This window comes from Bradyrhizobium sp. Arg237L, from assembly GCF_029990105.1.
GTDB lineage: Bacteria > Pseudomonadota > Alphaproteobacteria > Rhizobiales > Xanthobacteraceae > Bradyrhizobium.
In genome coordinates this window covers 1-54887 of the sequence record NZ_JAQMIL010000047.1, presented here as the reverse complement: position 1 = coordinate 54887, position 54887 = coordinate 1, and the positions used below count along the sequence as shown (strand labels likewise).

Sequence of the window (54887 nt, the reverse complement as noted above, 5' to 3'; positions counted from 1 at the left end):
GTTGCGGGAAGTGCTCGCTGCCGAGGTAGGCATGCTCATTTTCGCGCTGGGTCGTCAGCGGATCGAGCTCCTTCAGCGTCTCGTCGACGAAGCCGGGATGACACATCACGAGTCCGCCGTCGGGCAGCCCCTCGAGAAACTGTCGCATCAGGGGACCGAAATCGGGCGATCTCGAAAAATCATAGGCGCCGGCGAAAGCAGGGTTGAAGGGAATGCCGGCGCGTCGTGCACGCTTCCTGAATTGCGCGCTCAGTGTATCCAGCACCAGCGCTTTCGGCGCTCGCAAGCGTTGCGCCAGAGGATGGTTGCGTCCGCCCTGGCGCACCCAGGCTTCGGGCGCGGCGTCCTTCACGGCGCGCAAAAAGGCGTCGCGCACCTGCGGAAACAATTGCACATGTTGATGGCCGTCAACAAAGTCAGGCGCGCGGCCGAACATGTCCTTGAAGGTTGCAAGCTGCTCGACGAGCTCGGCATGGATCATCTCGCGATCGAGCCGCCGGAGCAGGCCGGCGCGCAGCAGTTTCGGAAAGGGCAGGAACAGCCCGCCATTGACGGGTCGGAAATGCATGGTCAGCGGCCGGAACGGCGCGCTCAGCGTCGCGTGCAGCCCGACCGCGCAGCGCGGGCTTTCGGCGGCAACGCGCTTTAGCGCCGCCACTTCGTCGCGGCCGATCGCCGCGCCCACCACCATCACCGAGGTCGCGTTGAGACGGCTGCGCGCGATGAGATCGCGAATGGCGCGGTTGACGCCCTCGCTCAATCCGTAATCGTCGGCGCAGAGCCAGATCCGGCGCGGCTGCGCGGCGTCGTTCATTCGGCCGCGGTCCGTTCGCTGCCCGCGGCAGCCGCATCGGGGCCGGCGCGCTTCTCGCTATGCTCGGCGACGAAATAGATCGGCCGCGCCTTCAGCTCGGACAGGATCTTGCCGATATATTCACCGACGATGCCGATCATGATGAGCTGCACACCGCCGATCGTCATCAACCCGATCACGAGCGAGGGATAGCCGGGCACCTGCTTGCCGGTCGTGAAGACCTCCCACAGGATCGAAAGCCCGAACAGGAACGCCGCGGTCGCCAGCAGCACGCCGAGCAGGCTCGCGAAGCGCAGCGGCGCCACCGAGAACGATGTCACTCCTTCGATCGACAGGCCGATCAGCCGCGTCGCGCTGAAGGTGGTGACGCCATGCGCACGCGGCGCCGGCTCGTAATCGACCCTGATCTGGCGGAAGCCGATCCAGCTCGCCAGCCCCTTGAAGAAGCGGTTGCGCTCGGGCAATTGCCGCAGCGCCGCCACCGCGCGCGGCGACAGCAGGCGGAAGTCGCCGGCATCTTCGGGGATCTTCTGCCGCGCGCCCCAGTTGATCAGCGCGTAGAAGCCGTGCACCGCGAGCCTGCGCAGGAACGGCTCGTTGTCGCGATGCGCCTTCGCGGTATAGACGACATCGTAGCCGTCATCGATCCAGTGCGAGACCAGTTTCTCGACCAGGCTGGGCGGATGCTGGCCATCGCCGTCCATGAACAGCACGGCACCGCGCCGGGCATGGTCGAGGCCCGCCATCAGCGCCGCCTCCTTGCCGAAATTGCGCGACAGCGACACCACCTGGACATCCAGCGTGTCGGCGGAAAGCGAACGCGCGATCGAAAGGGTGTTGTCCTTGCTGCCGTCGTCGACGTAGACGACCTCGCAAGCGAGCCCGTAGCGTTCCTTCAGCGTTCGCGCGAGACCGATCAACCGCTCGTGCAGCAGCGCCAGCCCCGCAGCCTCGTTGTAAACGGGAACGACGATCGACAGCCCTTGCGCTGCAGCATTCGCCGCGGTGGTGGTCAGGCCGGAAACGTCAGAGCCCAGCGTCATCGAGCAGGTTCCAGATTCTCGATCATGATCCGATTCGACGGAATCTGATCATGATCTCATCTCTTGTTTGAGCATGATCTTTTCGGAAAACCGGTTTCCACTTTTCCGGATCATGCTCGAAATATATGGTACCGCCCGGTAGCTGTCGCCACGATGAACGAGCGTGCGGCGTCATTGCCGCAGGAAGGCCTCGAGCCTGGCGAACAGCGGGTTCTCGCGGTCGAAGACGTAGTCGAGCGAGACCACCGACACCGTATCGGCGCCATGCGCGCGCAGGAAGCTGCCAAGCGCATAGAGCTGCGCCGGTGGGCAGTGCAGCGTCAACATGCCGGATGAGGTCGGCCCGCCGAACGGGGCAACCACGCCAAAGCGGTTATGGGCTTCCGCGAGCAATGCTGCATCGCATCCTTTGAAGCGGGTGCGGACCTCGCGATATTTGTTCGCCCGGGCGCGCGCGGCGATGTGATCCAGGATGACGCGCGCGGCTTCGCGGGCCCCGGTCGACCAGTCGGCGTCCTTCGAGGCGACGAGGTTGGCCTGGCTGCGCAGGATCACACCGTCGTCGAGGACTTTCAGCCCGTTGGCCGCGAGCGTCGCGCCGGTCGTGGTGATGTCGACGATCAGTTCTGCCGTGCCGACTGCGGGCGCGCCCTCGGTCGCGCCGGCGCTCTCGACGATGCGATAGTCGAGGATGCCGCGGGAGGCGAAGAAGGTTCGCGTCAGATTGATGTACTTGGTCGCGATCCGCATCCGCCGGTGATGCTGCTCGCGGAAACCGGTGGTGACGTCGTCGAGATCGGCCATGGTGCGGACGTCGATCCAGGCCTGCGGCACCGCGACCACCACATTGGCATAGCCGAAACCCAAACCGTCGATCAGGTGCACGCGCTTGTCGGCGTCGGCGATGCTCTCGCGCACGAGGTCCTCGCCGGTGACGCCGAGATGCACCATGCCGCGCGCGAGCTGCGAGGCGATTTCGCTTGCCGACAGATAGGCGATCTCGACATTGTCCAGGCCTGAGATGGTGCCGCGATAATCGCGTGCGCCGCCGGGCTTCGACAGCGTCAATCCGGCGCGGGCGAAAAACGCCTCGGCATTTTCCTGCAGACGTCCTTTCGACGGGACGGCGAGAACGAAGGGCGCGCTCATGCCTTGCCTCCGCGCAGAGGCTTGCCATGTTGCGTCAGCGTCTCGATCCAGACGGAGAAGCCGACCGCCGGGATCGGCTCAGCCGAGCCGAGCTGCGTCATCAGTCCATCATAGCGGCCGCCGGCGACCAGCGGCTCGGCGCCGTTGCCCCTGGCGTGCAATTCGAACTCGAAGCCGGTGTAGTAGTCGAGACCGCGCCCGAACGAGGTCGAGAAGCGCGCCTTGCGGGTATCGATGCCGCGCGCGGCCACGAAGCCGACGCGGCGTTCCAATTCGTCGATCGCGCCGGAGAGGTCGAGCCCGGCGTCTTCGGCCAATGCGCGCAGTTGCGCGATGGCGTCGTCCGGCTCGCCCGCGATCGACAGGAAGCGCTTGATGGTGGCGATCGCGTCGCGCGGCAGCGCGCCGGCCTTCAAGGTCGATTGTTCGAGGAAGCGGTCGGCGATCTCGGCGACGGTGCGGCCGCCGACATTGGTGGTGCCGGCGATCGACATCAGGTCGGTGACGAGCGCCAGCGCCGCCTTGCGATCGGAGCCGGCGAGGGCGGCCAGCACGCCCTGATATTCGTTACGGCCAGGACCGCCGGCGAGCGTCAGCCGCTCGATGTCGTCGGTGAGGCTGACCTTGCGGTTGAAATCCTTGACCAGGCGGCGGCGCCACACGGGATAGAGCTCGAGCGCCTCGATCAGCGCATTGAACAGAGCGACGTCGCCGGTGCGGATCTCGACGTCGGTCAGTCCGAACGCCGCCGTCGCCTCCAGCGCCAGGGCCAGCATCTCGGCATCCGCCGCGGCGCGGTCCTGCCGGCCGAATGATTCGATGCCAGCCTGCAGAAACTCGCTCGGCTGGCCGCCGCGATAACGGAATACCGGGCCGAGATAGCTGAAGCCAGCCGGCTTCCCGGCCTCTGATGAGGCAAGGTAATCGCGCGCCACCGGGATCGTCAGGTCCGGGCGCAGGCACAGATCTTCGCCGCTGGCGTCGGTGGTGAGGTAAAGGCTCTTGCGGATACCCTCGCCAGAGAGGTCCAGGAACGGCTCGGCCGGCTGCAGGATCGCCGGCTCGGACCTGACATAACCGGCCTGCGCAAATGACAACAGCAGTGCATCCGCCCATGCGGCGGAGGAGGCGGCACCGCGTGTGGTGGCGGTTACGGTCATCTCGACGTCCAAATCGCCCGAAAATGGGTTCCGGAGTGGTCCAAGGGGTGGCCCAAGGGCGACCCAAGGGTTTGCGGGCGAGCCCTTAGCACGGCAAAAGCGCTGTTTCGACCGGCATCGGCCAAATCGCTTAACGAGCGCGTAGCCCGGGTGGAGCGAATGCGCAACCCGGGACACCTCCCTCAGCGTTTTCCGGCGGCCCCGGGTTACGCTGGCGCTCCACCCGGGCCACCTAGCCCTTTGGGCCCCAGTCCCCGAGCGCCGCCTGTACCAGGGCCAGCGCCGCGACCCCTGCAGTGTCCGCGCGCAGGATCCGCGGCCCCAGCGACAGCCGGAGGGTCTTGGGCTGGCGCAGCAGCAGCGCGCGCTCCTCCTCGGCGAACCCGCCCTCCGGGCCGATCAAGATGTCGATGCCGTCAGTGCCGCTCCCCGGTTGCAGCGCCTGCTGGGGATCGCCGAGATCGGCGGCCTCGTCGCAGAATACCAGGAGCCGGCCGCCCGTGCGCTCGGTCAGGAAGCGCTCGAGCGGGACGGGGTCAGCAACCTCCGCCAGGGCGGTGATCCCGCATTGCTCGGCCGCCTCGATCACATTGGCGCGCATCCGCTCGCCGTTCACCCGCGAAACCTGGGTGAAACGGGTCAGGACCGGCTGCAGGCGCGAGGCGCCCATTTCGACCGCCTTTTGCACCATGTAGTCGAGCCGGGCGTGCTTTAAGGGCGCGAAGACATAGGCGATATCGGGCAGGCGATCCTGCGGCCGGGTCTGGCGGTGGACCGTCAGCGTGTCCGCCCGCTTGCGGCCACTGAGCTCGGCCTGCCATTCGCCGTCGCGGCCGTTGAACACCAGGATGGCGTCGCCGGCCTTCAACCGTAATACGTTACCGAGATAATTGCTCTGGTCGCGGTCCAGCGCGACGGTTTCGCCCGCCTGCAGGGGGGCATCGACGAACAGGCGAGGGGCGCGAAAGTCGTAGTCCGGCATCTGTTAATGTTCCGTCGTCACGCAACTCGGCCGCGCTTTTAGCCTAAAGCGCTAGAATCTGTAGCTTATTTTTGATCGATGGCGCGACGTGACGCCGCGCTGTTGCCCCAATCCACGGGTTGTTAAGGAACGGCTGGAATCGTAAAAAGCCGCATGGAAATTGTGCTTCGTTTGGAAGCCGGCTGCCGGAGAAATATCCCTTGATGACCCGCCTGATGGTGTCGCTGACGGTCGCCGCCGTGGTGCTCCACGCCGGCCAGGCTTTTGCACAGGGCGCGTTTCCCGCGCCGCTGCCCGGTCAGCAGGCCGCAGCGCCTGCTAACGCCTCGCCCTTCCCGCCGGTGAACGGCGGGGTACCTTCCGCGTCGATCGGGGCGCCTTCGGCCTTCCCGAGCCAGGGTGCGGCGCCGATCGGCGGCGGCGGTGCCGGGTTTGCACCGCCGGCGCCCCCGTCCGGGGGCGCGGGCCCGTCGGATGCCTGCATGAAGGGCTTCGTCCCCTTGCGCGAGGAGACCGAGCGGCGCGGCAAGCTGATCAAGGCCGCCGGTGAAAAGAAGGCGGGTCCGGACGAGGCCTGCAAGCTGATCGGCAATTACAGCCAGGCCGAGCTGAAGATGATGAAATACGTCAAGGACAACTCGGCGAAATGCGGAATCCCGCCGCAGATCCTCGAGCAGCTCCAGAATGGCCACAAGAACACCGAGGCGATGCAGAAGAAGGTCTGCGCGGTGGCGCAGCAGATGGCGACCCAGGCGCGCGGTCCGGCCGGGCCGTCCTTGAGCGAGGTGCTGGGGTCCGCCTCCGCGCCCGAAGCAGTGCCAACGCGCAAGGGCGGCAGCACCTTTGACACGCTGAACGGCAACGTGCTGTCGCGATGAGCGACGTCACCGCCCGTGTTGCCGATGCGACCGGCAACTGGGTCGATACCCACGCGCCGCGCTGGTCGCGGCCTTATTTGCGTCTCTCCCGCTTCGACCGGCCGATCGGCTCGTGGCTTCTGTTGATGCCGTGCTGGTGGTCGGCGGCGCTCGCCGCCGGCATCGCCCATGACCTGCACCAGCTCCCGCTTGTCATCCTTCTGTTCTTCATCGGCGCCTTCGTGATGCGCGGTGCGGGCTGCACCTGGAACGACATCACCGATCGCAATCTCGATGCGAAAGTGGAGCGGACGCGGTCGCGGCCGATTCCGGCGGGGCAGGTGAGCGTGACGCAGGCGCTGATCTTCCTGGTCGCCCAGGCGCTGATCGGTCTCGTGGTGCTGCTGCAGTTCAATCGCTTTGCGGTCGCGACCGGCATCGCCTCGCTCGTCATCGTCGCGGTCTATCCCTTCATGAAGCGCATCACCTGGTGGCCGCAGGTGGTGCTGGGGCTCGCCTTCTCCTGGGGCGCCTTGATGGGATTTGCCGTCATCCTCGGGCGCATCGATCTCACCGCGCTTGCGCTCTATGCCGGCTCAATCTCCTGGGTGATCGGCTACGACACCATCTATGCGCATCAGGACGCCGAGGACGATGCGTTGATCGGCATCAAGTCGACCGCACGCCTGTTCGGCGCGGCCACGCACAAGGCGCTCGTGCTGTTCTATTCGCTCGCGGTGGTCCTGATCGCCATGGCGCTCGTGCTGGCTGGCGCGCATTGGTTCGCGTGGATCGGCCTCGCCGCCTTCGCGTTGCATCTGGCGATCCAGATAAGACGACTCGACATCAGCGATCCCGCATTGTGCCTGCGCGTCTTCAAGTCCAACCGCGACGCCGGCCTCATCCTGTTCGCCGGCCTGCTCATTGATGCAGTGATGCGCTGAGGCTTCTGCGTTGTTGCGGGGCGTGCCGAAATCACCACTCTTTCGTCATTCCGGGGCGCGCCTCTTGGCGCGAGCCCGGAATCCATTGGGCCGCATGCACCGGTGGGGAAATGGATTCCGGGCTCGCCGCTTCGCGGCGCCCCGGAATGACAGCGTGTGTTGTGGCGCGGGCCGTCGTCCCGGGCTCACGTTCAATCCCGCGCGATGATCTCGTGTTCGCCGCGATGCACATTCCCCGCATCAAGCGGGCGGCCACGGCGGCGGCGTACCAGGAAGCGCGGGCGGCGCGTGTGGATGACGTTGCGGCGCCTGCGCCGGGCCGCAGGCTCGCGCGGCGCTTGCTCGCTCAGTTGCGGCAGGCGGAGCACGTCGCTCCACATCTGCCAGGCGCTTTCGATCTCGTCGCGATCGGAACTGACGCCAAGCGGAATTGCGAGCGACGGATCGCGGTGGACGAGCGTCAGCATCTGCTCGTCGCCCAGGTCACGCAACGCGACGCCGATGAAGTCGCAGACGCGAACATTGATCGCCATCCGCATGCCCTTGACGGCACGGCGCAGCACGACGCGTTCGTGGTGAAGTTCAACCTGCCGCATGCCACCGTCCGCGCGGACATCCTGCGCATGGAAGCTGAGCGGTAGAGAAAGCGGGTCGAGCCGTTGCACACGGCCCGACCCGGCGGGGTTGAGCCCGCTTGTTGCTGTTTGACGCCTCACGGCTTTATCTCCCCGCCGGGATTATGTTCCCGGTCGATGCGCGAGACCTTAGCGCAGCCGTTTCCCGATCAGCTTAAGAAGGCTGGTTAAAGAGACGTCAAAGGCGCGCATGCTTGACAAGACCTTGCCGCGCTCGAGCAATTCTTCTTCATCGCGCGGCAAAACGCTTGAAATCGCTGCAAATCCGGCCCACTTGGTGGGTTTGGCGCGCCGCGCTGCGTTGAGCCCTTCAATGTCAGGAATCTGTTCGTGAACCCTTCACCATCGCCTGCCGAAAAGTCCGCGACCGACCTGTTCGACCAGTCGGTTTTGAGTGAACTGGCGCAGCGTCTTGTCGAGGCGGCCAAGCGCGCCGGCGCGGATGCGGCGGATGCGATCGCGGTGCGCGGCGTTTCGCAAGGCGTCGAGGTGCGCGACGGGCGCGTCGAGGAGTCCGAGCGCTCCGAAGGCGACGATGTCGGCCTGCGCGTGCTGGTCGGTCAGCGCCAGGCGGTGGTCTCCACCAATGATGTCACTGGCGACGGGATCGCCAAGCTTGCCGAGCGCGCGGTCGCGATGGCGCGTGTCGCGCCCGACGACAAATATGTCGGGCTCGCGGACCCTGCGCTGCTGGCGCGCGACTTCCCCGATCTCGACCTGCTCGACCGCAATGTGCCCTCGACCGCTGAACTCGAACGCCGCGCCACCGAGGCGGAAGCGGCGGCGCTCGCCATCAAGGGCGTGTCGAAATCCGGCGGCGCGTCGGCTTCCTCCGGCATCGGCGGCATGGTGCTGGTGACCTCGACCGGTTTCCATGGCTCCTATCTGCGCTCGAGCCACGGCATCTCGATGACCGCCATCTCGGGCGAGGGCACCGGCATGGAGCGCGACTATGATTTCACGAGCGCGTTGCATGCATCCGACCTCGCTTCGCCTGCAAGCGTCGGCCGCAAAGCGGCCGAGCGCGCGGTGGCGCGCACCAATCCGCGCAAGGTCGAGACCTGCAAGGTCCCGGTCGTCTACGATCCACGCGTCGCGAACTCGCTTGTCGGCCATCTCGTTGGCGCCATCAACGGTGCATCGATCGCGCGCAAGACCAGTTTCCTGAAGGATCGTCTCGGTCAGCAATTGTTCGCGAGCAATATCCGCATCATCGACGATCCCTTGCGCGTGCGCGGCCTGCGCTCGCAGACCTTCGATGCCGAAGGCGTCAAGGTGAAGAAGACGGCCCTGATCGATGACGGCGTGCTCACCACCTGGCTGCTCGATTGCGCGACCGCGCGCGAGCTCGGCATGGTCACGACAGGACATGCGCATCGCGGCGTCTCCTCGGTGCCGTCGCCGGGGGCCTACAATCTGCATCTCGAGCCTGGCTCGACGACGCCGAAGGAACTGATCGCCGACATCAAGCAGGGCTTTTACGTCACCGACCTGATCGGTTCGGGCGTCAACGGCGTGACCGGCGACTATAGCCGCGGCGCCTCGGGCTTCTGGATCGAGAACGGCGAGATCACCTATGCGGTCAGCGAAGTGACCATCGCAGGGCATCTGCTGGCGATGTTCAAATCGCTGGTCGCCGCCAACGATCTGGAATTCCGCTATAGTGTAAATGCCCCGACCTTGCGCATCGAGGGACTGACGCTTGGCGGACGCTGATACGGACGACGGGATCCTGGCGCGCGACGCCGCCCTGCTGGCGGAGACGGTGCGGGAAGCGGGGGCCCTGGCGCTCTCGCTGTTTCGCACTGAGTTGAAGAACTGGATCAAGGGCGCCTCCTCGCCGGTGTCGGAGGCCGATATCGCGGTCAACGACCTGCTGGAGCAGCGGCTGCGTTCGGCGACGCCCGATTACGGCTGGCTCTCGGAAGAGAGCGCGGACGACCAGGCGCGGCTTGGCAAGCGCCTGGTGTGGATCGTCGATCCCATCGACGGCACCCGCTCCTATCTCGCCGGGCGCGAGGACTGGTGCGTCAGCGTGGCGCTGGTTGAAAATGCCTCGCCCGTGCTGGCGGCGGTATTCGCGCCCGCCACCGCGGAGTTCTTCTTTGCCGCGCGGGGGCAGGGCACCACGCGCAATGGCATCGCGGTGCGCGCGACCGCGGGCACCGATTTCGATTTCCCCCGCATGGCCGGGCCGAAGCCGCTCCTGCAGCGATTGAGCCCTTCGGCGCAGGAGATCACGCTGCATCCGCGAATCGGTTCGCTGGCGCTCAGGCTATGCCGGGTCGCGCATGGCGCGCTCGATGCCGCCTTCGCCGGCGGCAATAGTCATGACTGGGACCTTGCGGCGGCGAATTTGATCGTGCAGGAAGCGGATGGTAAGATGACGGCGCTCTCGGGGGATGCGATTGAGTATAATCGCCGGGAGCTGGCGCATGGGGTGCTGGTGGCGGCGGGACATGATCGTCATGCACGTATTGTCGAGCATTTTCGCAACCGCCCGTTGCACTGACCGCCTCGCGCCGCAGGACTTCCCTGCCGGGCATCTCATCAGGAAAAACAATTATGTCAGATAGTGCCCAGCCGCAGCAATTATTGCATCTCGTCATTGGTGGCGAGCTGATCGACCTCCAGCACAACACCTTCAAGGATCTCGATAAGGTCGAGATCGTCGGCGTATATCCGAACTACGCCAGCGCTCACGTGGCCTGGAAGGCGAAGGCGCAGCAGACCGTGGACAACGCCCACATGCGCTATTTCATCGTCCACCTCCATCGGCTGCTCGATCCGGGTCAAGACACAAAGCCCTCCCTTTGAAACGTCTGATTCGCGATTTTTTGCGCAGCGGCCTCGTGCAGCGTGCGCTGGGCCTGCTTGCGGCCGAATATCTGCGGCTGGTGTGGCTGACCAACAGATTCAGCCTTGAGCCGCCTGACGTCTACGAGCAGGTGGAACCGCAGATGCCCTGCATCTTCGTGTTCTGGCATGGCCAGCACCTGATGACCCCCTTCATCCGGGTCAGGGGAAACCACCGCGCCAAGGTCCTGGTCTCCCGGCATCGCGACGGCGAGTTCAACGCGATCGCGGCCGAGCGGCTCGGCGTCGGCACCATCAGGGGGTCGGGCGACCATTCCGGCAGTTTTCACCGCAAGGGGGGCGTCGGCGCCTTCAAGGAGATGCTGCGGGCGCTGGAGGATAAGTGGAACGTCGCGACCACCGCCGACGTGCCCAAGCAGGCCCGGGTCGCCGGTCTCGGCGTCATCATGCTGGCCCGCGAGTCGGGCCGGCCGATCATGCCCTTTGCCATGGTGACCAGCCGGTTCATCCGGTTGAAAAACTGGGATTCCACCACCATTAATTTGCCATTCGGACGGGGCGCACTGGTGGGCATCGATTCCGTGGAGGTGCCGCCCGACGCCGACGCCGAGACGATGGAAACGCTGCGGCTCAGGGTGGAGGCCTTGCTGAACGAAGCGACCCGAAAGGCCTATGCGGCTGTCGGGCGTCCGGAGGGAGCTCTTGGCTAACTCGCTGCCGATGACGTTGCGGGTCTACCAAAGACTGTCGTCCGCGATGGTGCCGCTCGCACCTGCGCTGATCCGGCGGCGGTTGAAGCTCGGCAAGGAGGATCCGGCCCGCGTCGGCGAACGGCGCGGCGTCAGCGCCGATGTGCGGCCGCACGGGCCGCTGGTCTGGATCCATGGCGCCAGCGTCGGCGAGGTGCTGGCGGCGGCGGCGCTGATCGAGAAACTGCGCGAGCTCAATTTGCGCATCCTGCTCACCTCCGGCACCGTCACCTCGGCGGCGATCGTTGCCAAGCGCTTTCCGCCTGACGTCATCCATCAATACGTGCCCTATGATTCCCCGCGTTTTGTCGCGCGCTTCCTTGATCACTGGCGGCCGTCGCTGGCGCTGTTCATCGAGTCGGATCTCTGGCCGAACCTGATCCTGTCGAGCTCCGCGCGCCGCCTGCCGATGGTGCTGATCAACGGACGGATGTCGCAGCGCTCGTTTCCGCGCTGGCAGCGGATGTCGCACACGATCTCGGCCCTGCTCGACCGTTTCGACATCTGCCTGGCGCAGTCGAGAATAGACGCCGAACGCTTTGCGGCGCTCGGCAGCCGCAATGTCGTCATCACCGGCAATCTCAAGCTCGACGTCGCGGCGCCGCCGGCCGATCCTGCCAAGCTGGAGCGGCTGATGGCGGTGACGCGCGGCCGGCCGATCGTGGTCGCGGCCTCCACCCATCCCGGCGAGGAAGAGCAGCTCGTGGAAGCGCATCGCGCGCTGGCCGGATTCTTTCCCTCGCTGCTCACGGTGATCGTGCCGCGGCACCCGGATCGCGGCGAGGCGGTCGGCCGCGTCGTCGAGGCGGCCGGCCTGCACAGCGCGCTGCGGTCGCGCGAGGAGCTGCCGATTGCGACCACCGATATCTATGTCGCCGACACCATGGGCGAGCTCGGCCTGTTCTATCGGCTGGCGCCGATCGTGTTCATGGGCGGCTCGCTGGTTCCGCACGGCGGCCAGAATCCGATCGAGGCCGTGAAGCTTGGCGCCGCGATCGTACACGGTCCGCACGTGTTCAATTTCACCGATGTCTATGAGGCGCTCGACCGTGCCGGTGGCGCGCGGCGCGCGGAGACACAGGAAGCATTGGTGAAGCAGCTCGGCCAGTTGCTGGACAATGCCAAGGCGCGCGAAGCCTCGCTTGGGGCCGCCGAACATGTGGTGCAGCAGCTCGGCGGCGCGCTGGAGCGAACACTTGCGGCGCTCGAACCGTATCTCTTGCAGTTACGGATCGAGATGGGAGCCGCCAATGCGTGAGCCGGCCTTCTGGCACGGTCCGGCATCCTGGAAATCGCATCTGTTGCAGCCGCTCGCCACGCTCTACGGCGCCATCGCCGCCAGGCGTCTGCAGCGCAAGGGGATCGACGCCGGCATTCCCGTGCTCTGCGTCGGCAATTATCATACGGGCGGTGCCGGCAAGACGCCGACTGTGCTGGCGCTGGCGAAGCTGCTGCGCGAACTCGGCGAAGTGCCTGTTGTGCTCAGCCGCGGCTATGGCGGCGAGTTGCGCGGGCCGGTGCAGGTCGATCCTTTCAGCCATTCCGCCGCCGATGTCGGCGATGAGCCGTTGATGCTGGCCGAGCGGCTACCGGTCGTGGTCGCGCGCGATCGCGCTGATGGCGTCGCGCTGGTGAAGTCGCTCGGCGCGAGCGTACTGGTGATGGATGACGGCTTCCAGAACCCGGCGGTCGCCAAGGATGCCTCGATCATCGTGATCGATAGCCAACGTGGCCTTGGCAATGGGAAAGTGTTTCCGGCCGGCCCGTTGCGCGCGCCGTTGGCGCCGCAGGTTGCGCGCACCGACGCGCTCGTCGTGGTCGGCGACGGTACTGCTGCGAAGATGCTGGCGACGGAGATTGCCGTGCGCGGAAAGCCCGTGCTGGCGGCGCGGCTTCGGCCGGACGATGCATCGCTTACGTCGCTGCAGGGCCGCCGCGTGCTCGCCTTTTCCGGCATCGGCGATCCCGCGCGCTTCTTCAATACCCTCCGTAAGAGCGGCATCGACGTTATCAGGGAGAGTGCCTTCCCCGATCACCACGTATTCTCGAAGGCTGAGATCGATAGCCTGGTGTCGGAGGCGAGAGGCGACGGGCTGACATTGGTGACCACGGAAAAGGATCTGGCGCGGCTCAAGCAGCGCGGAGAATTGCCTGTCTGGGCGCAGGCGGTGGTGCCGTTCGCGGTGACACTGGAGTTCGAGGATAGAGCTGCATTGCGGACATTCGTCTCACACAGCCTGTTGAGAGCGCGCGAACGCAGTTTCCAAGAGAGGAATTCGTAGCCCGGGTTACGTTCACTCCACCCGGGCTACAGAACGCAAACGGCCACACGTGACGTCCTCATCCTGAGGAGGTCGCGAAGCGGCCGTCTCGAAGGATAGGCCCCGGGGCGAGATCGGGGCCTCATGGTTCGAGACGCGCTACGCGCTCCTCACCATGAGGGTCTGGCATCGTGCCCGCGGAGCAGCCCGTAATCCGGGCTATGAACGAATGCGCCCTATCCCTGCTTCAGCGCTGCGGGAAAATGCCGCTGCAGCACCGCGCCTGGGGTCGCATAGGCCTCCTGCAGATCGACGCTCCAATATTTCAGTTCGTCGAGCGGAATGCGCACGTCCGTGATGGCGCAGCGCACATAAGTTCCAGGCGAGACCACGCGGAAATCGCCATCGAGATATTGCACCTGCGCTTCGCCATGACCCGAGGGACCGAACTTGTTCAGCACTATGAAACTCTCCGCCCGGCCTTAACGGGAGGCCTCGTTGGGGTTGCGGTTTATACCTACCATAAATAGGCTGTAATGTCCGCAGGTTAAACCACCGACTTGTGATGAATTGGGGCCAGACTGCATGATAGTTTGCAGCCGTGGTCCGCTCGGTCAACAGCGCCACCATGATCCGGCCAATTGAGATGCGGTTTTTGTCAGCAGCCATTTTCCTGACGCTCGTTGCCGTGGCTTCCGCCGCGACGGCCGCGCCGCTGCCTGCGCCCCATCAGGTCGATATTCCCGCCACCAATCTCACCTTGCATGCGCAGCTCTACAAGCCCGACGGCGACGGCCCGTTTCCGACCGTGATTGCGCTGCATGGCTGCGGCGGCCTCGCTGGGCGTTCGGAGCCGGTCTTGCCGCGCTACCGCGACTGGGCGGAACAATTGCTCCGGACCGGCCATGCCGTGCTGTTGCCCGACAGCTACGGCTCGCGCGAGGTCGGCCCGCAATGCCGCGTCAAGGATCGGGAACGGCACGTGCTGGCGCGCCGCGAGCGGGTCGCCGATATCATGGCGGCGCGGCAATGGCTGATGCAGCAGTCCTGGGTGGCGCATGAGCGCATCAGCCTGATCGGCTGGGCCAACGGCGCCAGTGCGTTGTTGTGGGCCGTGCGGCCGCAACTCCCCTCGCGCAGCACCGAGCCGGATTTCCGCTCGGCGATCGCGTTCTATCCGGATTGCCGGCTGTCCTCCAGGCTCGGCTGGAGCACGCGGGTGCCGACCTTGGTCATGATCGGCGCCAACGACGATGTCAGCTCGCCGCCGGCCTGCCACCAGATGGTCGACGGCGCGCGCGGCCGCAGCGCGCTGGCGCGGATCATCACCTATCCCGGCGCCTATCACGACTTCGATCTCGCCAATCTGCCGCTGCGTGCGATTGCCGGAACAGCCGATGCCGCAATGCCCGAGGTCGGCCACATCGGCACCGACGCAGAGGCGCGCACCGACGCGCAGAAACAGGTCGCCGCCTGGCTCTCGCGTTAGTGCCAGGTGAGGGCTCTCTCCCTACTGCCGTAGCCCGGGTGAAGCGCCAGCGTAACCCGGGGCCGCTCGCAACGCGGACACAGGTGTCGCGGGTTACGCGTTCCGCTCCACCCGGGCTACAGGCTAGAATAGGCTGCCCTGGTCGACCGGCTTTGCGACCCGCTTTGGCGCGGGCTTCGACTCGCGCGTAACCGGCTTGGGCTGGGGCGTCGGCGCCGCGGCGACAGAGTGGTCGCCATCGGCGGTAGCAGCCACGCGGCCGTCGGCGAACTCGATCGACAGAAGCGCATTCGGCGCGACGCTGGCCGCGGCATGCACGGGATGTCCCGCTTCGTCGCGCACCAGGGCAAAGCCGCGGGCGAGCACGCTGCGATAGGAGAGCGCCGCCAGCAATTTTTCGCTCTGGCCGACGCGCGCGTCGAGCCGCTGCAGCAGCGTGACCATGGCGCGTTGCGCGCGCTCGGCGAGCCGATGGGTGCGTTCGCGCTGCCGCGCGATCGCATTGCGCTGCGCCTGCGCATTGGCGAGCTTGGACGCCTTGAAGCGAACCTCCAGCCCCGTAAAGCGCTCGCGCCGGCTGCGCAGGAGCGAGCGCGCGGAAAGGGCGATGCGCTCGCCTGAGACGGTCAGGCGCTGCCTGGCATGCGAAATCTGCCCGTGCAGCACCCGCAGCGTCAGCCGGCCGCTGGTGGAGGCGAAGCGGCGGAAATGCGCGTGCGTATTCGCCTTCAACCCGCGCGGCAGTGCTGCGCCGAGGTGATCCAGCCGCTGCCGCGGGATCGCCAACAGTTCGCTCGGCGCCGGCAGCGCGCGCGCTGCGGCCCGCAATTCGTTGCGGCGGGCCTCCTGGCCGCGCTGCCAGCACACGGACACCCGCCGCGCCAGTGCTGCGACCTCGGCAAGCAATTCGCTGCGCACCGGCACCGCCATTTCGGCGGCCGCGGTCGGCGTCGGCGCGCGCTTGTCGGCGGCGAAATCGATCAGCGTGATGTCGGTCTCGTGACCCACTGCTGAGATCAGCGGGATCATGCTGTCGGCGGCGGCGCGGACCACGATCTCCTCGTTGAACGACCAGAGGTCCTCCAGCGAACCGCCGCCGCGCGCGACGATCAGCAGGTCCGGTCGCGGAATCCTCCCGTCTTCTGGCAGCGCGTTGAAGCCGCGGATTGCGGCGGCGACCTGCTCGGCGGAGCCGTCGCCCTGCACCTTCACCGGCCACACCAGCACGCGGCGGGGAAAGCGGTCCTCCAGGCGATGCAGGATGTCGCGGATCACGGCGCCGGTCGGCGAGGTGACGACGCCGATCACCTCCGGCAGCCAGGGCAGGAGCTGCTTGCGCGCCTCGTCGAACAGGCCTTCGGCGGCGAGCTTCTTCTTGCGCTCCTCCATCAGCGCCATCAGCGCGCCGATGCCGGCCGGCTCCAGCGACTCGATCACGATCTGGTATTTGGAAGAGTTCGGATAGGTCGTCAGCTTGCCGGTCGCGATGACCTCGAGCCCCTCCTGGGGCTTGAAGCGCATGCGGGCGTGGGCGAACTTCCAGATCACCGCCTCGATCTTGGCGTTCTCGTCCTTCAGCGCGAAATAGCAATGGCCGGAGGAATGCGGGCCCCGGAAGCCCGTGATCTCGCCGCGGACCCGGACATGGCCGAACCGGTCCTCCACCGTTCGCTTCAGCGCGGAGGACAGTTCCGAGACGGTGAATTCGGGCGCATTGAGCAGATTCGGTGCAGCGGTCATCACTTGTTAGAATCGGGCTTTTTAGGCGCGGGCGCAAGGTCCTGGGGTGCCAACCAGCCCGTCAGGCCACATATCCACATCAAGCCCGAGCCATTCCTTGCGGCGGCGTGATGCCGTGCTAAACCGTCGCGCTACGGCGCGGCAACCCTTAAATCTGACTGCAATCGCATGAACATTCTCCTGATCGGTTCCGGCGGCCGCGAACATGCGCTGGCGTGGAAGATCGCCGCCTCTCCGCTGGTGACAAAGCTGTGGTGCGCCCCAGGCAATGCCGGAATCGCGCGCGAGGCCGAATGCGTGGCGCTCGATGTGGCCGATCATTCCGCCGTGATTGAATTCTGCAGGCGCAACGCCGTCGATCTTGTCGTGGTCGGCCCGGAGATCCCGCTCGCCGCAGGGATTGTCGACGATCTCGCCGCCGCCGGCATCAAGGCGTTCGGTCCGAGCAGGCTGGCGGCGCAGCTCGAGGGGTCCAAAGGGTTCACCAAGGATCTCTGCCGCGAGTTCAACATCCCGACCGGCGCCTACCGCCGCTTTGACAATGCCGATGATGCGCTCGCCTATCTACGGGCGCAGGGCGCGCCGATCGTGGTCAAGGCTGATGGCCTCGCCGCCGGCAAGGGCGTCGTGGTGGCCAAAACGCTGGGCGAGGCGGAAGCCGCCATCGCGATGATGTTCGAGGGCGCGTTCGGCTCGGCCGGCACTGAGGTGGTGATCGAGGAGTTCCTGTCGGGCCGCGAGATCAGCTTCTTCGCGCTGTGCGACGGCGAGACTGCGATCCCGCTCGCCTCCGCGCAGGACCACAAGCGCGTGTTCGATCACGATGAAGGGCCGAACACCGGCGGCATGGGCGCCTATTCGCCGACGCCGTTCGTGACGCCTGAGATCCACGACCAGATCATGGCGCGGATCATCCTGCCGACCGTTGCCGGCATGAAGCAGCGCGGCACGCCGTTCCGCGGCGTGCTCTATGCCGGCGTGATGCTGACGGAGCAGGGCCCGAAACTGTTCGAATACAATGTCCGCTTCGGCGATCCCGAATGCCAGGTGCTGATGCTGCGGATGATGTCCGACATCGTGCCGGCCTTCCTCGCCGCCTGCGACGGGCAACTGAGGAATTTTGACCTGCGCTGGTTCCCCGAGCCAGCGCTGACGGTGGTGATGGCCGCGAAGGGCTATCCCGGCGATTACAAGAAGGGCACGCGCATCGACGGGCTCGACGAGGCCGCTCAAATCGAGGGCGTCGAGATCTTCCATGCCGGCACGGTCGAGAAGGATGGCGCCATCCTCGCCAATGGCGGCCGCGTGCTCAACATCTGCGCGTCGGCCACGACCGTGACCGAAGCCAAGCAGCGCGCTTACGCCGCGATCGACCGCATCAAGTGGCCGGACGGCTTTTGCCGCCGCGACATCGCCTGGCAGGCGGTGGAGGCCGAGCAGGGCTAAACTCGATCCGAAATTCAGAGGAGGTACGCGAATGTCCGATCTCGCCGATCTTTTCCCCGGCTACGCCTCCGAATGGATCAACACCTCCTCAGGCCGCATCTTCGCGCGTGTCGGCGGCAAGGGGCCGCCGCTGCTGCTGTTGCACGGCTTCTCATCCACACATGTGATGTGGCATCCGGTGGCGCCAAAGCTCGACGACAGGTTCACGCTGATCATCGCCGACCTGCCGGGCTATGGCTGGTCGGACATGCCGGAGAGCGACAAGGACCACACGCCCTACACCAAGCGCGCGATGGCGAAGACGATGATCGAGGCGATGGAGAAGCTCGGCCATGTGCAGTTCGCGCTTGCCGGTCACGATCGCGGCGGCCGCGTCTCGTATCGGCTGGCGCTCGATCATCCGGGGCGGCTGTCCAAGCTCGCGGTGCTGGATATCCTGCCGACCTATAATTACTGGGAGCGCATCAACCGGCTCTATGCGCTGAAAATCTATCACTGGACCTTCCTGGCGCAGCCGGCCCCGTTTCCGGAGACGCTGATCCTGGGCGCGCCGGATTTCTTCCTCCGGCACAAGATGGCGAGCCAGACCAAGTCGAAGACGCTGGACGCCATCGATCCGCGCGCGCTGGAGCATTATCTGGCGCCGTTCCGTGACCCCTCGCGCGTGCATGCGATGTGCGAGGATTACCGCGCCGGCGCCTATGCCGATTACGAGATCGACAAGGCCGATGTCGAGGCGGGCCGGAAGATCACCATCCCGATGCTGGCGCTGTGGGGCGATGCCGGGATTGCGAGTGCCGCGGCGACGCCGCTCGACACCTGGAAGCAGTGGGCGACCAATGTCGTGGGCGCGCCGGTCGACTCCGGCCATTTCCTGACCGAAGAAAATCCCGAAGCCACGGCAAAGCTGCTGCGGGAGTTCTTTCTCGCTTCGTAGCCCGGGTGGAGCGCAGCGCAACCCGGGAAGACACGGACTCCAGAACCCCGGGTTGCGCTGCGCTCCACCCGGACTACGGGAAGTTCACCGCCGCTCCCGGAAAAACTCCCGCAATAGCACTGCGGCCTCTCGCTCGCCGATGGCGGGATAGATTTCCGGCCGGTGATGGCAGGTGGGCTGCGCGAAGAACCGCACGCCGGACTCCACCGCGCCGCCCTTCGGATCGGCCGCGCCGTAATAGAGCCGGCGGATGCGGGCGAACGAGATCGCGGCGGCGCACATCGTGCACGGCTCGAGCGTGACATAGAGATCGCAATCCACCAGCCGCTCGGTGCCGATCGCCTCCGCGGCCTGCCGGATCGCCAAAATCTCGGCGTGCGCGGTCGGGTCGCGGTCGGTCAGGGTCCGGTTGCCGGCGGTGGCGATCACCTCGTAGCCCCGGACGATCACGCAGCCGATCGGAACTTCGCCGGCCTTTCCGGCGTTTTCGGCGGTTTTCAGCGCCAAATCCATGAAAGAAGGGGCAGTCATGCCTCGTATCATCGGAAGAAACCTGCTACTAGCTGCGCCTTCAGCAAAAGTGGATGCCCGGTTTTTGCGTGAGATTGCGGCTCGATAACGGGCACGCATGAGCGCCATTTGCCCCCTAAGTGAGACTATTCATGCCCCGCGACAGCGACAAAAACAACGATTCCCGCGGTCGGCGTGATCGGCCGGGCGGCAAGGGCCGCTCCGGCAAGGCGCGCGGGCCGGAGAAGAAGTTCGCCAAGCGCGGCTTTGGGACCAGGGATTCTGCCGGAAAGCGCGATGATGCAAAGCGCGACTTCGGCAGCAAGCGCGAAGATCGCCCGTTCCGCCGCCGCGACGGGGATGAGGCGCCGCGCCGGGACTATGGCGACAAGCCGCGCTTCAACCGCGACGACCGCCCGCGCGGAGAGCGGACGTTTGCCGACCGCCCGTCGCGTGATGGTGAGAAGCGGCCGTTCAAGCCGCGCGGCGACCGGCCGAGGTTTGACCGGGATGACCGCGGCGGCGAAAAGCGCCCCTACACCCCGCGCGCCAATCGCGACGATGCCCGTCCGGCGTCGCGGTTTTCCGATCGCAAGTTCGGCGACAAGAAGCCCTACGCTTCGCGCGACCGTGACGGCGAGAAGCGATCCTATGCACCACGCGGCGAACGATCCTTTGGCGACCGTCCATCCCGCGATGGCGATCGGCCGGAGAGAAAGTTCGGCGGCGACAGGAAATTCTCGCGCGGTGCTGCCGACCGCGGGGATCGGGCGCCGCGCAAGGATTTCGGCGACCGCCCGCCGCGTGGCGAGTCCAAGCCGTGGGAGAAGCGCGAGCGCAATTCCGATCGTCCGGAACGCAATTTGGGCAGCTCGCGCGATTTCGACCGGCCGAAATTCGACAAGCCGCGCTATGACCGGCCGCGCGACGATCGCGGCGGCGACGAGCGCCCTCGCTTTTCGCGCGCGCGCGACGACCGTCAACAGGGCGATCGTCCATTCCGCGAGCGGCCGAAATTCGATCGTCCCCGCGAGCACGATGATCGCAAGTTCGATCGTGGCCGCGAGCGCCCCGAAGGACGCACCGACTGGCAGGAGCATCCGCGCAGCGAAGGGCGTTTCGGCGACCGTCCGCGCCGCGACAATGAGGATGAGAGCAAGATCTTTGCGAAGCGTCCGGCCTTCGGCGGCCGCGGCGCCTATCGCGAACGACCGGCAGATTTCGAGAGACGGCCGCGTCCGGAGCCGAAGACGAAGAAATCCGGCGAGCGCATCGCCAAGGTGCTGGCGCGTGCCGGCCTTGCCTCGCGCCGCGACGCCGAGGAAATGGTGACGCAGGGCCGCGTCACCGTGAACGGCCGCGTCATCAATTCGCCGGCGCTCGACGTCACCGCCAACGATGTCGTCGCGGTCGACGGCAAGCCGTTGCCGCCGCGCGAGCGGACCCGGCTGTTCATGTATCACAAGCCGCGCGGGCTGATGACGACGCATGACGATCCCGAGGGGCGGCCGACGGTGTTCGACAATCTGCCTGAAGGCCTGCCGCGGCTGATCAGCGTCGGCCGGCTTGATTTCAACACCGAGGGATTGCTGCTGCTGACCAATGACGGCGGGCTCGCCCGCGTGCTCGAATTGCCCGACACCGGCTGGCTGCGCCGCTATCGCGTCCGCGCCCATGGCGAGGTGACGCAGGCGCAGCTCGATGAACTGAAGAAGGGCGTCGAGGTCGAGGGCGTCAAGTACGGTCCGATCGATGCGACGCTGGAGCGCGACCAGGGCTCGAACGTCTGGCTGGTGTTCGCGATCCGCGAGGGCAAGAACCGCGAGGTGCGCAACGTGATGGCGCATCTCGGGCTCGAGGTGAACCGGCTGATCCGGATCTCCTACGGTCCGTTCCAGCTCGGCGAGCTCGAGGAAGGCAAGGTCGATGAGGTCAAGACGCGGGTGCTGCGCGAGCAGCTCGGCGAGAAGGTCGCCAAGCTTGCGGGCGTGGACTTCGCCCGGCCAGAGCACCATGCCGACGGTGACGACGATGCGCCACGCGACAGGAAGCCGTCCAAGCCGGCGAGCAAGCGCGCCGTGATTGCCGACCGCAAGGGCCGTCGCGTGCTGGTGCAGCGTTCCGGCAGCGAGGAAGCGCGCATCCGCAACGAGGAAGAGAATGCCGGCTACGGCCCGCCACGCCGCGTCAAGCGCACCTATCACGGCAAGCGCGACCTGAAGCCGAAGGACGAGTAGGCCGGACGATGCGCGTCGTCGGGGGACGATTGAAGGGCCGCAATCTGGCCGCGCCATCCTCGCGCGACATTCGCCCGACCGCGGATCGATTGCGCGAGTCCGTGTTCAACATCCTCGTCCACGCCTATGACGATCCGATTCAAGACGCGCGGGTGCTGGACCTCTTTGCCGGCACCGGCGCGCTCGGCATCGAGGCGGTGTCGCGCGGCGCGAAGTTCGCGCTGTTCGTCGACAACGGCGCCGAAGCCCGCGCGCTCCTCCGCAACAACGTGGAGTCGTTGGGGCTCGGTGGCGTGACAAAAGTATTCCGCCGCGACGCCACCAATCTGGGCCCCGCGCATCCCGTCGAGCCGTTCTCGCTGGTGTTCCTGGATCCGCCCTACGGCAAGGGATTGGCCGAGAAGGCGCTGGCCTCGCTCCGCGATGGTGCGTGGCTGACGCCCGGCGCGCTCGTGGTGGTGGAAGAGGCGAAGGCTGTGGCGTTCACAGCACCTGACGGCTTCGAGGAGCTGGAGCGCCGCGCGTACGACGACACGGAGTTCGTGTTCTTGAAGGTGCCGTAGGGTGGGCAAAGCGTAGCGTGCCCACCATTGCGAGCGGAGTGCTTGATGGTGGGCACGCTACGCTTTGCCCACCCTACGCGTCCCGCGCAGCTCACCGCCGCCCGAACAGCTTCTCGATATCCGACAGCTTCAATTCCACATAGGTCGGGCGGCCGTGGTTGCACTGGCCCGAGTTCGGCGTGTCTTCCATCTCGCGCAACAGCGCGTTCATCTCTTCCGGCTTGAGGCGGCGTCCGGCGCGCACCGAGCCGTGGCAGGCCATGGTGGCGGCGACATGCATCAGGCGTCGCTCGAGCGGCAGCGCCTCGTCCCATTCGGCCATGTGCTCGGCGAGGTCGCGGAGCAGCCCGGCCGCATTGGCCTTGCCGAGCAGCGACGGCGTCTCCCGAACCGCAACCGCCCCGGGACCGAAGGATTCGATCGCGAGCCCGTAAGTGGCAAGCTCCTCGGCGCGATCGAGCAGTTTCTCGACCGTGGATTCGTCGAGCTCCACGATTTCAGGAATCAGCAGAATCTGCCGCTGCACGCCGTTCTTGGCCAGCGACGCCTTCAATTTCTCATAGACGATGCGCTCGTGGGCGGCGTGCTGATCCACCACGATGAGTCCGTCGCGGGTCTGCGAGACGATGTAGGTCTCGTGGATCTGCGTGCGCGCCGCGCCAAGCGGGCGATCGAGCAGGTCGGCCGCGGGCTGCGCCTCGAAGCGGACATCGGCGGTCGGCGCGCCGACGTCGAAGGCAGCCTGGCCAGGCTCGGCCAACGCGCTTGCGGCCACGCCGTCGAATGAAGGCAACGGCCGCACGGGAAAAGCCGGCGAGCGGCGCCAGTCCCAATTGGTCGGGCGTGGGGGCACGAAGGAAGGACGGAAGGCGGAGAGCGCCGCGCCATCGGTATTGGCCGCGGTGCGCCTTCCTTCGCGCGCGAGACCTTCTTTAAGCGCATGCACGATCAGGGCGCGGACCAGGCCGGCATTGCGGAAGCGCACCTCGGTCTTGGCCGGATGCACATTGGCGTCGACCTCCTGCGGCGGCAGCGTGACGAACAGCGCCACCACGGGATGGCGGTCGCGCGGCAGGTAGTCGGCATAGGCCGCGCGCACCGCGCCCAGGATCAGCTTGTCCCGCACCGGGCGGCCGTTGACAAACAGGTATTGGCCGAGCGCATTCGCCCGCGTCAGCGACGGCGCGGCGGCAAAGCCTTCGACCACGACGCCCTCGCGTTCGGCGCGGACCTCGATCGCGCATCCGCGGAACTCGCCCCCGAGAATATCGCCGAGCCGCGTCAGCCGGCCGGGCGCGCCGGGCAGTGCCGCGGCCCAGGTGACCGGCGCGCGCTCCTCGCCGGCGAGCGTGAAGGCGATGTCGGGCCGCGCCATTGCGAGCCGCCGCACCACCTCGCGGATCGCTTCCGCTTCGGTGCGGTCGGTCTTGAGGAATTTCAGCCGCGCCGGCGTCGCGTAGAAGAGATCGCCGACCTCGACGCGGGTGCCCTGGCCGAGCGCCGCGGGCATGACCTCCGATTTCACGCCGGCTTCGACCGAAAGCGACCACGCGTGCGGTTCGCTCGCATGTCGCGTCACGATGTTGAGCTTTGCCACCGCGCCGATCGAGGGCAGCGCCTCGCCGCGGAACCCGAGCGTCCGGATCCGCAGCAGGTCCTCGTCATCGAGTTTTGACGTGGCGTGGCGGTCGACCGCAAGCGCGAGGTCGGCGCGTGTCATGCCGCCACCGTCATCGGTGATCCCGATCCGCCGCCGCCCGCCGCCATCGGTGAAGATATCGATCCGGTTGGCGCCGGCATCGATCGCATTCTCCACCAGTTCCTTGACCACGCTCGCGGGACGTTCGACCACCTCGCCGGCGGCGATGCGATTGACGACCTGTTCGGGAAGCTGGCGGACGGGCATGGTGTGGGATCGATTCGCGTTGCAATTCCATTCTAGGCGGGCGCCGCAGCAAATGCATGCGCTTGGGTCCGGAAATCCACGCCGCACTGGGCAGGACCTGCCTATCGTCTTGAAGAGACTGGCATTCGCTGGACACCGGCTGTGCAGCGCAGGATTGTCGGGTTGTGCGGCCGGGTATATCGTTTAGAAAAATTATAATCTGGCGGGAGGATTCCATGTGCCATCTGTTCGCCCATCAGCCGCAACGCGACTACGAATCGCAGACCAGATCGCTGCGACTTGGCGGCCATTGCACCTCGATCCGGCTGGAACTGGCATTCTGGGACACGCTGGAGGAGATCGCGGCGAAGGAGGGGATGAGTCTGGCGAAATTCCTCACCACGCTGCACAACGAGGTTCTCGACCATCACGGCGAGGTCAGCAATTTCGCCTCGCTGCTGCGCTGCTCCTGCCTGATCTATCGTTCCAAGAGCGCCGCGTCGCCGGAGTTGCGCGACAGGCCCGCCATTCTCGACGCGGCCGAGTAGGCTCCCTCGTAGCCCGGGTGGAGCGGAACGCGCAACCCGGGACGCCTGCATCAACATCGACCGGCGGTCCCGGGTTACGCTGACGCTCCACCCGGGCTACGGCGCTGCGGGTGCAGGCGTTGTAGCTCCCTCTCCCGCTTGCGGGAGAGGGCTGGGGTGAGGGTGTCTCCGCGATGGGACTATCCGTGGGGAGAGAGCCCCCACCCGCCGCGCTTCGCGCGTCGGCCTCCCCCGCAAGCGGGAGAGGCGAAGCGAGCGCGTGGCTAGCATCAGATCCTAAATCTCCTTCCGCTGCATTGCGCCGGCGATGTGGTCGGCTTGCCGGATCGCCAGCGACACGATTGTCAGCGTCGGGTTGCAGGCTGCCCCGCTCGTGAACTGGCTGCCATCCGAGACGAACAGGTTCTTGATGTCGTGGGTCTGGCCGAACTTGTTCACCACGCCATCTTTCGCCTTCTCGCTCATCCGGTTGGTGCCGAGATTATGCGTGCTCGGGTAGGGCGGCGTCGGATAGGTGACGGTGGCGCCGACCGCCTCGTAGACCGCGGCACCCTGCTTGTAGGCATGGGCGCGCATCGCGAGATCGTTCGGATGATCGTCGAAATGCACGCTCGCGACCGGCATGCCGAACTTGTCCTTCGCCTTCGGATCAAGCGTGACACGGTTGGTCTCCTGCGCCATGTCCTCGCCGACCAGCCACATGCCGGCCATCCGCGGATAGCCTTCCATCGCACTGGTGAACGGGCGTCCCCATGCGCCGGGACTGAGGAAGGCAGCCATGAAGGGCAAGCCAAGCGACAGCGTCTCCATCTCATAGCCCCCGACGAAGCCGCGTGAGGGATCGTTCTTGGCCTCGTCGCGAATGATGCCGGCCATCGTGGTGCCGCGATACATGTGCACCGATTTCTCGAAGGTCGCATACACGCTGCCGGTCATGTGCCGCATGTAATTGCGGCCGACCTGGCCGGAGGAGTTGGCGAGCCCGTCCGGGAACATGGTCGATGCGCTGTTGAGCAGCAGCCGCGGGCTCTCGATCGAATTGCCGGCGACCGCGACCACGCGGGCCTTCTGGCGCTGCATCGCGCCGTTTGCGTCGGCATAGACCACGCCGGTCACCTTGCCGGATTGATCGTGCTCGATCTTGATCACCATGCTGCCCGGGCGCACTTCGAGATTGCCGGTGGCTTCGCCCTTCGGGATTTCGGTGTAGAGCGTCGACCATTTCGCGCCCGACTTGCAGCCCTGGAAGCAGAAACCGATCTGCTGGCAGGAGCCGCGGCCGTCACGCGGTTCGCTGTTGATCGCCATGTTGCCGGTGTGCACGGTCTTGTAGCCGAGCTTTCTGGCGCCGGCCTCCAGCACCTTGAAATTGTTGTTGCCGGGCAGGCCCGGAATGCCGTTGGTCCGCGTCACGCCCATCTTGTTCTCGGCCTTGGCGTAATACGGCTCCATCTCCGCGAGCGTGATCGGCCAGTCCAAGAGATTGGCGCCGGGGATGCCGCCATAGGTGCTCTTGACCTTGAACTCATGTTCGTCGAAGCGCAGCGACGCGCCGGCCCAATGCGTGGTCGAGCCGCCGACCGCCTTCACGATCCATGCCGGCAGATTCGGAAAGTCCTTGGCGACGCGCCAGCTTCCCGAGGTCGTGCGCATATCCGACCAGGCGAGCTGGGCGAAGCTGTCCCATTCGTCGTTGACGAAGTCCTGGTTCTCGATGCGCGGTCCGGCTTCGAGGATGACGACCTTGACGCCTTTCTGTGCGAGCTCGTTGCCGAGCGTTCCACCGCCCGCGCCGGAGCCCACGATCACCACCACGCCACTGTCATTGAGATCGAATTTTGCCATTGTGATCCTCCCAGAGCGTTGTTGGTTTAAGCTTTCGGGAGCCAGTCGATGTCGGCGAAGCCGCGCTTGAGGTAGCCGCCATATTCGGCGGACGAGCCCTCATAGCCGAACTTCGGCCAGACCTCTTTCTGGTTGTAGAGGGAGACGACGAGGTCACCGCGGATCTTCTGGAAGAACGCGGTCTCTTCGATCCGCTGCAACAGCACCACGCGATCGGCTTCCCAGGGCACCTGCACGTACGGCACCTTGTGGCGGTCGTTGGCCTCCTGGTCGAGCCTGACAACGCCGTCATTGATCAGCGACTTGATCGCGGGATCCTTGGCCGCCTTGCCGTCCCACGGCTTGACCGCGACGATGTAATAGCTGTCACCCAGGAAATCGTGCGGATAGATGTCGCGCGCCATCTTCACCAGCGTCTTCAATGTCGCCGGCGTCAGCGTGGTGGCGTTATCGGCCCAGGCATCGCTGATGGTGAGGCCCGTGCTGGTGGCGATAGCGACGGTCGGTACCGCCGTTGCCGCGCCCTTCAGGAAGACGCGGCGATCATATTTGCTTCGACGATCGACTTCTCTCATGGGTTTCCTCCGTGGAATGTTTTGTCATTGTTGATTGGTCGTATTTCTTCGTTCCAGATTATGCTCTAGCCAAAACGGCCGCCGCGCTGGATCACCTCGATCTTGTAGCCGTCGGGATCGGTGACGAAGAAGAAGCGCGCCAGCGTCTTGCCGTTATGCTTGAAATCGCGCAGTGGCCCCGGCGCGAGCTTCTCCCGCTCGAACCGCGCATGCTCGGCATCGAGATCGTCGACGATCACAGCGAGATGGCCGTAGCCGTCGCCGAGCGAATAGGGCTCCTTGCGGTCGAAATTGACCGTCAGCTCGACCTCGAACGGCGAGGAGGGGTGGCGCAGATAGATCAGCGCGAAATCGTCGAACTTGAGATGATCGGCGACCTCAAGGCCGAAGGCGCGCGCGTAGAAATCGAGCGACTTCGCCTCGTCGAGCACGCGGATCATCGAGTGAACGGGTTTTGCCATTCAGTTGAGCTCCTTCAAATAGGCGATGATGGCGGCGCGGGTCTCCGGTTTGGCCTGGCGATAGGCCATGATGGAGCCGGGGATCATCGCCTGCGGGTTGGCGAGCCAGGCGTCGAGCCTGGCGTCGTCCCAGACGAAATCGGCTTGCGCGAAGCCGGGCGAATAGTGAAAGCCTTCGGCCTTGCCCGCCGGACGGCCGACGACCTTGAACAAGGGAGGGCCCTGACGGACCGGATCGGATAGGTTCGTGGTGTGGCAGGTCCCGCATTGCTGCTTGAACAGCGCAGCACCATCGGGCGGCTTGGCGGCAGGCAATGGCATCTGCGCAGCCGCGATCGTCGCGAGCAACGCACTGCAACATCCGAGTCCGATTGCTGCCGTCGCGCGTAGCCTTCTCATCCACCTCACCGCCTGTACGCGGTAACTCTAGGTCGCGCGCGAAAGGCGGTGGTAGTAGCGGGCTGTTTCACCGCAGAACAAAACGCGTCGATGAGCAGCTAGGAAAATCGTGCCGGCCAAACCACGTCACGCCGCCGCATATGTGAAGCGCAATTTCGCGAAATTGCCCCGAAATCCCTGCACGATCTCCACACGACGCAGATTGCATGGCGCACGCGTCGTTTGCGACACGTTCAATCCGCGTGAAGGGGAGACCGGCGCAGCAGGCGGCGCATGGAACCGCCGAACCTTCCCGCACGAACTAAATCCAGGAGCAATGGATGAAGCTAGCGAAAACTTCCCTGATCGCGTTTGCCCTCTCGGCCGCACTTGTCGGCCCTGTCCTTGCGCAAGGCGCCGCTACCGGCGGCTCGATTCGCGGCGGCGCGCAGGAAAGGAGCGTGGCGCCCGGTGGAATGACTGGTAGCGGCGATGAGGAGATGAACGCGCAGACGGCGGCTCCGACCGGAAAGACCGGCGCGAAGTCCGGCGCCAAGGGCACGGTGGGTGCCGGCGCCGGCGCCGGAGCGCACAAAGGCACGGCGACGGAGCCTGCTGCTCCCGGCGGCAAGCGCTACTAGCCGCACAACCTCTCTTCACCTCTCCCGCTTGCGGGGGAGGCCGCCTCCGGCGGCCGTTCTTAAGAACGCCGAAGCGAAGCTTCGGCTATGGCGAAGCGCCGGGTGGGGGCTCTCTCCACTCGGGGAGTCCCAATGCGGAGACACCCTCGCCCCAACCCTCTCCCGCAAGCGGGAGAGGGAGCTACATCCGCGCGTTTGGCATCAATCCTCGAACCCTCGCGTGCCGCGCCGTGCCTTGACGTCACCGCGGCGCTTCTTGCCTTCCAGGCGGCGATGCTTGGAGCCGAGCGTCGGCTTGGTCGGCCGGCGCGGCGTCGGTCGCACCATGGCCTCGCGGAGCAGCTCTAGCAGGCGCTCGATTGCGTCGGCGCGGTTGCGCTCCTGGGTGCGGAAGCGCTGGGCGTGGATCACGATCACGCCGTCCTTGGTCATGCGCTGGCCAGCCAATCGGACCAGCCGCGCCCGGACATCCTCGGCGAGCGCGATTCTGCTGGTGTCGAACCGTAGCTGCGCCGCTGTCGCCAGCTTGTTGACGTTCTGCCCGCCCGGACCCGAGGCGCGCACGAAGCCGATCTCGATATCGTTCTCGTCAATGGAGAGGTCGCGGGCAACCCGCAGCATGGCATCACCGGTGGTCGGGCAGGAATCGTCCGCCGCACCATAGCGGGTTTCGCGCCCGCTCCGCGAGCACAGACCCTCATCCTGAGGAGCCTGTAGCCCGGGTGGAGCGGAACGCGTAACCCGGGACACCTGTGTCCGCACTGCGAGCGGTCCCCGGGTTACGCTGGCGCTTCACCCGGGCTACGGCACTACGACACTCACTCAGTTCGGCGCGGACGGCTTCGCGGCTGACGGGGCGGCGGCCGGTGGGCTCGCGGCCGGCGGCGTCGCGGCTGATGGCGCGCTGGCCGGTTGGGCCGCGGCCTGCGGGGTGCGGCCGACGACGACCGTGAGCAGGCCCTGGCCCCAGAGCCGCTGCGACACCTTCCTGGCGTCGTCCAGCGTCACCGCGTCGACGATGGCGTTGCGCTTCTCGATGTAGTCGATCGGCAGCTTGTCGGTCTGATACTGCAGCATCGCCTGCGCGAGCTTCGAGGAGGTATCAAGCGCCAGCATCTGCGAACCCTTCAAGTACGACTTGGCCTCGTCGAGCTCCTTCTGGGTCGGGCCCTCCTCGGCCATGCGGCGGACTTCCTTCTCGATCGCGTCCACCGTTTCGCCGGCGCGATCGGCGCGGGTGCCGGTATTGCCGATGAACAGCGAGGAGTGCTCCATCCAGACCAGCGCTCCATAGACGGAATAAGCGAGCCCACGCTTCTCGCGCACTTCGCGGTAAAGCCGCGAGGACAATCCGCCGCCGCCGAGGATGTGGTTGACGACGTAGCCCGGCATGAAGTCCGGCTCGTTGCGGCGGATGCCGGGGCCGCCGAAGGTCACCACCGTTTGCGGTACGTCGAGCGGAATGAGGGCGCGCTGCGGCGGCTTGGCCGCGACGATGTCGGCGACCGGCGTGAGCGTGGCCTTGGCCGGCAGCCCGCCAAAGGTCTTGTCGAGCAATTTGCCGAGCGTGTCCGGATCGACATCGCCGACCACGGCGACCTTGAGCGTGTCCTTGGCGAGCACGCGGCGGACATAGTCCTTGAGCTCGGCGATCTCGATCGTCGGCACACTTTCGAGCGTGCCCTGGGCCCCCCGGCCGTAGGGATGGTCGCCGAACGCAACTTCGAGGAATTTACGGCCTGCAAGCGAGCTCGGGTTGGTGGATTCGCGGCGCAGGTTGGAGAGCACCTGCGCGCGGATGCGCTCGACGTCGGGCGCCTCGAAGCGCGGCGAGGTCAGCGCCGAGCGCAACAGGTCAAAGGCCTCGTCCTTGTTGTCCTTGAGCATGCGCAGCGAGCCGCGGAAATTGTCGCGCTGCGAGGAAAAACTCAATTCGATGGCGCGGCGATCGAGTCGCTCGTGGAAGGTCTTGGAATCGAGATCGCCGGAACCTTCGTCGAGGAGGTCGCCGACCAGATTGCCGACGCCGGGCTTGGCGGCGGGATCCTGGCTGGCGCCGCCGCCGAAGGCATATTCCATCGCAATCAGCGGCACGGTCGAATCCTGCACGAACCAGGCCTCGATGCCGCCGGGCGAGACCAGGCGCTGGATCTTGGTTGCGGCCTGCGACGGGCACGACGCGAGCATCGTCGTCAGCGCGAGCGCGCTGCCGCCGACGAGGACCGAACGCCGAGTGAGAGAATAGGTCACGAGCGCTTCTCCTCGCGTTTGGGCGCAGTATCCTTGATCAAGTAACCGGTTACGGAACGCTTCTTGTCCAGCCAGTTTTGCGCGGCTTCGCGGACCTGTTCGGCGGTGACGGCGCGGATGCGCTCGGGCCAGCTCCTGATATCGTCGACGCTCAACCCCGTGGTGAGCGCGCCGCCATACCAGCGTGCCAGCATCGCCTGATTATCCTGCGCGTAGATCGATTCCGCGATCAACTGGGTCTTGACCCGCTCGAGGTCCTCGGCGCGCGGCGGATTCCGCGCGATATCGGCAATGACCTTGTCGATGGCGTCCTCGATCTGCGCGAAGTCGACGCCGGGCTTCGGCGTTGCGGCGATGACGAACTGCGAGGGGTCGAGCGCAGTGCCCTGGTAATTGGCGCCGGTCGAGATCGCGAGCTGACGGTCGATCACCAGCGAGCGGTAGAGATAGGAATTGGCGCCGCCGCCCATCAGTTGCGCGAGCACGTCGAGCGCGGGGCTTTCGCCCACCGCGGCGGTGGCGGCCGACGGGACCAGGTAGTAGCGGCGCATGGTCGGCTGTTCGACGCGCGGATCGGCCAGCGTCACCGTGCGCGGTGAGACCGGTATCGGCTCCTGGGGGCGCAGCCGTTTTGCGGGGATCGATTGCTGCGACGGGATGTCGGCGAAATTCTTCTCCACCATCGGGCGGATATCGCTCGCCTCGACGTCGCCGGCGATGATCAGGATCGCGTTGTTCGGCGCATAGAAGCGCTTGTAGAAGGCGAGCGCGTCCTCGCGGCCGAGCTTTTCGATTTCCTGGTGCCAGCCGATCACCGGACGGCCATAGGGGTGGTTCAGATAGAGCGCCGCCATGATCTGCTCGGTGAGCCGCGCATCCGGATTGTTGGCGACGCGCATGTTGTATTCTTCCAGCACGACGTCGCGCTCCGGCAGCACGTTCTCGTCCTGCAGGATCAGGCCGGTCATCCGGTCGGCCTCGAATTCCATCATCTTGCCGAGCTGCTCGCGCGGCACGCGCTGGAAATAGCCAGTGTAGTCGGTGGAGGTGAAGGCGTTCTCATTGCCGCCGACCCTGAGCACAGTCTGCGAGAATTCGCCGGCCGGATGCTTGGCCGTTCCCTTGAACATCAGGTGTTCGAGGAAGTGCGCCAATCCCGATTTGCCGGGGGTCTCGTCGGCGGAGCCGACCCTGTACCACATCATCTGCGTCACAACCGGGGTGCGGTGATCGGGGATCACCACCACTTGCAGGCCGTTGTGCAGCGTGAAGCTGGCAGGGCGTTCCGAGGTGACCGTGGTCTGGGCAATGGCGCTGGAGGCGGAGAGGGAGGCCGTCGAAAGCAATCCGGCAAGAAGCGAAACCACAAGGCGGTGCTGGGACATCAGGACCTATCTAAAAAACCCGGAGCAACATTGCCCCGGGTATGCCGGCATCATATGGCGCGCGCAAAGCCGCCAACCTCACGAACGCGAGAGACGAGGTTAATTAATCGCCATACTTGCCCTGCGACGGGTTGTATTCCTTGTTGAGCGATTCCTTCGGGCCGGTGCCATAGGCGAAATTCGGCGACGGCGTCTGGTAGCCGGGCGGAGGCTGGGTCAGGGATTCCCGGGTCGGCTCGCTCTTGAAGGTGGCCGTCTCCGTCTTGCTGCCGCCGAACAGGCCGCTGAAGCCGCCCTCATAGCCGAGCTGTGACGGCGAGAGAATCGCGTTGGCGCCGGGGTTGCCGCCGGGCTGGTCGACCGACTCGCCGCCGCTGGACTTTTTGTCGCTCTTCTGAGCGAGCTCGCTCGGCGACAGGATGCGGCTGGCTTCGCGCGGATCCTTGTTCGTGTTCTTCCGCGCCGCGATTGCCGCCTTGCGGCGCGCCTCGTCGGGGTCCTTCGGCCAGTTCGGCACCTTGGCCTCGGCGGAAGCTGCCGGCGCGGGCAGGTTGAGGTTGGGGGGCACGACCAGCGGCGAGCGCTCGCGATAGTCGATGCCGCGGTTTTCCATGTTGGTGCCGCCAAGGCCCTTCATGACGCCTTCGATGACCTTCTCCTCGAAGGTCTTGTCGTCCTCGTCGTCCCCATCATCGCCGGCCCGTACGGGACCTGCGGCCATTACGAGGCCGACGCCGAGGGCGACCGCGGCGAGCCGCAATCCATGCATCAGCGCTTTCCAGGCAGTCGAGGTATCGGCTTGTGGAGCGTTGGCTTCAGTGTGGCGCATCGCGCTCTTCCCCACTCTTTAAATTCGCGAGGGCGGTCACCGGCTTAGGCACGGTTCCGCCCATGAAATCCTACCCGCTTGCAAAGCCGTATCGGCCGCGATCAGGGCGCTTTTGCGGCGGGTACCCCCAGAAAAGAATCATACAATAGTGCAGCTACCCCAGCAACGATGGCCACGTCCGCGAGGTTAAAGACGTACCAATTGAGGGTTTTTTCCCCGATCTGGATGTGAAACAGGGCGAAATCGACCACCGCGCCATAGGCGAAGCGGTCGATGGCGTTGCCGATCGCGCCGCCGATGATCAGCCCGAGCGCAATTGTCGCAAGCAGGGTACGCGAGTACGCCATCCAGATCGCCAGCGCCACCACCGCGATCGCCTTGACCGCCATCAGCAGGAGCTGGGCCGTCGGGCTGTTACTCTGGAACCAGCCGAAGCTGATCCCGACGTTCCAGGCCAGCACCAGGTCAAAGAACGGCGTCACCTTCACCACGCTGCGCCGGGGAAGGTCGAACACGAACAGGAGCCAGAGCTTCGACGCCTGGTCGAGGATCAGCGTGGTAACGGCCGCGATGATGCCGGCGCGCAGGGGAGGGGTCATGCGGTCAAGTTACACGGCAACCCCGAGCGCCTTCCACTCCCGCAACGCCTGCGCGTCGCGCGGGGAGACGTCGGGATATTCGGCGTCCTCGCCGACGGTGGGCAGGATCTTCCACGACCGCGCGCATTTGCGCCCGACTGCCTTCTCGACCACCACCGCAACGCCCGGCACCTCGTTGAGGCGGAATGCATGCTCCGGCGCGTCCTGGTTGGTCACCATCGCGTTCGAGGTGATGCAGACTTCCGCAAGGTCGACGTTGAACAGCGTATCGAGCATCTCCTGGTCGGAGACGTAGACCAGCGGCGAGGCTTCCAGCGATGAGCCGATGTTCTTGGCGGCACGCTCGATCTCGAGCGCGCCGGTGACGACGCGCCTGATGTCGCGGACGGTTTCCCATTTCGTGGCCAGGCGCTCGTCGCGGAATTTCTCCAGCCCCTCCGGGAACAGCGTCAGGTGCACGGAAGGTTCCGCATCGGGCCTGTACATCCGCCACGCCTCGTCGGCGGTGAAGCTGAGCACCGGCGCCAGCCATTTCAGGATCGCATCGCAGATCATGTCGATCGTGGTCAGCGCCGCCTTGCGCGCGACCGAGGACGGCGGGTCGCAATAGAGCGTGTCCTTGCGAATGTCGAAATAGAACGCCGACAATTCCGTATTCATGAACGCGGCAAGGCTTGCGACCACGGTCTTGTAGTCGAATTCGGCGTAGGCCTTGCGGATGATCGCGGCCTGGCCGGCAAGCTCATGCAGCATCAGCCGCTCGAGCTCGGGCATCTCGCCATAGGCAACCTTCTCGCTCGGCTTGAAGTGATGCAGCGTGCCGAGCATCCAGCGCACCGTGTTGCGCAGCTTGCGATAGGTCTCGATGGTGTTCTTCAGGATTTCCGGGCCGATGCGCTGGTCGTCGGAATAGTCGGTCGCGCAGACCCACAGACGCAGGATGTCGGCGCCGGAATCCTTGATCACCTTCTGCGGCTCGACGGTGTTGCCGAGCGATTTCGACATCTTGCGGCCGTTCTCGTCCAGCGTGAAACCGTGGGTCAGCACGACGTCATACGGCGCGCGGCCGCGGGTGCCGCAGCTCTCGAGCAGCGAGGAATGAAACCAGCCGCGATGCTGGTCGCTTCCTTCCAGATACATCACGGTGTCGTTGCCGCCGTCGATCTTGCGCTTGATGCCGGCAAGGCCCGGGAAGTGCACGGGGTCTTCCAGCACGAAGGCGTGCGTCGAGCCGGAATCGAACCAGACGTCGAGGATGTCGTCGACTTTCTTCCAGTCCTCATTGGCGAGCTGTCCGAGGAAGCGCTCGCGCGCGCCATCGGCGTACCAGGCGTCGGCGCCTTCCTGCTCGAAGGCGTCAGCGATGCGCTGGTTGACCGCCTCGTCGCGCAGGATCTCGGCCGAGCCGTCGCCTTTCTCGCGCACAAACACCGCGATCGGAACGCCCCAGGCGCGCTGGCGCGAGATCACCCAGTCGGGACGGTTGGCGATCATGCCGTTGATGCGGTTCTGGCCCGCCGGCGGCACCCATTGCGTCACCGAGATCGCCTGCAGCGCGCGGGCGCGCAGCGTGTCGCCGGGCTTTGCCTTGCCATCGTCCGCGATCGGCTTGTCCATCGCGATGAACCATTGCGGCGTGTTGCGGAAGATCACCGGTTTCTTCGAGCGCCAGGAGTGCGGATACTGATGTTTCAGCCGCCCACGCGCGAGCAGCATGCCGCGCTCGATCAGCGCCGCGATCACGGCCTCGTTGGCGTCGCCCTTCTGGCCCTCGTCGTTGATCACGCGCTTGCCTTCGAAGCCGGGGGCTTGATGAGTGAAGGCGCCGTTCTCGTCGACGGTGTAGGGAATTGCGGTGTTGATGCCGCGCGCATCGAGCTCGCGCGTATTCGCTGTCCAGACGTCGAAGTCTTCGCGGCCGTGGCTCGGCGCAGTATGCACGAAGCCGGTGCCGGTATCGTCGGTGACGTGATCGCCCGCAAGCAGAGGGACCGTGAATTCGTAGCCGCCGGCGAGGCCCTTGAGGGGATGCGCGGTTTCCACCGCGTCGAGCGTATCGCCCGGCAGATCGCGCACCTTCTCGTAAGCGGTGACGCGCGCCTGCTTGAACACGCTTTCCGCGAGCGCATCTGCGAGGATCAGGAGATCACCCGTCTTCGCCCAATTGTCGGCGGGCGCGTCGGTGACCTCATAGAGGCCATAGGCGATCTTCGGCGAGAAGCTGATGGCGCGGTTGCCGGGCAGCGTCCATGGCGTCGTGGTCCAGATCACGACGCTCGCCTTCGCCAGCACACCATGCGCGGGCGAGGTGACCGGGAATTTCACCCACACCGTGTCTGAGGTGTAGTCCTCGTACTCGACTTCGGCCTCCGCCAGCGCGGTCTTCTCCACCACGCTCCACATCACCGGCTTGGAGCCGCGGTAGAGCGTGCCGTTGGCTGCGAACTTCATCAATTCGCGCGCGATCTGCGCCTCCGCGGGATAGGTCATCGTCTCATAGGGATGATCCCAGTCGCCGATCACGCCCAGCCGCTTGAACTCCTGCCGCTGCACGTTGATCCAGTGCGTCGCATAGGCGCGGCACTCTTTCCGGAACGCCACCATCGCCCCCGAGTCGCGGAAATCCGGCTTCTGCTTGCCCTTGGAGCGGTAGTTCTCCTCCTCGATCTTCCACTCGATCGGCAGGCCGTGACAGTCCCAGCCCGGCACGTAGTTGGAATCGAAGCCCAGCATCTGCTGGCTCTTGGTCACCACGTCCTTCAGGATCTTGTTCAGCGCGTGCCCGATATGGATGTTGCCATTGGCATAGGGCGGGCCGTCATGCAGCACGAACTTGGTGCGCCCTTTCGCGGATTGGCGCAGTTTTTCGTAGAGGTCGATCTCGTTCCAATATTTCAGGATTTCCGGCTCGCGCTGGGGCAGGCCGGCGCGCATCGGGAATTCGGTCTGCGGCAGGAACAGGGTCTTGGAATAGTCTTTGGCGTCGGACTTTTGCGGCTTTTCGGACATCGGACCAGGTTTGACTAGGATGGGCGCGTTTAGCGATCTATCGCGGGAGGAACATGAAAATCCCGGTCTCGCGCCGAGCCTTGAGAGCTCAGGCGGAAGCCGGGCCGCTAATGCCGATGATGCGCCGTATCAACATGGGGCCTTCCATAGCAGCCGGGAGGGGAAATCGCAAAGGCGGGCGAGGAGATGGTCCCGATGCGCTTGTGGTTTTTTCCAAAGATACTAATCTATTGATTATTGGAGGGAATTCATGAGCGCCCAACCGCTGGCCGAGGCATATGAGAGGCTGAAGGAGCTTCGCCGACAGGGCGATTCCAACGGCGATATCGATTCCATGCTGCAATCGATGCGCGACGACGTGGCAGCGCAGAGCCTCGTCGAGCCGACGCTTGCGCCCGAGGGCTTCGTCAGGGCAATCGAAATCAAGACGCTCGCTGATCGTGTTTTCGGCGATCAAAAGAAAGCGATTACTTGGTTGAAGCGTCCGAATGCCACGTTGTCAGGTCAAAGGCCGATCGACCTCCTCAAGGACGAACTTGGCACGGCTGTCGTCCGCGAAATGCTCGAACGGATAGATCACGGAATCTTTGCCTGAGCCCATGACATGGAGCTTTGGCGGATATCGAACTACCCGGATCTTTCGGGAATTGGCGGCCTGAGGGCTAGCGGCCGGTGGCATTCGCAGGGCAGACCTGTCGTTTACCTTGCGGATCATCCGTCGACCGCGTTACTTGAGATGCTGGTCCATATGGATCGCGACCTCATTCCAGCCAGCTATCGACTCCTCCGCGTGAAGCTTCCGCCGGACATCGCGACTGAAGTGGTCGCTGGCCTACCCGATGATTGGCGATCTCAGACGATGATCACCCGCGACATCGGCGATCGCTGGCTTGACGGTTCCTCGAGCGCGTTGTTGCAAGTGCCGTCGGCGATCAGCCAAGGCCAGAACTTTCTCCTCAATCCTGCACATCGAGACGCGGCCAAGGTTAGCGTGGCCGAGATTGTTCAGGCTCCGTTCGATTCCCGCCTTCTCGGGTAGCCGGTCGCTCCGAGCAACTCATCACGGACGGGGCCGGGCCGGGTTTCCGGTGACAATTTGGCCCGCGGCGACGTCGCGCGTGACCACGCTGCCGGCGCCGATCACCGCGTCGTCGCCGATCGAGACGCCCGGCAGGATGATGGCACCGCCTCCGATCCAGACATCGCGGCCGATCCGCACCGGTCGGCCGAATTCGAGGCCGGTGCGCCGGGTCTCGGCATCGCGCGGATGGTCGGCGGCATAGATCTGCACCGCGGGCCCGATCTGGGTGCGGTCGCCGATAACGACCTCGACGATGTCGAGAATGACGCAGTTGAAGTTGAGGAAGACCTCCTCGCCCACATGAATGTTGTAGCCGTAGTCGCAGAAGAACGGCGGACGGATCACCGCGCCTTTGCCGACACGGCCGAAATGTTCCGACAATAGCGCATGCCGTTCCGATGCCGGCGCGGCCAGAGCGGCGTTGTAGCGCGCGAGCCAAGCCTTGTTGGCGGCTGCATCGGCCTGAAGTTCCGGATCACCCGGACGATACAATTCGCCCGCCAGCATCTTCTGTTTTTCGGTCTTGCTCAATCGATCGCTCCGAGTTTCGGGAATGCCTCAGGGGCGGCGGCGAGTTGCGCCTTGGCGCGGGCGCTGTCGTCGTCCATCTGTCGGATCAACGCTTCAATGTTGTCGAATTTCAGCTCATCGCGGATGAAGCCGATGAAGGCGACGTCGAGCAAATTGCCGTAGAGATCGCCCTTGAAGTCGAACAGGAACACTTCAAGCAATGGCGCGCCATTGTCGAAAGTCGGGCGGCGGCCAAAACTGGCGACGCCGTCGATGCGTTCCGAATCACGTCCGACGCGCACCGCATAGATGCCGTGCTTCAGGCCGCAATTCTTGTCGAGGCGGATGTTGGCGGTGGGATAGCCGAGGTCGCGGCCGCGCTTCTCGCCATGGATCACCTCGCCGGTGACGAACCAGGGACTGCCCAGCATCGCGGTGGCGTCCGCGATCTGGCCTTCCGCGAGCGCCATGCGGATGGCGCTGGAGGAAACCGGCCGCTCCTCGATATCGACATGCGCCTGGACATCGATCTCGATGCCGAGCCGCGGCGCCTCGGCGACCAGGAGGCTCGGCGAGCCGACGCGGCCCTTGCCGAAATGGAAGTCGTAGCCGACCGCGATCCCGCTGATGCCGAGCCGTTCGATCAGGTCATGGTGGATGAAATCCTGCGCGCTGGTGCCGGCGCGGTTCTTGTCGAAGGTCATCACCACGGCGCCGGCAAGCCCGGTGCCTGCGAGCAGGCGCAGCTTGTTGGTTTCGTCGGTCAGGCGGAATTGCGGTGTATTCGGGCTGAAAAAGCTGCGCGGATGCGGCTCGAACGTCAGCGCCAGCGCAGGTTTCCCATGCGCCTTGCCCATTTGCAGGGCGGCCTCGATCACGGCGCGGTGGCCGAGATGGACGCCATCAAAATTGCCCATCGCCACCACGGCCCCTCTCGGGATCGCGCTCTGGGGGGTGTTGTCGCGGATAACGGTAAAACGAGTGGTCATTTTGGGTGCGATTCTTCAGGAATTCTTAAGCGCCGACGAGAGCATGATCCGGACCCGGAGGGCTGCGTTAGCGCAAAGTGGAGGCCGGATTTCAGAAAAGATCATGCTCAAACAAAGAGATGAGATCATGATCCGCTTCCTTCCAATCGGGTCATGATCGCGTGCGGCCGGACCGTGGCTTGCCGGGACTATCGAAGTCAAGCGGGCGAAAATCGGATCAAAACGGACACAATCCGCCCCAAGCCGGTTAACGCGCTGTTTAACGCATGATGCTACTGCTTCGGGCGAGGAATGCGGGTCGCACAGGCCTGTCGGTTTTTTCGCGCAAGCGTCAGTCGCGTGTTTGGGGGAGAGAAGATGGCGGTTGATTTGTCCATGTCGGTTCTGGTGGTTGATGACTACAGCACCATGATCCGCATCATCCGGAATCTTCTGAAACAACTCGGTTTCGAGAACATCGACGACGCGTCCGATGGCTCCGCGGCGCTGAACAAGATGCGCGGCAAGAAATATGGTCTCGTGATCTCCGACTGGAACATGGAGCCGATGACCGGCTACGACCTGCTCAAGGAAGTCCGCGCCGATCCCAACCTCGCCACCACGCCCTTCATCATGATCACGGCGGAATCCAAGACCGAGAACGTGATCGCGGCCAAGAAGGCCGGCGTGAACAATTACATCGTCAAGCCGTTCAACGCAGCGACGCTGAAGACCAAGATCGAGGCGGTCTTCCCGGACATGGCAACGGCGTAAACGCCGAACGCCGCTCCATCAGTTTCGTCATGCCCGGGCTTGTCCCGGGCATCCACGCCTTTGGGGCAGCGACTGCGGAGACGCGTGGATGGCCGGGTCAAGCCCGGCCATGACGGCGGAGAGGGGGCGCGCCCTCCCAACCAATTACCACCTCAACTCCCGGATCAGCGCCTTCGGCGGGTGGCCGAACAGCTCCGTCACCGAGGCCGGGTCGAGCTGGTCGACACCTTCGAACTCTTCGGAATGGATGCCACGGGTCACGAACAGGCAGTCGATGCCAAAGCCCTTGGCTCCCGCAATGTCGGTGCGCACGGAATCGCCGATCGCCAGCACGCGATTGAGTTCGACCGGACGACCGCGGCGTTCGGCCGCCAGTTGCATCGCGCGCTCGTAGATCGGCTGGTGCGGCTTGCCGTAGAAGATCGCTTCGCCGCCAAGCTCGCGATACAGCTCGGCGATCGCGCCCGCGCAATAGATCAGCCGGTCGCCGCGCTCGACCACGATATCGGGATTGGCGCAAATCAGTGAAAGCTTGCGTTCGCGCGCCTTCAGGAGCATCGCGCGATAGTCTTCCGGGGTCTCGGTCTCGTCGTCGAACAGGCCGGTGCAGATGATGTAATCGGCCTGCTCCAGCGGCGTCAGCGGCGCATCCAGGCCGCGGTGGATCGAGGAGTCGCGCTCCGGGCCGACCCAGTGGATCTTCTTGCCGGGATGCTCGGCGACGAAATGCCGGGTCAGGTCCCCGGACGAGACGATCGCATCATAGGTCTCGTCGGCCACACCCAATTTGCGCAATTGACGCTGCACCGAGTCGGCCGGCCGTGGCGCGTTGGTGATGAGGATGACGGTGCCGCCCTGCTGGCGGAACGTATGCAGTGCCTCGCAGGCCTCGGGAAACGACTCGAGCCCATTATGCACCACGCCCCAGACGTCGGAGAGCACCACCTCGACGTCGCCAACGACGTCGCGCAACCGCTCGACAAAGTGAAGTGAGGTCATGGCAGCGCGCGCCGCCTAGCCCGGGCCTGCGATGCGGCGCGCCAGCGCGGCATTGCCGGTAATCCGCTGCGTAGGGTCGATGGCGGGGTTATTCTGGGGGACGGGAGTGCTGGCGCCATTGGCTTCCTGCGGCTTGGGCGGCGAGGCCCCGGCGGTAGCAGATGCGCCTTCGGGCCGCAACGGCCGCGGCGGGGCGAACAGGAACCCCTGGCCGAACCGTACGTCGTAGTCGAGCAGGTCGACGACGGCGCGCTCGCCCTCGATCTTCTCGGCGATCAGGTCGATGCCATAGCGGCCGAGCAGGTCGGACAGGTCTGAGGGGTGAATGTCCGAGGTCGAGCTCTGCCTGGGATCCAGCAGCAATGCCGCCGGCACCTTGATGAAGCGTACGCCGCGGTCGGCGAACTCGCGCGGCTCGAAACGGAGGTCGCTGACGTTGTCGATCGAGAAGCGGTAGCCGCGCTGCGACAGCGCGGCGAGATGCTCGCTCTCGGTCGGGCCGAGATTACGGAAGGTCGACTGCTTGAATTCGAGCACGAAGGATGGCGCCAGCGCGCGATTGGCTTCGAGGAAATCCAGGCATTGGGTGAAATTGACAGCGTTGCCGAGCGTCGCTGCGGAGACGTTGCAGAACACGCCGACATCCTTGTTGCGGACCATCAGCCGGCGCAGCACCTGCACACAGCGCAACATCACCATGTGGTCGATGCGCCCGATCAGGCCGCCGGCTTCCGCTGCGCCGATGAAATCGTCGGCGGCGACGATCTGGTCGCGCTCGTCGCGCAGCCGCGTCACCGCCTCATAGTAGCGCACCTTTCGCTGCGGCAGCGTCACCATCGGCTGCAGGTAGATGTCGAGCCGGTTGGCGTCGATCGCATTCCTGATAGCGGTGACGAGCTGAGTCGGGCTGCGTGAGGCCGCAATGGCTTCTGCCGGGGCTGATACCGCCGGTGCCGGTGCTGCGAAAACCTGTGGGGCCGTCGTCGACGCGGCGGCCCTCCACACGGCGCCGGCTACCGGAGCTGAAGCGGCAGCGCGTGGCTCTGGTTCCGGCTCCACGACGGGGCTGCTCGAAGGCGCGCTCGCAGTTGCCAGCATGTCTTCATGGCTGGCGACGGAGGCTGCAAGCTGCTTGACCAGATTGCCGAGCTCGTTGATTTCGCCGACCACGGCCTGCACGCGGTCGGCGCTGGCGGAATTCGCCGACACCACGCGGCCCTCGACGGCGGCGAGCCTGCGGCCGAATTCGGCGACCTGGCGGGCGAGGTCGGCGGTGCCGCGGGAGAGGTCCGCGATCTGGCCGCCGACATCGGAGCGGTCGCGCAGCCGCATCGACACGGCGTTGTAGAGGATCAGGAAGGTCAACGCGGTCAGCGCCACGATGGCCGATTCGGTTCCGCTGACGCCAGCCACCGAATAGAGCACAAGGCCGAGCGAGGCCGCGACCAGAACCATGCAGATGGCGATGAAGATCGTCGAAATGCGAATCATGTCGCGCGCGTTACGCCCTCAGGTTTGGCTGTCCACCTCGGCTGTCCCACCCGGGAAAACACGGGCCTCTTTGGCGCGGTCTTGTCTGCGCTCCCCCAAGCGGGACCACTGTACCATCAAGTTTGATTCGGCAGGCAAGTGTTCTTTGGAGGACTTAAGACACCGCTGGCCCAAGCGTGTCGGCCGCCGAGACTCGCTCCGCGGTCATTCCGGGGCGTCCGAAGGACGAACCCGGAATCCATCGAGCCGCAGGCGCAAGCGGATGAATGGATTCCGGGCTCGACGCTTTGCGTCGCCCCGGAATGACGGGGAGAAAGTTCGCCAGCAATTTCAACCTGATTTGCCTCGTCCAGTCCTTTGCGCAAAAACATTCCGCTTCCGCCGTCGGGCAAATCAGTGATTTAACTCCGCGCGTCTCACCCAAGATGAGGGGCGGGTCGCGATCGTCACGAACGTTGCGGTGAGATGCGGTGGACGAGAGTGTCACGACTGACGAGCGTGGTGCTCACGGACGGCGAAGTCGTGTGGTCCTGGCGCCCCGACGCTGGCGCTAAGTTTTGTGGATCAAGTATCCGCAGAGTGACGGTGGCAAAAGAGCCCGGTCACCGGGGAGAGCACGAAGGAAACCGTTAAAACCACTGCGCAGGGAAAGCCGGAATGCTTCGGTTGAACCTGTGGTCCTACCCCCGTGCTTTTTGTTGCACGGGACCCACGGGTGCAACCGGCACCCGGCTTTCCCTGCGCCCTCTGATATCGAGGAGGGCGAAACGAGACGCAAAGCTCGGGCAATCCATGCCGCGAGAATGCGGACTCACATCCTCTCACCACTACTCCACCGTCATGCCCGCGAAGGCGGGCATCCAGTATCCGGCAGCCTCTCGGCTCAAGCACTGCTGTCTCTGGAATACTGGATCGTCCGCCGGAGCCTGTCATCGGGCGGCGCTTTTGCGCCGACCCGGTGGCGGACGATGACAGCGGAAGGCTGTTTGACAATTGAATCAGAACTCGGCCCGTCATTGCGAGAGCGGCCACTCCAATCCATCTCCTCACCCTAAGGAGACCGCGCAGCGGTCGTCTCGAAGGGCGAGGCCACCGGCGGGGCCTCATCCTTCGCCCGGCGATGCGTAGCATCGTCCGGAGACGCGCGTTCCGCGCTCCTCAGGATGAGGGTCCAGCAAAACCGCGCTCTACGCCACCGCGCGGATGATCTTGCCGACCTTGTCGACGATCTCGCCGATCTGGTCCTCGCTGACGATCAAGGGCGGCGTCAGGCACAGCGAGTCGCCGGCGATCCGCAGCATCAGGTCGTTGTCGTGGAAGGCGCTGTTGAGTGCGGCGAAGCCGCGCTTGCCGGGGCCATCCGCGATCGGGGCGAGATCGATGCCGGCGGTCAGTCCTACGGTGCGGATATCGACCACGTTCGGCTGGTCGCGCAGCGACATCACCGCGTCGGCGAATTTCGGCTCGAGCTTGCTCGCGCGTTCGAACAGCTTCTCCTCGCGGTAGATGTCGAGCGTCGCAAGGCCGGCAGCGCAGGCCAGCGGATGCGCCGAATAGGTGTAGCCATGGGTCAGCTCGACCACATGCTCAGGGCCGTTCATGAAGGCGTCGTGGATGGCGCCGCGCACGATCACGCCGCCCATTGGAGCAGCGCCATTGGTGATGCCCTTGGCGAAGGTGATCATGTCGGGCGTCACGCCATAGCGCTCCGCGGCGAAGGCAAAGCCGAGCCGGCCATAGCCGGTGATGACCTCGTCGAAGATCAGGAGGATGCCATGCTTCTCGGTGATCTCGCGCAGCCGCTTCAGATAGCCCTTCGGCGCCGGCAGCACGCCGGTCGAGCCGGCCATCGGCTCGACGATCACGGCAGCAATCGTGTTGGCGCCGTGCAGGTTGACGAGGCGCTCGAGCTCGTCGGCGAAATGCACGCCATAGTCCGGCTCGCCCTTGGTGAAGGCCTGCTTCTCGCGGTCATAGGTCGCCGACAGATGATCGACGCCGGTGAGCAGCGAGCCGAACAGCTTGCGGTTGCCGACGATGCCGCCGACCGAGGTGCCGCCGAAGCCGACGCCGTGATAGCCGCGCTCGCGGCCGATCAGGCGGATGCGGCTGCCCTGGCCGCTGATCTGATGATAGGCCAGCGCGATCTTCAGCGCGGTGTCGGCAGCTTCCGATCCCGAATTGCAGAAGAACACGTTGTCGAGTCCCTCGGGCGCCAGGTCGGCGATGCGGCTGGCAAGCTCGAAGGATTGCGGGATGCCGAACTGGAATGGCGGCGCATAGTCCATCGCCGCTGCCTGCTTGGCGATCGCTTCCGAAATCTGGGTGCGGCCGTGGCCGGCATTGCAGCACCACATGCCGGCGGCGGCGTCGATGATCTGGCGGCCATCGACGGTGAAATAGTGCATGTCCTTGGAGCCGGCGAGCAGCCGCGGCTGCTTCTTGAAGGCGCGGTTGGCGGTGAACGGCATCCAATGCGCGGCGAGATCGTTGGGAACATTGACGGCGGCGGGGCGGGGGCTCTTGTCCAGCATGGGGGCCTCGTTGATGGCGGTGAGCTGATTTGCCTTGAAAGTATCAGCTTCGCTGCCCCACGTGAACGGCGTGAGCTGCGATATTTCCGCCGCGTTGCACTGCGTCACACGGCATCTTCGAGCGTAGCGGGCACCAGCTCGCGTGAAAGAGCGTCAAACCGACGAGAGATCGGTTGCGCCAATCCAGAACACTTCGCCCTCGGAATCCTCGGTATCGAGCCAGAGCAACGGCAATTGCGGATAGGCGGCTTCCAGGACCTCGCGCCCGCGGCCGATCTCGCAGAGCAGTCCGCCCTCCGCACTCAGATGCTGAGGGGCCTCGTCGAGGATGCGTCTGACAATGTCGAGCCCGTCGGCGCCGCCGTCGAAGGCGAGCTTCGGCTCGGCGCGGCATTCCCGCGGCAGCGAGGCCATGCCGAGCGCATCGACATAGGGCGGATTGGAGATGATGAGGTCGTAACGCCTGCCTTCGAGCGGTTCGAACAGGTCGCCCTGGTGCAGCGTGAGCCGATCCTCGAGTCCGTAATCCCTGATATTGCGCGCGGCGACCGCCAGCGCGTCCTTCGAGAGGTCGACCGCGTCGATGTCGGCATTCGGGAAGCTGCGGCTGGCGAGGATCGCAAGGCATCCGGAGCCGGTGCAGAGGTCGAGCACGGTCACGACGGACAAGGGATCGTCGATCAGCGAGCCGCCTTCCGCCTCGTCGCCGCCGAAATGCGAATCCAGGAGTTCGCCGATGAAGGAGCGCGGCACGATGGTGCGCTCGTCGACATAGAAGGGCAGGCCGCGCATGTAGATCTTGTTGACGAGATAGGCGGCCGGCTTCCGCGTCGCGATGCGGCGCTCGATCAGATCGAGGATCTGGCTGCCCTCATGCGCGGTGAGGCGCGCGCCGGCAAACTGATCGAACTGGTCGGGATGCAGGTGCAGGGTTTCGCAGACCAGGAAAGCAGCGTCCGCCACCGGATCGGTGGTGCCGTGCGCGAACACGAGCTTTGCCTCGGTGAAGCGGCTCACCGCATAGCGGACGAAATCGAGCAGGGTCTTGAGCTCGCCCGCTGCGACTTTCGGGGATTTCGCTACAGATCGGCCGCGCTTGGCGGCGGCCGGCGTGGGACGCTTGGCCATCAGGATTTGGTCCAGCGCGCGGCCGCCGCGTCATCATGGTCGCGCGCCTCGATCCAGCTCGATCCCCGCGCGCTTTCCTCGCGCTTCCAGAATGGCGCGCTGGATTTGAGGTAGTCCATCAGGAATTCGGCGGCCTGGAACGCGGCCTGCCGGTGCTGCGATGCCGTCACCACCAGCACGATGTTCTCGCCCGGCGTGATGCGGCCGACGCGGTGAATGACGGTAAGACCTGATAGCGGCCAGCGCGACATCGCTTCCTCGGCATGGCGCCTGATTTCGGCTTCCGCCATGCCGGGATAGTGCTCCAGCGTCAGCGCCGCGATCGGCTCGCCATTCTCGCTGCCACGGCAGATGCCACTGAAGCTGACGACGGCGCCGATATCGGTGCGGCCCTTGCCGATCGCGGCAATCTCCTGCGCAGTGTCGAAATCGGCTTCCTGGATGCGGATGGTCGCAATCGCGGTCATGTGGTGGCTCAGCCGCCCGTCATCGGCGGAAAGAATGCGATCTCGCGCGCGCCCGATATCACGGCATCCTGCTTGACATGGGCATGGTCGATCGCGGCACGGATCACCTTCGGCTTCTCAAAGGCATAGGCGGAGGCCTCGTCGCGCCCGGCGAGCCAGTCGATCAGCTCACCGACGGTACGGATATCGGCCGGCGGCTCGATGGTCTCCTCGGCCCTGCCGATGCGTTCGCGGACCCAGGCGAAATACTTCACCTTCATCCCTCATCCTCCTTGATGAGATGGTGGATGCCGGCGCGGAAATAATCGTAGCCGGTATAGATCGTGACGATCGCGGAGATCCACAGCAAGGCCAGCCCGATCAGGGTGACCACCGGGACCACCTGATCGCCGGCCTCGCCGGCCAGCAGGAAGCCGATCGCGACGAGCTGCACCGTGGTCTTCCATTTGGCGAGCTTGGTCACGGGGACGCTGACGCGCAGGCCAGCCAGATATTCACGCAGGCCCGACACCAGGATCTCGCGGCAGAGGATCACGATCGCGGCCCATAGCGACCAGCCGTGGATGATGCCGTCCGCGGCCAGCATCAGCAGGCAGGAGGCCACCAAAAGCTTGTCGGCGATCGGGTCCAGCATCCGGCCGAACGCCGATTGCTGGTTCCAGATCCGGGCATAATAGCCGTCGAGGTAATCGGTGATGCCGGCGGCAATGAAGATCGCGACCGCCACCCAGCGCAGCCAGAGCGGGCCGTCCATGATCGCCTGCACATAGATGCAGCCGACCACCACCGGGATGGCGGCGATGCGGGCGTAGGTCAGGATATTCGGGAGGGACAGGGTCTTGGGCTGCCCCCTTGTGGTCGCCATGTTCATCCGTCTTACCAATACCGCTGAAGCGTCGAGGTCAACCGTGGGCGCATAAGATGGTCCGCTGCAGGCGACGCCTTGATGACTCCATCTCTTTAGCCCCCCGGCTGGGCGTGGAAAAACTCGAAGATCTTCCGCGCACTCTCGGCGCTGACGCCGGGAACCTTGCCAAGGTCGGCGATCGAGGCGCGCTCGATCTCCTTCAGCGTTCCGAAATGATGAAGCAGCGCGCGTTTGCGCGAGGGGCCGATACCGGGAATTTCCTGCAAGCCGGCCTCGCGGATGTCCTTCTTGCGCAGCTTGCGATGCGAGCCGATCACGAAACGGTGCGCCTCGTCGCGCAGCCGCTGGATGAAATACAGCACGGGATCGCGGGGCTCGAGCTTGATGGCCTCGCGGCCGGGCATGAACAGCGTTTCGCGGCCGGCATCGCGGTCCGGTCCCTTTGCCACCGCCATCAGGGACACCTGGGTCAGCCCGAGCTGGTCGAAAATCTCGGTCACTGCGTTCAACTGGCCGCGGCCACCGTCGATGATGACGAGGTCGGGCCATTGCGGGAAGGAATCGTCGTCAGCCTTGACCTTGGGCGCTTCGCCCTCGGCAGGCTTCAGCAGCCGCTTGAACCGCCGTTCCAGCACCTCGCGCATCATCGCGTAGTCATCGCCCGGGGTCAGCCCTTCGGACTTGATGTTGAACTTGCGGTACTGGTTCTTCATGAACCCGTCAGGACCCGCCACGATCATCGCGCCGACCGCGTTGGTGCCCTGGATGTGGCTGTTGTCGTAGACTTCGATGCGCTTCGGCACCTGCGGCAGGCCAAGCGTCGTGGCCATGCCTTCGAGCAGCCGGCCCTGGGTCGCGGTGTCCGCAAGCTTGCGGCCGAGCGCCTCGCGCGCATTGGTCAGCGCATGGGTGACCAGCTCTTTCTTCTCACCGCGCTTGGGGACTGAAACCTCGACCTTGCGCCCCGCCTTTACGGATAGCGCGTCGGCGAGCAGTGCGGCGTCCTCGACCTCGTGCGAGAGCAGGATGAGCTTGGGCGGCGGCTTGTCGTCGTAGAACTGCGCGAGGAAGGAAGAGAGCACCTCCTCTGATGTGAACGACTTCTCCGCGCGCGGGAAATAGGCGCGGTTGCCCCAGTTCTGGCCGGTGCGGAAGAAGAACACCTCGACGCAGGAATAGCCGCCCTCCTGGTGGATGGCGAACACGTCGGCTTCTTCCACCGTGCGCGGGTTGATGCCCTGCTGCGACTGGATCGCGGACAGCGCGGCGAGGCGGTCGCGGTAGAGCGCGGCGGTCTCGAATTCGAGCTCGCCGGAAGCCTTCTCCATCTCAGTGGCAAGCTCCTGCTTCACCGCATGGCTGCGGCCCGACAGAAACTCGGTCGCCTCGCGCACCAATTCGCCATAGCCGGGGAAATCGATCTCGCCGGTGCAGGGGCCGGAGCAGCGGCGGATCTGGTAGAGCAGGCAGGGCCGGGTGCGGCTTTCGAAGAAGCCGTCGGTGCAGGAGCGGATCAGGAACGCGCGCTGCAGCGCCGTGATGGTGCGGTTGACGGCGCCGGCGGAGGCGAACGGGCCGAAATAGCGGCCGGGCCGCGTCTGCGCGCCGCGGTGCTTGAGGATCTGCGGCGCCCAATGGTCGCCTGTGATCAGGATGTAGGGAAACGATTTGTCGTCGCGAAGCTGCACGTTGAAGCGCGGCCGGAGCTGCTTGATGAGGTTGGCCTCCAGCAGCAGCGCCTCGGTCTCGGTGGTGGTCGAGACGATCTCGACATTCACCGTCGCCGCGATCATGCGCAGGATGCGCGCCGGCAGCGGCGCGTTGGGCCGGGCATAGGATGAAAGCCGTTTGCGGACATTCTTCGCCTTGCCGACGTAGAGCACGTCGTTGGCCGCATTGAGCATGCGGTAGACGCCCGGCAAGGTCGGGGCGAGCCGCACCGCATTCTCGATCGCGGCATGGCCGACCGCGAGCGTACCCTCGGCGACCGCCTCCGCTGGTTCCTCGGGAACCTCGGGCAGCCGCGCGTCCTCGTCCTCCTCCGTGGCCGACGTCGCCGGATCGACGTCGCCGGTGACGAGCGCGAGGTCCTGCGGCGGCAAATCGGGCTTCTGGCCGTGGCGCGTTCCCTTGGGCACGGACGCCTTCGGGTGGTCGGTAGAATCGTGATCCATGGGCCTAAACTAGGCGCTGCCGGACGCCATCGCCAGCATCGGGCTTCGAGGGAAAGCCCCGCGCCGGTAACACTCCATTAAGTCTGATGGATGGGCGGTAACCGCTGTTAACAGGCCTTTAACGTAAAACTTTCGATAAATCTTCCCGAAAAACCAGTGAATTCCGTAACCATGCCGGCCTTCGCAACCGGCGGGTCACGGCTGTTGCGTTCTGGAGTGGTTGCGATGAAGCGGTTTGTCGTCTTGCGCCTGCTGGCGCTGTTGGTCGGGGGCTGGACGACGTCGTCAGCAGCGGCCGATTATCGCGGGCCCTATACCGTCAACCAGCCGCTCAACGCCTTGAGCTGGGCAGGGCCCTATCTCGGCGGCAATTTCGGCTATGCTTGGGGTGGCGTGGACAACAACCCGGCCAAGCCGTCGGGTTTCGCGGGCGGCGCGCAGATCGGCTACAACTGGACCAACGGCCCGTGGGTGTTCGGTGCCGAAGGCGACATCCAGGCCACCGGCGCGGAAGAAACCTTTGCGCCCTGGAAATTCTCCAACCCGTGGTTCGGCACCATCCGCGGGCGCGGCGGCTACGCGTTCCAGAACGTGCTGTTCTACGCCACCGCCGGCCTTGCCTTCGGCGAATTGCGGGCCGAGACCTTCGGCCTGTCGGAGTCCCAGACCAATGTCGGCTGGACCGCCGGCCTCGGCGCCGAAATGGCCTTTGCGCCGAACTGGAGCGCCAAGCTCGAATATCTCTATGTCGATCTCGCCAGCAGCAACTTCATCATCACCGGCGCATCGAACGGCTACCATTTCGGCGTCATCCGCGCCGGCGTGAACTATCACTTCTAAAGCGTGATGACTTTTCTTCGAATCGTCATCCCGCTTTAGCTCTTTGTTTGAGCATGATCTTTTTCGGAAAACCGGTGCCCACTTTTCCGGATCATGCTCTAGCCAATCACTTCGAAGAATAAGAAAACGATCGACCACAACCTTCCGGCCGTCGCAGGCGGCCGGAATTTTTTATGCTGAACTGACGCGCAAGATCACGCGCATGCCTGTGCGAGCGGGACGCCGCCCGGCAAATCCTTTACCCGAGACTTCAGTCCGCTTCAGCGTGAGCGCGAAAGCTCACGATGAAATCACCAGATTGACCGCCTTGGGGCCTTTGCCCTTCTTGTCTGGTTCGACGTCGAACGTAATACGCTGTCCTTCGGTCAAATCCTTTAGTCCTGCGCGCTCGACAGCGGTGATGTGAACGAACACATCGCGGCCGCCGTCGTCAGGCTTGATGAAGCCGTAGCCGCGCTCTCCATTGAAGAATTTGACTGTCCCAGTCATGGCCATCGGGAAACTCCTCCCCCGCATTGCACCGCCGCTACGCGTAACTCACGTAGCGGGTGACCGGACATTCGCTGCCGGAAGCTTGGCCACCTCAGCGGACCCGTGTCACGCCACCGACCCGCCTGGATTTTTCTTCGGCCTTGTCACTCCGCCGCAACCATTCGCGGAAGCGGAACGTAAAGCCAGTCCTAACGTGACAAGCATAATACGGTTCCGGGCAAGTTGCCTATGGTCGAGTGGGAGTTTTCAGCAACGGCTTTGGTTAAGGTTTGGGCGTCTCCAGCCTGAATCGGCCGGCGCCACCTTGGCCCAAGGGCTTTTCGAGCTCGGGCAGTATGATTCTGAGTTCGCCGGCAAGCGTCCAGGGCGGATTGACGATCAAAAGCCCGGTCGAGACCAGGCCGCTATCGGCTTCGCGAGGCGCGACGCTGAATTCGAGTCGCAGGCATTTGCCGGCCGGCGTGCTCTTGCCTGTCTCGGACGCGACATGCCGTGCGAGATCGTCGGTCACGCGACGGCTTTTGACCGGATACCACAGCAGATAGCTGCCAGTCGGCCATTTGGCGAACGCCTCGGAAAAGCCTTGCGCCAGCCGCTCGAACTCGTCCTTGGCCTCAAAAAGCGGGTCGATCAGGACCAGGCCGCGCCTTTCTTTCGGCGGGACGAAGGCCGGCAGCGCGGTCCAGCCATCGAGGTCGACCACCCGCGCCTGGGCGTCGCGGCGCAGCGCGTCGATCAGGCGTTTGCGCGCCTCGGGCGCGAGCTCGCAGGCGGTGAGGCGATCCTGCGGCCTGAGCAGCGCCCGTGCGATCAGGGGCGAGCCCGGATAGGCCTTCAGTTCGCCCGGTGGGCTGAAGGCTCTCACAATGTCGAGATAAGGCAGTACCAGCGGCAGCGCTTCGTTCGAGAATCGCGCCTGCATCACCCGCGCGATTCCGGTCAGCCATTCGCCGCCGCGCCGCGCCTCGTCGGAGGTGAGATCATAGAGGCCGGCGCCGGCGTGGGTGTCGATGACGCGGAGCGCCGCCGGCTTTTCCTGCAGATAGAGCAGGATTCGCACCAGCACGATGTGCTTGATGACGTCGGCAAAGCCGCCGGCGTGAAAGGCGTGACGGTAGTTCATGCCTGACGGTTACGACATCGCGCAGATGAAAGTAACCCAGCTCATGTCGGGCAAGTTGAAAGCACCGAACTTGGATGCGCAGCTTCACGTCGGAGATTCTCGAAATTCCCGATGCACAAACTGCATATTTGAGGTCTGGTCCTTCGGACTGGAATGACGAAGCCTAGCCACCCCGGATCGGCGGCATCACCACCTGGTCTCGGCGGCAGGCGCGGCGGTCGGTTTCCTCGCAGGCGCGGAACTGCATGTCCTTGCTCATGCAGATCCTGACCTCGCTGAGCCGCTTGCTGTCGCAGGTCACCGAAATTGCCGAACTGCTGAGGCCCGGATTGGACTTGATGAAGGCCTCTTCGATCTCGCCGGGTGCGACCGTCTTCGGCTCCGATAGTTGCAGGAATTCCTCAGGAATCTTCACCGCGGCGCGGGCCTTGCGGATGCTCTCGAAATAGGCGCGTGCCGAGAGGCCGGAGCAGGTGCCGTGCTTGTCCCATTCGTTGTAGATCAGCCCGGGCGCCGGCATCAGGTCGAGCATCGAGGTCATGACGTTGCGGGCGAGGCGTGGAGCGGGCCGCTGGCAATATTCCGGAAAGCCGCGCTCATATTGCGGCCAGAGGCCATGCACGACGAAGGAGTAGGGGCGTCCGCCGCATTGGACCTGCGCTCGCCTGCCATCGCCGCGCTCGGAGGCGGCTTCGCAGAACGACGGCGACCAGGACAGCGCAAGCACGTAGAAATCGAACTCGCCCGGCGCGTTTTGCCGGCGGTCCTGGGCACCGACCGGGCCGGTCACGGTTAAAAACGCAAGGACGGAAATCAGCAGCCGGGAAACTAAGGCCAATCGAAACATCAAGCACCCCTCACACTCGACCGCTGGCGAGCCTAGCAGGGAGATGGAACATTTCAAGAACAAAATGTGGTGCGACGCGTTGCTTGATTAACAAGCGCGACCACGCCAGCCCTAAGGATCAGGGCCGGGCCGACTTGCAGGCGGGATTATAGGCCCAGTTGCGGTCCAGTCCGACCACGCACCATTCGACGCCCTGGCCGATGCTGGCAAAGCCGCCGTCCTCGATGATCGAGAAATGCACGGTGCGCACCTTGCCGTCGCTCAACATCGCGTCGCCCGAGCAGTAGCGGCGCGGGATGTTGTCGGACTGCCAGGGACGGAAAGCAGTCTCATGGATCCGCGAATAGCCGGTGATCACCAGCGGGGAATTCCAGAACTGGCCCTCTTTTTCCTGGAACTGAGACGCAATGGTCGGCAGCGCTGCCTCGCAGGGGGCCACCCGTCCTTCATAGCTCGGCCCGAACAGCCAGAAGTTCAGCTCGAGCGGATTGGCGGCGTGCGCGGTCTGGGCGGACGCCAACAGGCCAAACAGCAGGCCGAATGCGGCGCAGAGGCCAGTTTTGGTCAAGGAACGAACAGAGTTGCACATGAGAATCCGCCGAATATCCAACGCGCGGGACGGTGCCGCGAAGCCCGGGCAAGGTCAAGTGCAACGCGGCAACACTGGCGGAGAACTCCGCAAATCTCCGCCCCACGATTCTTTTCACCGTCGCCGGCGCACTTTATGGTGTCGCCCAAGGATTTAAGGAGAGGTCTGCGATGCGAAGGATTCTGGCCGCTGGCATGGTTGCCGCAGGTGCAATGCTGGCCGTTGCACCGGCCCAGGCCGACTGGGTGCCCCCGTTCAAGGGCAACGATACCGGCGGCATTATCGCCTATTCGCTGGCAAGGCAGGCCGATGCCCGCCAGCTCGCGGTCGATCACTGCGCTTCCTACGGCAAGGTAGTGAAATTCCTCGCGGTGCAGCCCTATGAGGGTGGCTACGTCTCCTTCTCCTGCCGCTGGGTGCCTTGGAGCGCCGCCGAGCGGCCGCTGCGCACGCTTTATTGATCGCCGCCCGTTACCGGCATCGCCGCATGACACGACATTTCGTTCTGCTCGGATCGGCCATAGGCCTGGCTGCGCTGCTGCCAGGCGTGGCCGGCGCCGTCGATCTCCCTGTCCGCAAGGCGGGCCTGTGGGAGATGAAGATCGTGCGTACGGGCTCGACCATGCCCGAAATGACGATGCAGCATTGCACCGACGAGACCACCGACAAAGACATGAGCACGGCGGTCTCGCCGATGGCGAAGGATATCTGCTCCAAGCAGGATATCCAGAAGACGGCGACCGGCTATGTCAGCGATTCCGTGTGCGGCGTCGCCGGCGTCACGGTGACCTCGCATGCCGAGATCACCGGCGACTTCAACTCCGCCTACACCGTGAAGACGACCTCGCACGCCGATCGCGGCTCCGCCGGTGCGGCGCGCGATACCACCGGCACCATCGAGGCCAAATGGCTCGGTCCCTGCAAGGCGGATCAGAAGCCCGGTGACATCATCATGGCCGGCGGCATGAAGATGAACATCAAGGATATGGAAAAGCTGAAGGGCATGATCCCCAAGCTGCCGAAGTAGTTCTTCTCGTAGCCCGGATGGAGCGCAGCGCGCATCCGAGTTCAGCTCGGACTCAAGGTGCCAATTGTTGTGCCCTCTCCCCTTGTGGGAGAGGGCTGCTCAGCTACTTGCAGCAGGCTCGCTTGGGTGAGGGGTTCTCTCCACGAACGCCGCCGGCCGTGGAGGCAACCCCTTGTATCTGCACGGGCATGATTTGTGCGATGGAAGCGATTTAGCGTCTTGGCCGGTGGCCACCGG

At 65.0% G+C, this 54887-nt stretch carries 55 protein-coding genes (1 of these 55 running past the window's edge); 21 read left to right on the top strand and 34 right to left on the bottom strand.

Features of this window, described 5'->3' with window-relative positions:
* From OZ411_RS26285 to OZ411_RS26265, 5 genes are all read right to left on the bottom strand, one after another.
* Positions 1-814: the 5' portion of a ChbG/HpnK family deacetylase gene (locus OZ411_RS26285; protein ID WP_282530286.1), read on the bottom strand. Its footprint begins 32 nt before the window's first position; the window shows 814 of its 846 coding nt (coding positions 1-814); the start codon lies at positions 812-814; the stop codon falls past the left edge of the window.
* Complete coding sequence (locus OZ411_RS26280; protein ID WP_282530285.1) at positions 811-1857, bottom strand: glycosyltransferase family 2 protein; 1047 nt, start codon at positions 1855-1857, stop codon at positions 811-813. The genes OZ411_RS26285 and OZ411_RS26280 overlap by 4 nt, the downstream gene beginning before the upstream one ends.
* Before the next feature lie 171 nt (positions 1858-2028).
* Positions 2029-3006, bottom strand: a complete 978-nt coding sequence (hisG, locus tag OZ411_RS26275; protein ID WP_130582612.1) for an ATP phosphoribosyltransferase — start codon at positions 3004-3006, stop codon at positions 2029-2031.
* Positions 3003-4166, bottom strand: a complete 1164-nt coding sequence (locus OZ411_RS26270; RefSeq protein WP_282530284.1) for an ATP phosphoribosyltransferase regulatory subunit — start codon at positions 4164-4166, stop codon at positions 3003-3005. The genes hisG and OZ411_RS26270 overlap by 4 nt, the downstream gene beginning before the upstream one ends.
* 232 nt (positions 4167-4398) lie before the next feature.
* A complete protein-coding gene (locus OZ411_RS26265) occupies positions 4399-5148 on the bottom strand; it encodes a 16S rRNA (uracil(1498)-N(3))-methyltransferase (RefSeq protein ID WP_282530283.1) in 750 nt (249 codons plus the stop codon).
* 200 nt (positions 5149-5348) lie between these two features.
* Here OZ411_RS26265 and OZ411_RS26260 point away from each other — a divergent pair, with 200 nt between their 5' ends.
* Together OZ411_RS26260 and ubiA are read left to right on the top strand one after the other, a co-directional pair.
* Positions 5349-6026, top strand: coding sequence for a hypothetical protein (locus OZ411_RS26260; RefSeq protein ID WP_282530282.1), 678 nt, complete (start codon positions 5349-5351; stop codon positions 6024-6026).
* The gene (gene ubiA, locus OZ411_RS26255; RefSeq protein ID WP_282530281.1) at positions 6023-6949 is read left to right on the top strand and encodes a 4-hydroxybenzoate octaprenyltransferase; all 927 of its coding nucleotides are present in this window, start codon (positions 6023-6025) and stop codon (positions 6947-6949) included. Before OZ411_RS26260 ends, ubiA begins: the two co-directional genes overlap by 4 nt.
* 191 nt (positions 6950-7140) lie before the next feature.
* Here the strand turns inward: ubiA and OZ411_RS26250 are convergent, their stop codons facing one another.
* Positions 7141-7665 carry a DUF6101 family protein gene (locus tag OZ411_RS26250; protein WP_282530280.1) on the bottom strand — a complete coding sequence of 175 codons (525 nt, stop codon included), beginning with the start codon at positions 7663-7665 and terminating at the stop codon, positions 7141-7143.
* Between the two features lie 249 nt (positions 7666-7914).
* Between OZ411_RS26250 and OZ411_RS26245 the strand changes: the two genes are divergently transcribed.
* From OZ411_RS26245 to lpxK, 6 genes are read left to right on the top strand one after another with little or no spacing between them, the layout of a single operon-like run.
* A complete protein-coding gene (locus OZ411_RS26245) occupies positions 7915-9300 on the top strand; it encodes a TldD/PmbA family protein (protein WP_282530279.1) in 1386 nt (461 codons plus the stop codon).
* Positions 9287-10096 carry a 3'(2'),5'-bisphosphate nucleotidase CysQ gene (locus OZ411_RS26240; RefSeq protein ID WP_282530278.1) on the top strand — a complete coding sequence of 270 codons (810 nt, stop codon included), beginning with the start codon at positions 9287-9289 and terminating at the stop codon, positions 10094-10096. Before OZ411_RS26245 ends, OZ411_RS26240 begins: the two co-directional genes overlap by 14 nt.
* Before the next feature lie 53 nt (positions 10097-10149).
* A complete protein-coding gene (locus OZ411_RS26235) occupies positions 10150-10401 on the top strand; it encodes a DUF4170 domain-containing protein (protein ID WP_028166941.1) in 252 nt (83 codons plus the stop codon).
* A complete protein-coding gene (locus OZ411_RS26230) occupies positions 10398-11111 on the top strand; it encodes a lysophospholipid acyltransferase family protein (protein WP_282530277.1) in 714 nt (237 codons plus the stop codon). Before OZ411_RS26235 ends, OZ411_RS26230 begins: the two co-directional genes overlap by 4 nt.
* Positions 11074-12408 carry a 3-deoxy-D-manno-octulosonic acid transferase gene (locus OZ411_RS26225; RefSeq protein WP_282530276.1) on the top strand — a complete coding sequence of 445 codons (1335 nt, stop codon included), beginning with the start codon at positions 11074-11076 and terminating at the stop codon, positions 12406-12408. Before OZ411_RS26230 ends, OZ411_RS26225 begins: the two co-directional genes overlap by 38 nt.
* Positions 12401-13432 carry a tetraacyldisaccharide 4'-kinase gene (gene lpxK, locus OZ411_RS26220; RefSeq protein ID WP_282530275.1) on the top strand — a complete coding sequence of 344 codons (1032 nt, stop codon included), beginning with the start codon at positions 12401-12403 and terminating at the stop codon, positions 13430-13432. The genes OZ411_RS26225 and lpxK overlap by 8 nt, the downstream gene beginning before the upstream one ends.
* Before the next feature lie 215 nt (positions 13433-13647).
* Here the strand turns inward: lpxK and OZ411_RS26215 are convergent, their stop codons facing one another.
* A complete protein-coding gene (locus OZ411_RS26215; protein WP_225120165.1) occupies positions 13648-13872 on the bottom strand; it encodes a DUF2093 domain-containing protein in 225 nt (74 codons plus the stop codon).
* A gap of 185 nt (positions 13873-14057) precedes the next feature.
* Here OZ411_RS26215 and OZ411_RS26210 point away from each other — a divergent pair, with 185 nt between their 5' ends.
* Positions 14058-14900, top strand: coding sequence for a dienelactone hydrolase family protein (locus tag OZ411_RS26210; protein ID WP_282530303.1), 843 nt, complete (start codon positions 14058-14060; stop codon positions 14898-14900).
* Between the two features lie 123 nt (positions 14901-15023).
* Here OZ411_RS26210 and xseA read toward each other — a convergent pair whose 3' ends face one another.
* Positions 15024-16640 (bottom strand): exodeoxyribonuclease VII large subunit, encoded by a 1617-nt coding sequence (gene xseA / locus OZ411_RS26205; protein ID WP_282530274.1) that lies wholly within the window; start codon positions 16638-16640, stop codon positions 15024-15026.
* 168 nt (positions 16641-16808) lie between these two features.
* On the opposite strand from xseA, the gene purD reads away from it, so the two are divergent.
* Together purD and OZ411_RS26195 are read left to right on the top strand one after the other, a co-directional pair.
* Positions 16809-18086 carry a phosphoribosylamine--glycine ligase gene (purD, locus tag OZ411_RS26200; protein ID WP_282530273.1) on the top strand — a complete coding sequence of 426 codons (1278 nt, stop codon included), beginning with the start codon at positions 16809-16811 and terminating at the stop codon, positions 18084-18086.
* 31 nt (positions 18087-18117) lie between these two features.
* On the top strand, positions 18118-19023 hold the full coding sequence (locus tag OZ411_RS26195; protein WP_282530272.1) for an alpha/beta hydrolase: 906 nt from the start codon (positions 18118-18120) through the stop codon (positions 19021-19023).
* 84 nt (positions 19024-19107) lie between these two features.
* Here the strand turns inward: OZ411_RS26195 and OZ411_RS26190 are convergent, their stop codons facing one another.
* Positions 19108-19566, bottom strand: a complete 459-nt coding sequence (locus tag OZ411_RS26190) for a nucleoside deaminase (RefSeq protein WP_282530302.1) — start codon at positions 19564-19566, stop codon at positions 19108-19110.
* A 119-nt stretch (positions 19567-19685) separates the two neighbouring features.
* Here OZ411_RS26190 and OZ411_RS26185 point away from each other — a divergent pair, with 119 nt between their 5' ends.
* Positions 19686-21770, top strand: a complete 2085-nt coding sequence (locus tag OZ411_RS26185; RefSeq protein WP_282530271.1) for a pseudouridine synthase — start codon at positions 19686-19688, stop codon at positions 21768-21770.
* Positions 21771-21778: 8 nt separating this feature from the next.
* A complete protein-coding gene (gene rsmD, locus OZ411_RS26180; RefSeq protein ID WP_282530270.1) occupies positions 21779-22333 on the top strand; it encodes a 16S rRNA (guanine(966)-N(2))-methyltransferase RsmD in 555 nt (184 codons plus the stop codon).
* A 91-nt stretch (positions 22334-22424) separates the two neighbouring features.
* Here the strand turns inward: rsmD and mutL are convergent, their stop codons facing one another.
* On the bottom strand, positions 22425-24239 hold the full coding sequence (gene mutL, locus OZ411_RS26175) for a DNA mismatch repair endonuclease MutL (protein WP_282530269.1): 1815 nt from the start codon (positions 24237-24239) through the stop codon (positions 22425-22427).
* 215 nt (positions 24240-24454) lie between these two features.
* Between mutL and OZ411_RS26170 the strand changes: the two genes are divergently transcribed.
* Positions 24455-24766 carry a ribbon-helix-helix domain-containing protein gene (locus OZ411_RS26170; RefSeq protein WP_028163938.1) on the top strand — a complete coding sequence of 104 codons (312 nt, stop codon included), beginning with the start codon at positions 24455-24457 and terminating at the stop codon, positions 24764-24766.
* Positions 24767-25042: 276 nt separating this feature from the next.
* On the opposite strand, the gene OZ411_RS26165 is transcribed toward OZ411_RS26170, so the two are convergent.
* The 4 genes from OZ411_RS26165 to OZ411_RS26150 all read right to left on the bottom strand — a co-directional run bounded on the left by OZ411_RS26165 (position 25043) and on the right by OZ411_RS26150 (position 27968).
* Positions 25043-26611 (bottom strand): GMC family oxidoreductase, encoded by a 1569-nt coding sequence (locus tag OZ411_RS26165; protein ID WP_282530268.1) that lies wholly within the window; start codon positions 26609-26611, stop codon positions 25043-25045.
* Between the two features lie 26 nt (positions 26612-26637).
* Positions 26638-27186 carry a gluconate 2-dehydrogenase subunit 3 family protein gene (locus OZ411_RS26160; protein WP_282530267.1) on the bottom strand — a complete coding sequence of 183 codons (549 nt, stop codon included), beginning with the start codon at positions 27184-27186 and terminating at the stop codon, positions 26638-26640.
* A gap of 65 nt (positions 27187-27251) precedes the next feature.
* Positions 27252-27647 carry a VOC family protein gene (locus OZ411_RS26155; RefSeq protein ID WP_282530266.1) on the bottom strand — a complete coding sequence of 132 codons (396 nt, stop codon included), beginning with the start codon at positions 27645-27647 and terminating at the stop codon, positions 27252-27254.
* The gene (locus tag OZ411_RS26150; RefSeq protein ID WP_282530301.1) at positions 27648-27968 is read right to left on the bottom strand and encodes a c-type cytochrome; all 321 of its coding nucleotides are present in this window, start codon (positions 27966-27968) and stop codon (positions 27648-27650) included. It lies immediately after the preceding gene.
* A gap of 398 nt (positions 27969-28366) precedes the next feature.
* Between OZ411_RS26150 and OZ411_RS26145 the strand changes: the two genes are divergently transcribed.
* The gene (locus OZ411_RS26145) at positions 28367-28666 is read left to right on the top strand and encodes a hypothetical protein (protein ID WP_282530265.1); all 300 of its coding nucleotides are present in this window, start codon (positions 28367-28369) and stop codon (positions 28664-28666) included.
* A gap of 201 nt (positions 28667-28867) precedes the next feature.
* Here the strand turns inward: OZ411_RS26145 and arfB are convergent, their stop codons facing one another.
* The 6 genes from arfB to ileS form a co-directional block, all read right to left on the bottom strand.
* The gene (arfB, locus tag OZ411_RS26140; RefSeq protein WP_282530264.1) at positions 28868-29287 is read right to left on the bottom strand and encodes an alternative ribosome rescue aminoacyl-tRNA hydrolase ArfB; all 420 of its coding nucleotides are present in this window, start codon (positions 29285-29287) and stop codon (positions 28868-28870) included.
* 201 nt (positions 29288-29488) lie between these two features.
* On the bottom strand, positions 29489-30853 hold the full coding sequence (locus OZ411_RS26135) for a pitrilysin family protein (protein WP_282530300.1): 1365 nt from the start codon (positions 30851-30853) through the stop codon (positions 29489-29491).
* 59 nt (positions 30854-30912) lie between these two features.
* Positions 30913-32301 (bottom strand): pitrilysin family protein, encoded by a 1389-nt coding sequence (locus tag OZ411_RS26130; protein WP_130583084.1) that lies wholly within the window; start codon positions 32299-32301, stop codon positions 30913-30915.
* 103 nt (positions 32302-32404) lie between these two features.
* Entirely contained in the window at positions 32405-33130 is a 726-nt protein-coding gene (locus tag OZ411_RS26125) for a hypothetical protein (protein WP_282530263.1), read from the bottom strand.
* A 101-nt stretch (positions 33131-33231) separates the two neighbouring features.
* Positions 33232-33729, bottom strand: a complete 498-nt coding sequence (gene lspA / locus OZ411_RS26120; protein ID WP_130583086.1) for a signal peptidase II — start codon at positions 33727-33729, stop codon at positions 33232-33234.
* A 9-nt stretch (positions 33730-33738) separates the two neighbouring features.
* Complete coding sequence (gene ileS / locus OZ411_RS26115; RefSeq protein ID WP_282530262.1) at positions 33739-36738, bottom strand: isoleucine--tRNA ligase; 3000 nt, start codon at positions 36736-36738, stop codon at positions 33739-33741.
* Positions 36739-37072: 334 nt separating this feature from the next.
* On the opposite strand from ileS, the gene OZ411_RS26110 reads away from it, so the two are divergent.
* On the top strand, positions 37073-37333 hold the full coding sequence (locus OZ411_RS26110) for an MbcA/ParS/Xre antitoxin family protein (protein WP_282530261.1): 261 nt from the start codon (positions 37073-37075) through the stop codon (positions 37331-37333).
* Positions 37334-37342: 9 nt separating this feature from the next.
* On the top strand, positions 37343-37777 hold the full coding sequence (locus OZ411_RS26105) for an RES family NAD+ phosphorylase (RefSeq protein ID WP_282530260.1): 435 nt from the start codon (positions 37343-37345) through the stop codon (positions 37775-37777).
* 21 nt (positions 37778-37798) lie between these two features.
* Here the strand turns inward: OZ411_RS26105 and OZ411_RS26100 are convergent, their stop codons facing one another.
* On the bottom strand, positions 37799-38350 hold the full coding sequence (locus OZ411_RS26100; RefSeq protein ID WP_282530259.1) for a sugar O-acetyltransferase: 552 nt from the start codon (positions 38348-38350) through the stop codon (positions 37799-37801).
* Complete coding sequence (locus OZ411_RS26095) at positions 38347-39318, bottom strand: bifunctional riboflavin kinase/FAD synthetase (protein ID WP_282530258.1); 972 nt, start codon at positions 39316-39318, stop codon at positions 38347-38349. Before OZ411_RS26095 ends, OZ411_RS26100 begins: the two co-directional genes overlap by 4 nt.
* Before the next feature lie 357 nt (positions 39319-39675).
* Between OZ411_RS26095 and OZ411_RS26090 the strand changes: the two genes are divergently transcribed.
* Positions 39676-40071, top strand: a complete 396-nt coding sequence (locus OZ411_RS26090; protein ID WP_100419632.1) for a response regulator — start codon at positions 39676-39678, stop codon at positions 40069-40071.
* A gap of 144 nt (positions 40072-40215) precedes the next feature.
* Here OZ411_RS26090 and OZ411_RS26085 read toward each other — a convergent pair whose 3' ends face one another.
* The 8 genes from OZ411_RS26085 to uvrC form a co-directional block, all read right to left on the bottom strand.
* Positions 40216-41070 carry a TIGR01459 family HAD-type hydrolase gene (locus tag OZ411_RS26085; protein ID WP_282530257.1) on the bottom strand — a complete coding sequence of 285 codons (855 nt, stop codon included), beginning with the start codon at positions 41068-41070 and terminating at the stop codon, positions 40216-40218.
* Between the two features lie 15 nt (positions 41071-41085).
* Positions 41086-42561 (bottom strand): EAL domain-containing protein, encoded by a 1476-nt coding sequence (locus OZ411_RS26080; protein ID WP_282530256.1) that lies wholly within the window; start codon positions 42559-42561, stop codon positions 41086-41088.
* A gap of 1187 nt (positions 42562-43748) precedes the next feature.
* Positions 43749-45095, bottom strand: coding sequence for an aspartate aminotransferase family protein (locus tag OZ411_RS26075; protein WP_130582684.1), 1347 nt, complete (start codon positions 45093-45095; stop codon positions 43749-43751).
* Between the two features lie 153 nt (positions 45096-45248).
* Positions 45249-46223, bottom strand: a complete 975-nt coding sequence (prmB, locus tag OZ411_RS26070) for a 50S ribosomal protein L3 N(5)-glutamine methyltransferase (RefSeq protein WP_282530255.1) — start codon at positions 46221-46223, stop codon at positions 45249-45251.
* Positions 46223-46690 (bottom strand): molybdenum cofactor biosynthesis protein MoaE, encoded by a 468-nt coding sequence (locus tag OZ411_RS26065; RefSeq protein WP_282530254.1) that lies wholly within the window; start codon positions 46688-46690, stop codon positions 46223-46225. The genes prmB and OZ411_RS26065 overlap by 1 nt, the downstream gene beginning before the upstream one ends.
* 8 nt (positions 46691-46698) lie before the next feature.
* Positions 46699-46950, bottom strand: a complete 252-nt coding sequence (gene moaD, locus OZ411_RS26060) for a molybdopterin converting factor subunit 1 (RefSeq protein ID WP_130582676.1) — start codon at positions 46948-46950, stop codon at positions 46699-46701.
* Positions 46947-47561 carry a CDP-diacylglycerol--glycerol-3-phosphate 3-phosphatidyltransferase gene (gene pgsA / locus OZ411_RS26055; protein WP_027581164.1) on the bottom strand — a complete coding sequence of 205 codons (615 nt, stop codon included), beginning with the start codon at positions 47559-47561 and terminating at the stop codon, positions 46947-46949. The genes moaD and pgsA overlap by 4 nt, the downstream gene beginning before the upstream one ends.
* 89 nt (positions 47562-47650) lie before the next feature.
* Positions 47651-49732, bottom strand: a complete 2082-nt coding sequence (uvrC, locus tag OZ411_RS26050) for an excinuclease ABC subunit UvrC (protein ID WP_282530253.1) — start codon at positions 49730-49732, stop codon at positions 47651-47653.
* A gap of 225 nt (positions 49733-49957) precedes the next feature.
* On the opposite strand from uvrC, the gene OZ411_RS26045 reads away from it, so the two are divergent.
* Positions 49958-50572, top strand: coding sequence for an outer membrane protein (locus tag OZ411_RS26045; RefSeq protein WP_282530252.1), 615 nt, complete (start codon positions 49958-49960; stop codon positions 50570-50572).
* 279 nt (positions 50573-50851) lie between these two features.
* Here OZ411_RS26045 and OZ411_RS26040 read toward each other — a convergent pair whose 3' ends face one another.
* From OZ411_RS26040 to OZ411_RS26025, 4 genes are all read right to left on the bottom strand, one after another.
* Positions 50852-51067, bottom strand: coding sequence for a cold-shock protein (locus OZ411_RS26040; protein ID WP_027581161.1), 216 nt, complete (start codon positions 51065-51067; stop codon positions 50852-50854).
* A 259-nt stretch (positions 51068-51326) separates the two neighbouring features.
* A complete protein-coding gene (rlmJ, locus tag OZ411_RS26035; RefSeq protein ID WP_282530251.1) occupies positions 51327-52187 on the bottom strand; it encodes a 23S rRNA (adenine(2030)-N(6))-methyltransferase RlmJ in 861 nt (286 codons plus the stop codon).
* A 163-nt stretch (positions 52188-52350) separates the two neighbouring features.
* Positions 52351-53034 carry a ribonuclease T2 gene (locus OZ411_RS26030; RefSeq protein WP_130582680.1) on the bottom strand — a complete coding sequence of 228 codons (684 nt, stop codon included), beginning with the start codon at positions 53032-53034 and terminating at the stop codon, positions 52351-52353.
* A 118-nt stretch (positions 53035-53152) separates the two neighbouring features.
* Positions 53153-53623, bottom strand: coding sequence for a hypothetical protein (locus OZ411_RS26025; RefSeq protein WP_130582681.1), 471 nt, complete (start codon positions 53621-53623; stop codon positions 53153-53155).
* Positions 53624-53793: 170 nt separating this feature from the next.
* On the opposite strand from OZ411_RS26025, the gene OZ411_RS26020 reads away from it, so the two are divergent.
* On the top strand, positions 53794-54084 hold the full coding sequence (locus OZ411_RS26020) for a hypothetical protein (RefSeq protein WP_130582682.1): 291 nt from the start codon (positions 53794-53796) through the stop codon (positions 54082-54084).
* 26 nt (positions 54085-54110) lie between these two features.
* Positions 54111-54650: a DUF3617 family protein gene (locus OZ411_RS26015; RefSeq protein ID WP_282530250.1), complete on the top strand. Its 540-nt coding sequence runs from the start codon at positions 54111-54113 to the stop codon at positions 54648-54650.
* The last annotated feature ends 237 nt before the right edge of the window (positions 54651-54887 follow it).

What these genes read in the sequence shown, in the direction of transcription:
- OZ411_RS26160 (WP_282530267.1), bottom strand. Translation starts at nt 27,186, where the DNA reads ATGAGAGAAGTCGATCGTCGAAGCAAATATGATCGCCGCGTCTTCCTG.
- OZ411_RS26170 (WP_028163938.1), top strand. Translation starts at nt 24,455, where the DNA reads ATGTGCCATCTGTTCGCCCATCAGCCGCAACGCGACTACGAATCGCAG.
- ileS (WP_282530262.1), bottom strand. Translation starts at nt 36,738, where the DNA reads ATGTCCGAAAAGCCGCAAAAGTCCGACGCCAAAGACTATTCCAAGACC.
- lpxK (WP_282530275.1), top strand. Translation starts at nt 12,401, where the DNA reads ATGCGTGAGCCGGCCTTCTGGCACGGTCCGGCATCCTGGAAATCGCAT.
- OZ411_RS26075 (WP_130582684.1), bottom strand. Translation starts at nt 45,095, where the DNA reads ATGCTGGACAAGAGCCCCCGCCCCGCCGCCGTCAATGTTCCCAACGAT.
- arfB (WP_282530264.1), bottom strand. Translation starts at nt 29,287, where the DNA reads ATGCTGCGGGTTGCCCGCGACCTCTCCATTGACGAGAACGATATCGAG.
- OZ411_RS26225 (WP_282530276.1), top strand. Translation starts at nt 11,074, where the DNA reads ATGCGGCTGTCGGGCGTCCGGAGGGAGCTCTTGGCTAACTCGCTGCCG.
- OZ411_RS26045 (WP_282530252.1), top strand. Translation starts at nt 49,958, where the DNA reads ATGAAGCGGTTTGTCGTCTTGCGCCTGCTGGCGCTGTTGGTCGGGGGC.
- OZ411_RS26105 (WP_282530260.1), top strand. Translation starts at nt 37,343, where the DNA reads ATGGAGCTTTGGCGGATATCGAACTACCCGGATCTTTCGGGAATTGGC.
- lspA (WP_130583086.1), bottom strand. Translation starts at nt 33,729, where the DNA reads ATGACCCCTCCCCTGCGCGCCGGCATCATCGCGGCCGTTACCACGCTG.
- OZ411_RS26150 (WP_282530301.1), bottom strand. Translation starts at nt 27,968, where the DNA reads ATGCCATTGCCTGCCGCCAAGCCGCCCGATGGTGCTGCGCTGTTCAAG.
- OZ411_RS26165 (WP_282530268.1), bottom strand. Translation starts at nt 26,611, where the DNA reads ATGGCAAAATTCGATCTCAATGACAGTGGCGTGGTGGTGATCGTGGGC.
- prmB (WP_282530255.1), bottom strand. Translation starts at nt 46,223, where the DNA reads ATGGCCAAGCGTCCCACGCCGGCCGCCGCCAAGCGCGGCCGATCTGTA.
- OZ411_RS26090 (WP_100419632.1), top strand. Translation starts at nt 39,676, where the DNA reads ATGGCGGTTGATTTGTCCATGTCGGTTCTGGTGGTTGATGACTACAGC.
- OZ411_RS26155 (WP_282530266.1), bottom strand. Translation starts at nt 27,647, where the DNA reads ATGGCAAAACCCGTTCACTCGATGATCCGCGTGCTCGACGAGGCGAAG.
- OZ411_RS26185 (WP_282530271.1), top strand. Translation starts at nt 19,686, where the DNA reads ATGCCCCGCGACAGCGACAAAAACAACGATTCCCGCGGTCGGCGTGAT.
- OZ411_RS26145 (WP_282530265.1), top strand. Translation starts at nt 28,367, where the DNA reads ATGAAGCTAGCGAAAACTTCCCTGATCGCGTTTGCCCTCTCGGCCGCA.
- OZ411_RS26125 (WP_282530263.1), bottom strand. Translation starts at nt 33,130, where the DNA reads ATGCGCCACACTGAAGCCAACGCTCCACAAGCCGATACCTCGACTGCC.
- OZ411_RS26190 (WP_282530302.1), bottom strand. Translation starts at nt 19,566, where the DNA reads ATGATACGAGGCATGACTGCCCCTTCTTTCATGGATTTGGCGCTGAAA.
- OZ411_RS26235 (WP_028166941.1), top strand. Translation starts at nt 10,150, where the DNA reads ATGTCAGATAGTGCCCAGCCGCAGCAATTATTGCATCTCGTCATTGGT.
- OZ411_RS26040 (WP_027581161.1), bottom strand. Translation starts at nt 51,067, where the DNA reads ATGGCCATGACTGGGACAGTCAAATTCTTCAATGGAGAGCGCGGCTAC.
- pgsA (WP_027581164.1), bottom strand. Translation starts at nt 47,561, where the DNA reads ATGAACATGGCGACCACAAGGGGGCAGCCCAAGACCCTGTCCCTCCCG.
- OZ411_RS26020 (WP_130582682.1), top strand. Translation starts at nt 53,794, where the DNA reads ATGCGAAGGATTCTGGCCGCTGGCATGGTTGCCGCAGGTGCAATGCTG.
- OZ411_RS26015 (WP_282530250.1), top strand. Translation starts at nt 54,111, where the DNA reads ATGACACGACATTTCGTTCTGCTCGGATCGGCCATAGGCCTGGCTGCG.
- purD (WP_282530273.1), top strand. Translation starts at nt 16,809, where the DNA reads ATGAACATTCTCCTGATCGGTTCCGGCGGCCGCGAACATGCGCTGGCG.
- OZ411_RS26130 (WP_130583084.1), bottom strand. Translation starts at nt 32,301, where the DNA reads ATGTCCCAGCACCGCCTTGTGGTTTCGCTTCTTGCCGGATTGCTTTCG.
- OZ411_RS26025 (WP_130582681.1), bottom strand. Translation starts at nt 53,623, where the DNA reads ATGTGCAACTCTGTTCGTTCCTTGACCAAAACTGGCCTCTGCGCCGCA.
- OZ411_RS26265 (WP_282530283.1), bottom strand. Translation starts at nt 5,148, where the DNA reads ATGCCGGACTACGACTTTCGCGCCCCTCGCCTGTTCGTCGATGCCCCC.
- OZ411_RS26280 (WP_282530285.1), bottom strand. Translation starts at nt 1,857, where the DNA reads ATGACGCTGGGCTCTGACGTTTCCGGCCTGACCACCACCGCGGCGAAT.
- rsmD (WP_282530270.1), top strand. Translation starts at nt 21,779, where the DNA reads ATGCGCGTCGTCGGGGGACGATTGAAGGGCCGCAATCTGGCCGCGCCA.
- OZ411_RS26085 (WP_282530257.1), bottom strand. Translation starts at nt 41,070, where the DNA reads ATGACCTCACTTCACTTTGTCGAGCGGTTGCGCGACGTCGTTGGCGAC.
- OZ411_RS26110 (WP_282530261.1), top strand. Translation starts at nt 37,073, where the DNA reads ATGCTGCAATCGATGCGCGACGACGTGGCAGCGCAGAGCCTCGTCGAG.
- hisG (WP_130582612.1), bottom strand. Translation starts at nt 3,006, where the DNA reads ATGAGCGCGCCCTTCGTTCTCGCCGTCCCGTCGAAAGGACGTCTGCAG.
- OZ411_RS26135 (WP_282530300.1), bottom strand. Translation starts at nt 30,853, where the DNA reads ATGCTCGCGTCGTGCCCGTCGCAGGCCGCAACCAAGATCCAGCGCCTG.
- moaD (WP_130582676.1), bottom strand. Translation starts at nt 46,950, where the DNA reads ATGAAGGTGAAGTATTTCGCCTGGGTCCGCGAACGCATCGGCAGGGCC.
- rlmJ (WP_282530251.1), bottom strand. Translation starts at nt 52,187, where the DNA reads ATGAACTACCGTCACGCCTTTCACGCCGGCGGCTTTGCCGACGTCATC.
- OZ411_RS26270 (WP_282530284.1), bottom strand. Translation starts at nt 4,166, where the DNA reads ATGACCGTAACCGCCACCACACGCGGTGCCGCCTCCTCCGCCGCATGG.
- OZ411_RS26065 (WP_282530254.1), bottom strand. Translation starts at nt 46,690, where the DNA reads ATGACCGCGATTGCGACCATCCGCATCCAGGAAGCCGATTTCGACACT.
- OZ411_RS26030 (WP_130582680.1), bottom strand. Translation starts at nt 53,034, where the DNA reads ATGTTTCGATTGGCCTTAGTTTCCCGGCTGCTGATTTCCGTCCTTGCG.
- OZ411_RS26195 (WP_282530272.1), top strand. Translation starts at nt 18,118, where the DNA reads ATGTCCGATCTCGCCGATCTTTTCCCCGGCTACGCCTCCGAATGGATC.
- OZ411_RS26095 (WP_282530258.1), bottom strand. Translation starts at nt 39,318, where the DNA reads ATGACCACTCGTTTTACCGTTATCCGCGACAACACCCCCCAGAGCGCG.
- ubiA (WP_282530281.1), top strand. Translation starts at nt 6,023, where the DNA reads ATGAGCGACGTCACCGCCCGTGTTGCCGATGCGACCGGCAACTGGGTC.
- uvrC (WP_282530253.1), bottom strand. Translation starts at nt 49,732, where the DNA reads ATGGATCACGATTCTACCGACCACCCGAAGGCGTCCGTGCCCAAGGGA.
- OZ411_RS26080 (WP_282530256.1), bottom strand. Translation starts at nt 42,561, where the DNA reads ATGATTCGCATTTCGACGATCTTCATCGCCATCTGCATGGTTCTGGTC.
- mutL (WP_282530269.1), bottom strand. Translation starts at nt 24,239, where the DNA reads ATGCCCGTCCGCCAGCTTCCCGAACAGGTCGTCAATCGCATCGCCGCC.
- OZ411_RS26210 (WP_282530303.1), top strand. Translation starts at nt 14,058, where the DNA reads ATGCGGTTTTTGTCAGCAGCCATTTTCCTGACGCTCGTTGCCGTGGCT.
- xseA (WP_282530274.1), bottom strand. Translation starts at nt 16,640, where the DNA reads ATGACCGCTGCACCGAATCTGCTCAATGCGCCCGAATTCACCGTCTCG.